Source organism: Staphylococcus epidermidis, assembly GCF_006742205.1.
In the GTDB taxonomy this organism is placed as follows: domain Bacteria; phylum Bacillota; class Bacilli; order Staphylococcales; family Staphylococcaceae; genus Staphylococcus; species Staphylococcus epidermidis.
Genome location: NZ_AP019721.1, coordinates 1,960,832 through 2,018,502 on the forward strand (window position 1 = coordinate 1,960,832; position 57,671 = coordinate 2,018,502).

A 57,671-nucleotide genomic window follows, 5' to 3' on the forward strand; every position below is an offset into this window, starting at 1 on the left:
TAGCATTATGATATAAATATTTTTTTAAAGAGAAATCACACTAATTTCGAAGATATTTTAACTTACATATAGATTTTTCATTATACTTCACTAAAACTAAATGATTATTATAATACCGTATACTCTCTTTATATTCATCACGTTTATTTACAACGTCATTTATTTCAGCACCATCACCAACTGTCTCATTAATTGATAATTTTGAAATTGAATCAAACAAAAGTTTCAATTATTGAACGCTATATAAAATTAATCAATTCTATGAAGCTTAGCTACACAACAGCAAAAATTATTCTTTAAGCTACTGTTTTTTACTCTGGTGCACGTAAGGGCGAAATTAGAGCCCTCACATGGCGCGATATTAACTACGATGATGATTTTCATACATATAAATAAAACGGACTATCACGGTGAAGTGACAGCCCCTAAAACAAAAGCAGCAATACGTGATATATACCTACCTTTTCATATGATGAATGACATAGAAAAATATTTAAAATGGTACAAAGAAAACAATGTATATAAAGATGATTATGTATTATTCGGTACATTCTTCAAGGCATACAGTGAATCAACTATAGATCGTTGGTTTACCACTGCATTAAAAGTGTTAGATGAACAACTGCCAGACGTTCAGACATTCCCTAGAATCGTTATACATGAATTAAGACATAGCCATGCGTCTATGCTAGTCAATCATGGTGCAAGTATCATGGTAATAGCACAGCGTTTAGGTCATGCTGATAGTAATGAAGTATATAACCGATACGGTCATTTGTACCCTAGTACGCAGAAAGAAATAGTTAAATACTTGTAAGGAGTCTTATAAATGAATGAGTTAGGTCAAACAATTATTGAGAATTACAATACCTTTGCGCCAAAAAATATGTTCTCAGAGTGGCTTAAGAATCTGCTACAACCACTTGCCACTTTATCGTTGGGATTTTTTGTATATAAATACACTGATAATCGTCATAAAAAAAGATTATTAAACGAGTTAGATTCGAAGTCAGAATGGAGAAAAACGTTATTTATAATAGGTGGGAACTCTACCGTCACATTAGATGATGTATATCAATTCAGAACTGCACTAAGATTTAATTTTAAAAACAATGGGAACTATATCGATAAAGAGAAAAGCAAAAAAGAAGGCTTTAGTTATTTCTTTGACAATATGAATATAATAATTATTAAATACTGTATTAATCTAATAGAAAAGAAGCAAGCAGTATCTAACTCAATAGATTTAGATATAAAAGATCAAAACAGTATAAGACTATTTTGTAGATATATGTTAGCAGACCACTGGGAGAAAAATCAAAATAAAAATTTAAAATTTGATGATCCTAACAAAGAAGAAGAGTTATGTATTTTCACATTAAAAGAGTTTTTGAAGCTACACAAATATTATCAAAATTCTAAAGATGAAGATTCAAAAAATAAATTTAAGTCTTTATTTGACGAATCGAAAGAGTTAGTAGAAAAAAAAGACACCCCTTCATAAGGTGTCTTTTTCATTGTGCACTATCTGTGCACTTTTTGTGCACCTAAAATCCAAAAGCCCACAACCACTTGGGTTGCAGGCTATATAATGGAGACGGCGGGATTCGAACCCGCGTCCAGAGGTCCTGATACAAATCTTTCTACGTGTGTAGTTTATTGATAATTTTCGCATCATGCTAAGCAATAAACAACCAACATGATACTAGCTTGATTATATTTCATCTAAACAGACTTCAAGCGGCAGTGTTTAGCATATCCTACTAGGGTTGAATCGCGTTAACAGCACGTAGGAGATGCTGTTAGGCGATGCAGTGGCTATTACGCAGCTACTGCGAAATTATTGTTTGATTTGTCAGTTATATTTAACCGAAATGTGTTGATGACGGAGCCAACCCTCCGACACGCTTAATAAGCTCGGGGACCCCTGTCGAATCCAAGAACGTCCCCTCAATTCAAATCAATCTAACAAAATATTTGGTTAAATTATCAATAAAACAATTTGACACTGCATACAATCATATCAAAGATGGCCCGATTAAGCAATGATATTGCTTAATAACGGGCTTTAACTGCACGATCAATATCTCGTTTTACCGCTTTTTCTTTAAGTGCTTGACGTTTGTCGTATTTCTTTTTACCTCTAGCAACGCCTAATAAAACTTTACATTGACCATGTTTTAAATATAACTTCAACGGAATAATAGAATAACCTATTTCTCGTGTACGCTCACCTAATTTTTGAATTTCTTTTTTGTGCAAGAGTAATTTACGTGTACGTAAAGGGTCATGATTAAAACGGTTCCCTTCTTCATATGGTGCAATATGCATATTATTCAGGTACATTTCGCCTCGTCTCACTTGCGCAAAGCTATCTTTTAAATTGGCACTACCACGACGTATGGATTTAATTTCAGTACCTCTTAAAGCAATACCCGCTTCAATTGTATCTTCAATATTGTAGTCATGTCTTGCTTTACGGTTTTCAGCTAACGTACCTGGTGATTTTGATTTTTTCTTAGCCACTATTACTCACCTCATCTTTGCTGACTATTTTTTCTTTCGACGTGATTTTTTCTTCACACTTTTATCTTTATAAAAAGGTTTGTGGTGCGTATTACCTTGTTTATCTTTTTTACGAGCATTTTTACCTTTACGTTGCTTACGTTTTTTCTTTTTACCTTTACCATTACGATCACTTTTAGTATGGTCTAACGACTTGCCACGTGTTTTAGCTTGAATGGTTTTCTCACGAGCAGGTCGTTGTGATGATGTCTTTTTAGGTAATGGCATGCCAACAATTTGGAAATCTATCATGCGTTCTTCCACATCAACATGTGTCACTTTAACTTTGACCGCATCACCAATGCGAAAGACCTTTGCTTGACGTTCACCGATTAGTGCCATTTGTCGTTCATCAAAATGATAATAATCGTCTGTCATATTAGCGATATGAACCATACCCTCAATAGTATTAGGTAATTCTATAAACATACCAAAATTAGCAACCGAGCTAATGATACCTTCAAATTCATCACCAATATGTTGAATCATATACTCAGCTTTTTTCAATTCATCAGTATCACGTTCGGCTTCAATGGCACGGCGTTCACGTTGTGATGTGTGCTCAGCTAATTCTGGCAACGTCTCTTCCCAATGACGTATTTCTTTTTTATCCATAGAATTCTCTATTAAATATTTACGAATTAATCTATGCACTGTTAAATCAGGATAACGGCGTATTGGAGACGTAAAGTGAGTATAGTACTCAGCAGACAAACCAAAATGTCCTAAATTAACATCATCATAATGTGCTTGTTGCATAGAACGTAACATCATCGTTGAAATAACCATTTGTTCTGGTCTACCTTCAACTTCTTCTTGAATGTTTTGTAATGTTGTTGGATGAATATCTTCACCTGTACCTTTAATCATAATACCAAAATTGGTAATAAAGTCGAAGAACTGTCTTAATCGGTCAGATTTTGGTTGTTCATGAACACGATAAATAAATGGTACTTCCAATTTATTGAAGTGTTCAGCTACTGTTTCATTGGCTGCTAACATGAATGATTCAATTAAACGTTCTCCTTCGCCACGTTCTCTCATTAGCACTTCTGTTGGAATACCTTCGTCATTCACAAGTACTTTCGCTTCATTAATATCAAAATCAATTTCTCCACGACGTTTGCGCATACGAATTAATCTATTTGATAAATCTTGCGCTAAATCTAACATAGGTGTTAAATCTTTATATTGTGAACGTATTTCAGAATCTTGATCAGTGATAATTTTGTTAACTGCATCATATGTCATTCTGTAGTTTGAATGTATTACACTATCAAAGATTTCATGTTTTACAACTTCGCCTCGTTCATTTATTTCCATTCGACAACTTAATGTTAAACGATCTTCTTCCGGATTTAATGAGCATATTCCATTACTTAGACGGTGTGGAATCATCGGGATTACTCGATCGACAAGATACACACTTGTCGCACGATCATATGCTTCTTTATCTAAAGCTGATCCTTCTTTTACATAGTAACTTACATCTGCAATACTAACTGTAAGCTCGGTGTTGCCATTTTTTAATTTTTTTACAGCAATGGCATCATCTAAATCTTTAGCATCTGCGCCATCTATAGTGATTGTTAATTCATCTCTTAAATCACGACGCCCTTCGATTTCAGATGGTTCTATTACATCCGGTACTTCTTCAGCTTCTTGTAATACATCATCTGGAAACTCGATTTCTATTCCATGCTGGTAAATGATGGAAAGTATATCTACACCTGGATCATTTTTATGACCTAATATTGCTGAAACGTGGCCTTCTGGATTGTCAGTACTATCGGCATACTTCGTAATTTGTACTAATACTTTATGACCATCTACAGCACCTAAATTTTGTCCTTTAGGTATAAAGATATCTTGCATAATACGTTTGTCATCCGGTAATACGAAACCAAAATGCTTTGCTTCGCTATACGTTCCAACAACTTGTGTAACTGAATGCTTTTCAATAGATTTTACTTCACCTTCAATTTTACCTTTATGTTCTCCACGAGATTTTTGAATTTCCACGATGACAGTATCTCCATCTAATGCTCTATTGATTTTAGTTGGTGGAATAAAAATATCATCCATCTCGTCATCTTCAGGTCTTAAGAAAGCAAAGCCTTTTTTATTTTGACTTAACGTTCCTTTGATTAGTTTTGAATTTGTTTTGTTGGATTGTTTACGTTGATATCTGTCTGTTCTTGTACGTTCAATTAAACCAGACTGTTCTAATTCAACGAGTATTTTAATTAAATCTCTAAATGAGTCGGCACTGTTTAAACCTAACGCATCTTGAAAGTCAGATACTGACATGGGTTCATAGTCAGGTTGTTTTATCATTTCTTCGATGGATTGCTTTAAATTCATTATGCCCCTCCTTTCTCTCCTACATCTTTATTTTTTACTCTGTCCATTCCAATGATTCTAAAAATTGATATACATCTTCAAAGACTTTCTCTTTTTCTTTATCAATGGTAATCACATGACCTGAATGTTGATACCATTTGATTTCTTTTTCATCAGAATCGACATGATTATATATATAATTTGCTGATTGAGGATCAATCATTGTATCTTGTTCTGCTTGTACGACAAGTATTGGATCAATTACTTCATCGACATGTTCTTTAACTCCATTTAGAGTGTCACTCAGTTCTCTCAGGGTTTCAGTTGGATGAAATTGTTCCATTTCTTGATCAATCGTTTGTTGATCTTTGCCTTCATATTTTTTAAAGTTACGTGCATATTCAAGAAAGCCTTCATAAATCGAACCTTCTGTTTTATTCTCCATAGGTGCACACATAGTTATAATCCCCTTCACATCACGATTTAAACTTAGTTTTAATGCGAAGGCGCCACCTAATGATAAACCAGCTACTGCTATTTCTTCGTAACCTTGATCTACTAAATAATCATAACCATCTAAAACATCTTTAAACCAAACAAAAGGGCTAGATTTTAATATTTCTTCTGGGGGCGCTGCATGTCCTTCATATTGTGGAGCATAAGATGTATAGCCCTTTTTTTGAAGATAACGCCCAAGTTGTCTTACATCAGCAGAGTTACCTGTAAAGCCGTGAAGAAGTAACACTGCACGTTTCCCTTCTTCAAAAAAGAATGGTTTTGGTAGTTTAATTTGCATGATTAAAATCCCTCTCCCTTATAGTAAGTACTCAATTTATCCTAAATAAGTTAAGTATTTCAATTTATTTCATATATTTAAAAATCTCTTCATTATTATCAAATTGACTTGATAAATCATTATTCCCTTTAACATATGATTTAAAAACATGATTGTCTCAATTATAAAATAAAAAAGTCCGACAAGTACATCGTCGGACTCAGGCTGATAATACTTAATAGCAAATGTGATTAATTTGCCCTATCATTTATCAGTCTTGGTTAAGATTCATTTACTTCATTAAAACAAATATAATATTCTCTACATACCTAAGTAACTAATACAAAACATAAGTACAAAGAATAAAATAGCTAAAATTATTGTTAATCTATGCAAGAATAAATCGACGCCACGTTGTTTTTGTTTACCAAACAATTGTTCAGCGCCACCACTAATAGCACCTGAAAGTCCATTACTTTTACCTTCTTGGAGTAATACAACAGTCACTAATGCAATACAATCTATAATTAATAAAACGATGATTAATGTATGCATAAAAATTGTCCTCCGTTCATTATATACGAAAGAAATTATAACACATCTTTATTGATGTAATCAAACTTCTATCTATTGAAAGTACTTTTACGTGTAATAGAAGCAACTAGCATATAAATTGCTAGAATTATAGATCCAATCACTACAATTAAAATTGGTAAAACTGCAAGTACATTTTTTACATCTAAAATACCTTGAATAAATAAGTAAAGATTTACGAGTGTAAATAGTGCATTAGAAATATATACGGCAAACATAAACCACCATAAATATGGATGGCGATTCCAGAAAGCAACAGTACCTGCTAAGTAAGCTAAAATATACATAATTCCAGTGTATCGGTCACTATTTAAAATGTTTTTCACTGCTGTATCTGATGTTTTTTGACCAGCTAAAGATAAAATTGATTTAGCTGTTGATTCATCTAATACAATAAAGTGGTGTATGATAAGTAAAATACAAAACACTAATGAACTTATCGCAATTAAACGTCCAGTTCTTATTTCTTTAGCATTTGAGTCTGTCATAATTGTACTCCTTTTACAAAATTACTCACATCATTATATCAGTTTACATTAATAATTTAAAATGTACTTAACTAAAAAAGCCCGTTGCAGCCTCAACTCTGCAACGGACAATTCAATTAAGATATTAAATAATAAGCGTGAACTCTTATAAAAATTAAAGAGATATTATTTATCTAAATTGTAGAAAGATTTAATTCCTTCAAATTTAGCTGTTTCGTATAATTCATCTTCAATACGTAATAATTGATTGTATTTAGCAATACGGTCAGTTCTAGATAATGAACCTGTTTTAATTTGGCCTGCATTTGTAGCAACTGCGATATCAGCAATTGTAGTATCTTCAGTTTCACCAGAACGGTGAGATACAACCGCAGTATATCCAGCTTTTTGAGCCATTTCAATAGCATCGAATGTTTCAGTTAATGTACCGATTTGGTTTACTTTGATTAAGATTGAGTTACCAATACCTTGTTCGATACCTTTAGATAAAATTTCAGTGTTAGTTACGAATAAATCATCACCAACTAATTGAACTTTATCACCGATACGATCAGTTAATTGTTTCCAACCTTCCCAATCGTTTTCATCCATACCATCTTCAATAGTGATGATTGGATATTTACCAATTAATTCTTCTAAGTAGTCAACTTGCTCTGCTGCACTACGTTTAGCACCGTGTTCACCTTCGAATTTAGTGTAATCATAAACACCATTTTCATAGAATTCAGAAGAAGCACAGTCAAATCCTAAGAATACATCTTCACCTGGTTTGTATCCTGCTTTTTCGATAGCTTTAATAATAGTTTCTACAGCGTCTTCAGTGCCTTCAAATCTAGGAGCGAAACCACCTTCATCACCTACTGCAGTTTCTAAACCACGTTCACTTAAGATTGATTTAAGGTTATGGAAGATTTCTGCACCCCAACGTAATGATTCTTTGAATGACTCAGCACCTACAGGTAAAATCATGAACTCTTGGAAAGCAATTGGTGCATCTGAGTGAGAACCACCATTAACAATATTCATCATAGGTACTGGCAATTGTTTACCATTAAATCCACCTAAATATTTATATAATGGTTGACCTAATAAGTCAGCAGCTGCACGAGCTACGGCAATAGAAACACCTAAAATGGCATTTGCACCTAATTTACCTTTGTTGTGTGTACCGTCTAATTGAATCATCATTTTATCAATAGATACTTGATCTAAAACTGAAAATTCACCTTCAACGATTTCTGGTGCGATCATTTCGTTAACATTTTCTACCGCTTTAGTCACACCTTTACCTAAATAACGTGATTTATCTCCATCACGTAATTCAACTGCTTCATGTTCACCAGTAGAAGCACCAGAAGGTACTAATGCACGTCCGAAAGCACCGCTTTCAGTTAATACTTCAACTTCAACTGTTGGGTTACCACGTGAGTCTAAGACTTCGCGAGCGTAAACATCTGTAATAATTGGCATGTTTAATATCTCCTTTAATTATATTATATGACTATTATAGCCTTTTTCTAAACTTTTATAAAATGATAATACATATAAAACCAAGAAAATTTGAACATCTATACGTTGCTGTAAATTCTTAATCTTAATGCATCTATTCTAATGTTTAATCAGTGATTCACCTGTCATTTCAGATGGTTGTTTAACATTTAATAAATCTAATAATGTCGGCGCTAAATCGCCTAAACGTCCAGTTTCTCTTAATGTAACACCTTCTTTAGTTACAATAACTGGAACAGGATTAGTTGTGTGTGTCGTCATAGGTTGGTCGTCATCAGTTAATACTTGATCTGAGTTACCGTGGTCTGCAGTGATGATGGCATGACCACCCATATCAATAATTTTGTCAACGACTTCACCAAGACACTCATCTACTGCTTCGATTGCTTTAATTGTTGGTTCAAGCATACCACTATGTCCAACCATATCTGGGTTAGCAAAGTTCAGTAGAATTAAATCTAAGTCACCTTTGTCTAACTCTTCTAATAATGCATCTTTAACTTCATATGCACTCATCTCAGGTTTTAAATCATAAGTCGCTACTTTTGGAGAATCGATGAGTCTACGACGTTCTCCTTCGAACTCTTCATTTCGTCCACCACTCATAAAGTATGTTACATGTGGATACTTTTCAGTTTCAGCAATACGTAATTGTTTCAAGCCATTATCTTGAGCAACTTCACCGATTGTATTATTTAAGTCAACTTTTTCAAATACAATTTCAGCATCTACATTGTCATTATATTTCGTGAATGTAGCGTAGAATAAGTTGTCCACTTGTTCAACTTTAAATCCATCAAACGCTTTATTAGTAAAGATTTCTGAAAGTTGAGCTGCTCTATCTGGACGGAAATTATAAAAGATTACTGCGTCTCCGTCGTTCACACCATCGTTTTGGCCTTCAACTATAAACGGTTCGACGAATTCATCAGTCACATCATTTTTATAATTAGCTTCAACGCCTGCTTTAGCTGAAGTAAATGTAGGACCTTCAAAGTTACGAATAGCATTATAGGCACGTTCCTCACGATCCCAACGCTTGTCACGGTCCATAGCATAATAACGTCCTGAAACAGAAGCGAATTGGCCTACACCTAATTCTTTAAATTTATCTTCAGTTTCCTCTATATATTTCAAAGCAGATTTTTGATCAACATCACGACCATCTAAAAATGCGTGGACATATACTTTATCTATTCCTTGCTTTTTAGCTAATTCTAAAATAGCAAATAGATGCTTATAATGACTGTGTACACCACCATCAGAAAGCAATCCGAATACATGAAGCGCAGAGCCATTGTCTTTAACATGTTTAACAGCGTTATTTAATACAGTGTTATCAAAGAATTCTCCGTCTTCAATCGATTTATTAATACGAGTTAAACTTTGATATACGATGCGTCCTGCACCAATATTCATATGTCCTACTTCAGAGTTACCCATTTGACCTTCAGGAAGACCTACATCTAAGCCACTAGCTTCTATTTGTGTTGTAGGATATTTTTCATAATATCGATCAAAATTAGGTTTATGTGCTTGCTTAACTGCATTGCCATGTTCACTTTCACGATTTGCGAAACCATCTAAGATGATTAAGGCAGTTGGTTGTTTTGCCATAATTATTTTGCACCTTCTAACAATTGTACGAAATCTTCAACTTTTAATGATGCGCCACCTACAAGAGCGCCATCGATATCTGATTGAGCCATATATTCTTTAATGTTATTAGGTTTAACACTACCACCATATTGAATACGTGTAGCGTCAGCAACCTCTTGACTAGATAAGTCAGCTAATGTTTGACGTACGTGAGCACACATTTCATTTGCATCTTCAGATGTAGATGACTTACCAGTACCGATAGCCCAAATTGGTTCATATGCAATAACAACTTCTTTAAGTTGATCATCTGATAAACCTTCGACAGCTTTTTTCACTTGATTACCTACGATTTTATTTGCTTTACCAGCTTCACGTTCTTCATCAGATTCACCTACACAAATAATAGGTGTCATACCGTGATTGAAGATAGCATGCGCTTTTTTGTTTACTTCTTCGTCAGTTTCGTGGAAATAGTCACGACGCTCTGAGTGACCAATCACTACATATTTAACACCTAATTCAGATAATGCTACTGGTGAAGTTTCTCCAGTATAAGCACCGCTTTCTTCAAAGTAAGCGTTTTGTGCTCCAATTTTTAACCCTTTTGCTTTACCATCTTTAACAGCTGTTACTAAAGCGTCTAATTGGATTGTTGGTGCACAAATAACTGATTCTACTTCTTTAGGATCAGGTAATGTTGGTAATTCGTTTACAAAGTCTTTAGCTTCTTGAACTGTTTTATTCATTTTCCAGTTTCCGGCTATAATTGGTGTTCTCATTCATTACACTCCTTAATTTTTAGTGTTAAATTTGTAAGCTTTTATCCAAATACTTGCTTATTTCGAAATAAACGTTGAAAGCAAAAATGACTTTCTATTGTTTTATTCCCACATCAAAGTATTTAAAAACTTATTTATCATTAATAGCTTTTATACCAGGTAATTCTTTACCTTCTAAGTATTCTAATGATGCTCCTCCACCAGTAGAGATGTGTGTAAAGTCATCTTCGAAACCTAATGAAATTGCTGCTGCGGCAGAGTCACCACCACCAATAATAGTAGTAGCGTCTTCCAATTTAGCAATAGACTCACATACACCGATTGTACCTTTAGCAAAATTACTAAATTCGAATACACCCATAGGTCCATTCCATACTACAGTATGTGCACCTTGTAATTCTTTATTAAATAATTCTACTGTTTTAGGTCCAATATCCATTGCTTCTTGATCTGAAGGGATTTCATTGATAGATACTTCAGTGATTTTTGCATCATTAGAAAATTCTTTAGCGATTTTACAATCTACAGGTAATACTATTTGATCGCCATTATTCTCTAACAAGTCTTTAGCAAAATCAATTTTGTCTTCTTCCAATAATGAAAGACCTATTTCCTTACCTTGCGCTTTAATAAATGTATAAGCCATACCGCCACCGATTAAGATTTTATCTGCGATATTAACTAAATTTTTGATAACATTAATTTTATCTGAAACTTTAGCGCCACCTAAAATAGCAACTACTGGTTTTTGTGGATCATTCACTACGCCACCAATAAATTTAATTTCTTTTTCCATTAAGTAACCAGCTGCTGTTTCTAGATGAGTAGAAATACCTACGTTTGACGCATGTTCACGGTGCGCTGTACCAAATGCATCATTAACAAATACATCACCTAATGACGCCCAATATTTACCTAATTCAGGATTATTTTTAGATTCTTTTTTACCATCTAAATCTTCGAAACGTGTATTTTCAACTAATAAAACATCGCCTTCATTTAAGTTTTCAATTGCTGTTTCGAGTTTTTCGCCACGTGTTTCAGGAACGAATATAACTTCTTTACCTAATTTCTTAGATAAGTTTTCAGCAACAGGCTTAAGTGAAAGTCCTTCTTTATCACTCTCTTCTTTAACTTTACCTAAGTGAGAGAATAAAACTAATTTACCACCTTGTTCAATAATATATTCGATTGTTGGTAATGCTTGAACAATTCTGTTGTCATTAGTGATTTCACCATCTTTAATTGGAACGTTAAAATCAGCGCGCTCAAGAACAACTTTACCTTTTAAATCTAAGTCTGAAACGATTTTTTTAGCCATTATCTATTTCCTCCTTCGTATAGGAAAACTTTATATAAAAATAAGCGGAGAAGCGTATGTGCTCCCCGCTTACTCATAAGCTTATATATCTAATTAAACAGTACAGAGCACTAGTCAAATTATGAACGTGTAGAAGAGCTTTACACTCTCCACGCTATAACTTTAAATAACGTGCTTATCCGTTAAGCTTCAATTATTTAGAAAGTTCAGCTAAGTGAGCTAATGTACGTACTAATTGAGCAGTGTAAGACATTTCATTGTCGTACCAAGCTGCAACTTTAACTAATTGACGATCTCCAACAGTCATAACACGAGTTTGAGTCGCATCAAATAATGAACCGTAAGTCATACCAACAATATCAGAAGATACGATTTCGTCTTCAGTGTAACCGAATGATTCGTCAGAAGCTTGTTTCATAGCACTGTTAACTTGGTCAACAGTTACATCTTGTTTGTCTAATACTACAGTTAATTCAGTTAAAGAACCAGTAGCAACTGGAACACGTTGTGCTCCACCGTCTAATTTACCATCGATTTCTGGAATAACTTTACCGATAGCTTTAGCAGCACCTGTTGAGTTAGGGATAATATTTTCAGCTGCTGCACGTGCACGACGTTTGTCACCTTTTCTGTGAGGTGCGTCTTGTGTATTTTGGTCACCAGTGTAAGCGTGAATTGTAGTCATGAAACCTTCAACTAAACCGAATTCGTCACTTAAAACTTTTGCAACTGGTGCTAATGAGTTAGTAGTACAAGAAGCACCTGAAACAACTGTTTCTGAACCATCTAATGTATCATGGTTAGTGTTGAATACGATTGTTTTTACATCACCTTTAGCTGGAGCTGAGATTAATACTTTTTTAGCACCTGCATCGATGTGAGCTTGTGCTTTTTCTTTATCAGTATAGAAACCAGTACATTCTAATACTACGTCGATATCTAAATCGCCCCATGGTAATTTACCAGCATCTGGTTCATCGAATGATTTAATTTCTTTACCGTTCACACGGAATCCACCTTCGATAACTTCAACTTCTCCAGTGAAACGACCTTGCATAGTATCGTATTTTAATAAATGAGCTAACATATCGTCATCTGTTAAGTCGTTAACTGCAACTACTTCAAGACCTTCTACATCTTGAATTCTTCTGAATGCTAAACGACCAATTCTACCAAAACCATTAATTGCTACTTTAATTGCCATTATAATGGCCTCCTTTAAAATGATATTTAAAAAGTATTAAACTTTTTATTACTATTGTAAAATGACTTTTGCTGCGGCTTCATCTGTAATCAATACAGTGTTTTCCGGTGCAATTGAAAGATAAGCTTTAATAGCTTCTCCTTTTGATTGTCCACCAGCAACCGCAAAGATAAAGTCTTTGTTCTCAAGATCCTCTAGCTGAAGGCCAATCGTTTTGACCTTATGAACTATTTGACCCTGAGCATCAAAATAATATCCAAAAGCTTCTCCAACGGCTTGATGATGTTGAAGGTTATCAATCACATTTTGAGATGATTGACGTCGATGCGCCATCTTCAGCGCATCACCAATGCCGTGTATTGTTATATTAGCTTGCTTGATTTTATCTAGTGTATGCATGACAGAAGGTTCCAACATTAACGTATCGTATGTGGACTCACTCACGTTGTCTGGAACATAGAGTGTTGTATAATAGCCACCAGCTTGTTGGGCCATACTCGAAGCGATTGTATTCGCTTGATAAACAACATTTTCTCCAAGTCCACCTCTAGCTGGAACAAAGAATACGTTAAACGGTAATAAATGTATCGACTCACTCACGCACGCCATTGTTGAACCACCAGTTACAGAGACAATAGCATCTTCATAAAGTATACCTTCTAAAAGTTGCCCAGCTTGTTGACCCATTTCACGTTTTACAGTTCGATTAGAATCGGAATCTCCTGGAATGACATGTACATCTTTAATATGAAATTTATCTTTGATAGCACTGGCCAATTTATGGTCATCGCTATAAACATTAAAGTATTCACCTAGTTGTGCTAATACTTCAGTACCTTCATTAGTAATTTCCATTCCCGTAGGTTTGACACGAATTAATTCTTGCTTCTTTAACATATCTGTTTCCGACCGTAAAACTCTCTCAGTCATATCCATATGTTCACTTAGACTTCTTCTTCCTACAGGTTGATTTTGAGAGATAGTAGATAAAATATAAAAGCGTCTATACATCTTATCTATAAGATCAGGTATAAGCTTTTGTTGAACTTTAATTAAGTCTTTCACTACTACCTTCCTCCTTATATCTTTGTAACAAAGGTACTTGAGAGGCAATCATAACTAAGCTTTGACTTTTTAAGTCCCACCTGGGACAAAATCTAACCTCTTTACACTTGCAATACTACTATTACGTATTATAAATTGCAAGTGAATTCACTTAATTTCTAAGTTAAATTATAAAAGTTTGTAGGAAAACGATTACAAACAAAGTATAGACCCCATTCTTATATAGTAATTTAATCACTGTTCGCTTTCTAAATAACTCTACCCAAATTAAATTTTATTCATGCATTTGTTTTATTTAGTTGTTATGATTAACTCTATAATTTGAATCTGAATAAAATTAGAGTGAGGTAAAACAATGTCGAATCATAATTATTCTGACGAAAAAATCGAAGTTATAGATCCGAGTGATGATAGATATAAAGGAGATGATTATTTTAATAAAAATTCATCTCAAAACAATCAAAATTTAAAAACTTTTAATCAAACTTATTCTTATGGTTGCACACATTCAGGATGCGGCTGTATATTAGGCTGTTTAACTATTTCACTTATTTCATTCTTACTTTCATTACTAATTTTTTGGATTATATAAACATAAAAAGGGTGGGACTGAATTCATTTTGAATTCGAAGTCCCACCCTTTGGGCTAACTCGAGTTAATAAAGATTAAAATTAACGAATCATGGCTTACTTAAGTGACCTTAAAACTATTTTTAGGAATAGTCACAAGATGAACTTTCCAAAAATTTTTAAGTTATTTCTTATTAATCCTTTTTTGAGCTTTGAGAATTTTGATTGTTATTATTTTGTTTTTGTGTGTTCTGCCCCGAACTAGCATTTTGATTGCCACTATTTCCATTGTTTTGTGGTCTGGTTGACTGTGTTTGATTTGATTTATTTTGGGTACTTTGACGATTCTCTGATGACTGGTTAGATTTATTTTGTTGTGGCTTTTGTTGTGTTGACGATTGATCTTTTTCATTTGGGCTTTCTTTAGAATTTGAACTGTCTTGTCTAGTTTTTTTTCTTTCATCAGTTTTTGGTTCTTTTGCTCTCTTTTCTCCTGTTTGTGGATTTTGTCTCACCGGAGTTTGAGTTGTAGGTCTTTGTGGCGTTTGAACAGTTTGTTGCGTTTGTTGCGTTTGTTGAGTTTGAGGAACTTGTTGCGTTTGTTGTGTATTATTCTTTTTTTCTTCCACCGATTTTTTATCTTTTTTTTCCTTTTTGTCTTTATCGTCTTTTTTCTTTTCTTGCTGTGTTGTTTTATCACTGAGTCGTTCGTTACCTTTTTTTGAACTATCGACAAATGAGTAAATACCAAATGCTAAACCTATTAATAATAGCAAAACTACAATCGCACTAATAAATTTGGAGATACCGCTCATATTGTTTACCTCTCTTTCATTCTTAAACACGAATTTATCTTAAAAACAATACTATTGAATCATTGTAAAAAATCAAATCTCAACTATTTTCAATAATTAAAAGTAGTATTTCCCTAAAATTTTTTCATAAGAACTTTTGGGAATAATTAAATAAAAAGTTTAATGAGATTATATAATAGTGATATTTGAGTTTAATCAATCAATACAACTTTATATTTAATTATCTCATACATGATAACATCATACTGATTGATTAACATCATTTTTAAATAACTTAATCAAATCTTAACACGAGTGTTCGTAAATTTACCTATTACATTTGCCTGTGCAAAATGATTCACAACATCATTTAAAAAAGTTTAAAATAAACAGTGTTATAAAGTGAAACCATTTCACAAGTATAAAAAGTAGAATTAGTTTTAACTTCATTTTTACTATTTTATAATTATTTAAAAAACATTTTATAGTTAGAACATAGATACTTTAATTTATTACCACTCTAACCTTTTATTTTACGGAATAAACAATATTAAAATTGTAATCTTTTATACAGTATTCACTATTAAATGGGTATATGTATTCTAGGATAGAAAAAAAGGATCCATACGTTGCTCGCACGGATCCACTACTAAAGGGAGTCAAAATTTACCTTCGTTAGTATATTATGGGGTATACTCATACTAATTAAGAGATGTTTAATTAATTATCGAAGGTACAATTTTATTATAACTAATCTGTTTTTATTTTAAATGCATATTAAAAAAAGTCTTTGACATCTTATTGGCTAAAAAATGTATAAAATATGAATAATAATAATAAGTATCAATAAGATGACAGCTTTTTATTTTCAGATGAGGTGAAACTATGAAACGCTATTTAATTACTGGTGGAACTGGCATGGTCGGTTCCCACTTGGTCAACGAAATTAAACAAACCGATGCACATATTACAATTTTAACCAGACAGGATAAAACTTCTAATCATCCCAAAATCACGTATATCAACTGGTCAAAAGAGGGTTGGCAACATCAAGTACCAGATATAGATATTGTTATTAATCTAGCTGGTGCAACGTTGAATAAACGTTGGACATCTTCCCACAAACAAGCGATGATGCTTAGTCGTATTCAATCAACGCAAACACTATTTGAACTTTTTGAAACACGTGAACACAAACCAGAAGTTTTATTTAACGCAAGTGCAATGGGCTACTACCCTCCAGATTTATTTACAAGTTATACGGAATTATATCGAACACTTCCATTTGATTTCTTATCAGAAATTGTATATCAATGGGAACGGTTTGCGAATAAATTTAAGCAATTCGGTACACGTGTCGTTTTAGGTCGATTCGGTCTTATTCTATCAGACGATGGTGGTGCTCTTGAAATGATGGAACTTCCGTATCGTTTATATGTTGGGGGAAAACTCGGCTCTGGAAGACAATGGTACTCTTGGATTCATATCGATGACTTAATTAGAGGTATTTTATTTACTATCAATCATGATAACGCTGAAGGTCCATTTAATTTAACTGCACCTATTCCTGAAAGACAAAATTTATTTGGTTATACTTTAGCACGTGCGATGCATAAACCACATGAAACGTGGGCACCTAAATTGATACTACGTGCAGTGCTAGGTCAGATGTCTACTGTCATATTAGATACACAAAAAGTACTTCCAAATAAATTACATGCACTAGGTTTTGAGTTTAAGTATAATAATTTAAGAAATGCTTTAGATGATTTAATTAAAGCTTAAGAATTACATCGTAAGAAGAAGGGATATAAAATGAAAGATACTCAGTTAACATATATATTATTAATCATTGCAAGTATTTTATTAATTGCTAATGGTATATTTGCATTTGAACGTACGTTATCAATGATATTAATGTCGATATTATTTATATTAGTTGGAATCATTTTATTATCAACAACATTGAATACCATGTATCAATCATCAAAACACTCAAAACGTTAAATTTCATCAGTTTAAAGTAACAATCATTTTATTAAACATAGATAAATGAAAATCTCTCGGTTTGAATAACACTTTTAATAAATGAAAAACGGTAATAATCCATTTTGTAAGGTATTTATCTTTTTTTAATTACATCGTTTTTTCTAAATCTATATTCATATATTATTTAAAATAAAAACCCTAGTAGACAAATGACAAAATATACATTGTCGTCTACTAGGGTTTTGTGTATTAATCAATAATCATACAACGTTTATTTTATTATTTTTCTGGTTCCATTACTTCATCAATTAATCCATATTCTTTAGCTTCTGCAGCTGTTAAGAAGTTGTCGCGATCAGTATCTTGTTGAATTTTTTCAATTGATTGACCTGTACGTTCTGATAAAATACGATTTAATTTTTCACGTGTTTTTAAAATATGATTTGCTGCAATTTCAATTTCAGTTGCTTGTCCTTGTGCACCACCTAATGGTTGGTGAATCATAACTTCAGCATTAGGTAGCGCAAATCGTTTACCTTTTGCACCTGCTGCTAACAAGAATGAACCCATAGACGCTGCCATACCAATACAGATTGTTTGAACGTCTGGTTTGATATGTTGGATAGTATCATAAATAGCAAATCCAGCAGTTACACTGCCACCTGGTGAATTAATATATAAATAAATATCCTTTTCAGAATCTTGCGCTTGCAAGAATAATAATTGTGACACAATAGAGTTAGCTACGTTATCATCAATTTGAGAACCTAGCATGATAATACGGTCTTTCAACAAACGTGAATATATATCATACGCACGTTCACCGCGGTTAGTTGTTTCAATAACTGTAGGAATTAAATTCATTTATTTTTCCTCCTTATAATAACTGTTAAAATTATTTTACCTTAAAAGTCAAAAATGGTCAAAGATTAAGCTTATTAATCAAAAATTCAATTTGACGCTTAACCTTTTCATTTGTAAACTAGAATTATCGTTTTCATTGTACCGTCATTATTGAACGACGTACAGAAATGTGATTATTTCAATATTTACCCCTCGTAGTGTAATGGATAACACATAAGATTCCGGTTCTTAAAATAGAGGTTCGATTCCTCTCGAGGGGGTTGCTGAATGATGAGGAGATTTTAATGTCTGAGCTTATTTGTAATCTCAGTCTTAAAATCTCATTTTTTATAATTCAATTTGTTCACCATTTCTTATTTTATCCGCTAATTCATTCAACTTTCTTAAACGGTGATTCATACCTGATTTAGATATAGGCCCTGTAGAAACCATCTCACCCAATTCTTTTAACGATATTTCTTGATGTTCTACTCTGAGCTTCGCTACTTCTCTTAAACGATCAGGTAAATTTTCAAGCCCAATTTCTTCATCAATTAATTGTATACTTTCAACCTGTTTCATTGCTGCGCTAACAGTTTTATTAAGATTTGCTGTTTCACAATTAACAAGACGATTAACCGAATTACGCATATCACGGACAATTCTTACATCTTCAAACTTTAACAATGCTTGATAGCCACCTATCAAACTAAGAAAGTCGGAAATTTTTTCAGCTTCTTTAAGATACGCAATACTCCCTTTTTTACGTTCCAAATGTTTCGCATTGAGTTCATAACTATTCATCAATTTAGTAAGACCTTCGGAATGATCTTCATATTGTGAAAAAATTTCAAGATGATATGAAGATGTTTCAGGATTATTTACAGAACCACCTGCTAAGAAAGCCCCTCTTAAATAACTTCTTTTCATTTCATCATCTTTAATCATATCCGGATCAATATCGTGAGTAAAAACTCCCTTTTTTAAAATTCCTAAATCATTTAGTATTTCTTTCGCTAACATCTTTGTTCGACATATATAAATATTGTTTTTTTTCAATTTCATCTTTTTTCTAACTAAAATTTCAACTTCAACATTAAATATACGTTTGATAAGAGAGTAAATTCGACGAGCTGTTGTCGCATTTTCTGTCTGTACATTAATTACAAACTGTTGATTTGATAGACTAAGTGCGCCATTCATGCGAATTAATGCACTGAGCTCTGCTTTAGCATTCGATTCGTCAACTTCTATGCGTGTTAGTTCATTTTTCATATCTGATGCAAAGCTCATTGAACACTCACCCTTCCTAACCCTTTTTTCTATTCTTATTTATAGTATCGCCAATGAGGTGTAAAGTTATTTTCTAATTCTAAACACACACTTAAGCTATCATATCATAACTACGAATTCGCTTATAATTATTTCTTTTTATCACTAGGAGTAAAGCGAATTGTACTTGTTAATTCTAAGGCAAGTTCATAAATCATTTTTGATAATACTTTTGTGTTATGTCTGACATAGTGTTCATTAGATATTTCAACTAAATTAGATGCCGTTAAAACTCTAATTCCACTATCTTTTAATTGTTCTTTATGTACTGCTACTGGTTTCGAATTCTTTTCTTCATATCGTTGTAAAACATCTTTACTATAGGATTCTGAGCTACATATGACAAAATCAATAAATGGTTCACCAACTTGTCGAGTAAGTGCATCAATATGCTCTTTGACATCATAATTATCAGTCTCGCCTGGTTGTGTCATAACATTAGATACATAAAGTTTTGGAGCAGATGTACGTAATAATGCTTCTGAAATACCTTTGACACATAAATTTGATATAACACTTGTATATAATGAACCTGGTCCTAAGACAATTAAATCTGCTTGTTCTAAAGCTTCTATCGCTTCATTCATTGGTTCAACATCACTTGGTTCTAAAAACACACGATCTATTTTTTTATGTGTTTTAGGTATATTAGTTTCTCCATGTACAATTTCACCGTCTTCCATCACCGCGTTGAGTTGCACACTTGCGTTTGTTGAAGGGATGACTTGGCCTTTAATATTTAAAACTTTGCTTAACTCTTTAATAGCGTGTCCAAAATCATTAGTAATGTTAGTCATTCCAGCAATAACTAAATTACCTAATGAATGCCCATCTACTTGATTTTCACCAAAACGGTACTGGAACAATTGAGTTAATATCGATTCTGAGTCACTTAAAGCAGCAATGACATTACGAATATCACCAGGCGCTGGAATATCCATGACATCTCTAATTTTCCCCGTGCTCCCACCATTGTCCGCTACAGTAACAATGGCAGTAATGTCTATTGGAAATTCTCTAAGGCCTCTAGCAAGGACAGAAAGTCCAGTGCCACCACCAATAAGTACTACATTCATTTGTTTCATTATCTCTCTCCACTTTCAATATGCGCATCTCTATGATGCACATAAACATTATATTCAAAAATCTCGTTAAGATATTCAGCTAAACGTTTAGCTAATGCGACTGATCGATGTTGTCCACCCGTACAACCTATAGCAATAACCAATTGCGATTTACCTTCTTTTTTGTAGCCAGGAATCATAAATTTTAATAAATCTGTTAATTTATCAAAAAATATTTGGGTTTCTTTCCACTTCATAACGTAATTGTACACTGGCTCATCTAAACCAGTAAATGGACGCAATTCCTCTACATAGTAGGGATTAGGTAGAAATCTGACATCAAAAACTAAATCAGCATCCATTTGTATACCATGCTTGAAACCGAAACTTGTCACGTTGATTGTAAATGTTTCAAAGTTTTCATCTAAATAAAACTTTGAAATGCGTTGCTTTAATTCTTTAGGTTTTAATTTTGTTGTATCAATCACGTAATTAGCGATACTTCGGATTTCTGATAGATGTTCACGTTCCTCATTTATTGCATCTATTAATGATCTTTGTCCTTGTTCATTTAGTGGGTGCGCTCTTCTTGATTCTTTATAACGTGAAATAATTTTTTCAGTTTTAGCTTCTAAAAACATAACATCTAAAATCACGTCATTACGACTTTTAATAATATCAATTTCTTTAACTAGAGATTTAAATAATTCCTTACCTCTTAAATCTATTGCAATTGCTACTTTTTGCAATGAAGGATTTCCTTGAGCCATCAATTCTACAAATTTAGGTAATAGTACAGGTGGTAAATTATCTACACAGAAAAATCCCATATCTTCGAGACTTTGAATCACCAATGATTTACCCGCTCCAGACATACCTGTAACAACTAACAATTCACTTTTACCCATTTCTTTTTCGTTGCTTGTCATTTTCTTAAGTCACCGCCAATTATAATCTTCAATCAATATCATTATATTAAATTCATCTTATCACACTCAAATATGCAAAGTAACATACTTATATTGTAATTAAAAAAGCTAGAATCATTGATGACGATACTTTGACGCAAACAATGTTCTAGCTATGTGTAAAATGAGTTAAATTTTAATTATCTTTTAATTCTGTAATATAATCAGCTGCACTTTGAGCCGCAATACTACCGTCTCCTGTAGCAGTAACAATTTGACGTAACCCTTTATCACGAACGTCACCTGCAGCAAAAATACCTCGTACTTTAGTACTCATGTCATCTTGTGTGACAATGTATCCCGCGTCATTTGTAATACCAAGATTTTTAAATGGTGCTGTGAGTGGTTTCATTCCAATATAAATGAATACACCGTCGGCATCATAAGTCTGTTCAGCACCATCTTTAGTTGATTCAAGTGTAACTGAACCAACTTTACCATCTTTTTCATTAATTGTTTTAAGTGTATGACTCCAAATAAAGTCAACTTTATCATTTTTGAAGGCACGTTCTTGCAAGATGTTTTGTGCACGTAATTCATCTCTACGGTGAACAATCGTTACTTTATCTGCAAATTTAGTTAAGAAAGTACCTTCTTCTACCGCTGAATCTCCGCCGCCAATTACGAAAAGACGTTTATTTTTAAAGAATGCTCCATCACAAACCGCACAATAACTTACTCCACGTCCTCCTAATTCTTGTTCACCAGGAACGCCAATCTTTTTATACTCTGCTCCAGTTGAGATAATAACTGCATGTGCTGTTATCTCTTTATTCCCTAAATTGATAACTTTATAGTCGCCTTTATCTTCAACAGATTTAATATCGCCATATTGGTATTCCGCACCAAATTTTTTAGCATGTTCAAACATTTTAGTAGATAAGTCAGGACCTGTGATCATCTCAAATCCTGGAAAATTCTCTACTTCTTCAGTGTTTGCCATTTGACCGCCTGGCATACCGCGTTCAATCATGACAGTTTTTAAATTGGCACGAGATGCATATACTGCTGCTGTCATACCGGCAGGACCTGCACCGATTATTGCTACATCAAAATCTACTTCAGTCATTTTAAATGCCTCCTACTTATTAATCATTATGCGCATTATATATCATACTTTTCATTTCATAAATTTATATGCTCAATATAAATTCAATTGCTTTATTCAGTTTGTATCTAGAAACATTAAAATCGTCCATCAATTGCCTCTTGGTAAGTGGTTGGCTAGAACGACGATACGATAGGTAAACAAATGCAGCTACATATCTATCGACATCTACTAAATCTACATTTTCAGCTATAATCATTTCTGCTTGATTAATCCAATCTGTAAATAAAGACGTGTTATATTTGAATTTCTTAAAATTATACAACCTTTGCATACCTCTGTGTATAAAATCTAATTTATTGAGTGTGAGTCCTTGTACCAAATATGTGAGATAAAGTTTCTCATAGTCATTCATTGATTCAAGAATTGACCAAATATCTTCAGTCATTAGTATTTCTTTTCCATTTAATTGATGAAGTAAAAAAATACCGTAAAGTCGATAATGATTATTATCATCTAGTAATAATGGTAACACTCGTGATTCAAATACCGTTTTACTTTCCTCAATTACCCAAGGTGCATAACCAACATCAACTTCAGAAATTTGAGTGAGCTTGTTCCACATCTCAATACTTTCGTCTTTATTTCCTAGGTAATAAAAATTGAAACTCAATGCATTATACATTTGAATAGAGACAAATTTACCTTTTTTATAAAGTGGATAAAGTAAATTTTGAGAAGCACGATACTGTTTTAAATAACTCAATACGATTCCTAATTTAAAGGTTTCGTCGTCATTTAGTGGTACTACTTTATTAAGTATTTTAAGATATTTTTGATATTTTTCTGTTTCTTTTTTATTATAAAGTAATAATGTGTAGTGACAAAGTGCATGCACGTCTGAATTATCTTCCTTTAAAAGTTCTTCAAACATTGCTTTGGCGCTATCATACTCACCTAGATACAAATAACACATTGCAAGTAAATTCCTAATCACCCTATGCTGTTGTATCTCGTAAGATTGATTCAAAATATATGTTCGGGCTTCTTCTAACCTACCTTGCAAAAAGAGAAATTGAAATAAAAGTTGTGTTGAAAACAATTGTGCTTCTAATTCAATTTTTTGTTCATTTGTATACGTGACTTCGAATGTTTTTTCAAGCATTTCTCTAAAATCTTTATCCTCTGACAATATTACATAATTAATACCAAACAAGAATGCCTTGTTTGGCTCGTTTAATTCTATATTTAATTGACTTAGTTCATAGAAACTTTCTGCTACATGAAAGTCTTTAACAATATTCTCATAAAATAGACGTTCTGCTTTTTTGCCGATATTTAATTTAACTAAACATTGAGCATAGTGTTGTTGAATATCAAAATCCTTAGGTGACAACTCAAGCACTTTTTCATAATATTCTGCCGCCTTCTTGTAGTCCTGTTGTCGCCACTTTTGGGTAGCCATTTTACGATAAAAAGCCTCATCAAAAATCATTGGAATGATGTTATTTTCTTTTTGTGCCATTCATTGTCACCTCCTGAATCTAATTGTATTTGCATAGGATTACCAAATGCAAAACTGTAATCGGGAACATCTTTAGACACAACCGTACCCGCACCAATTTTAACATGATTTCCTATGGTTATTCCTGGTAATATTGTCGTATTTGCACCTATTAAAGTGTAATCGCCTATAATGACTTTTCCTACTCTCCACTCATCAACAAGTACTTCGTGAGTTAATATTGTTGTATTATAACCAATGACTGTATTCTTGCCAACCGAAATGTATTCTGGATAAAACAAATCAGGCAACACTTTATATGCAAATGAAGTATGATTCCCGACATCCATTTTTAAAAGCTTTTTATATATTTTATTTTTAAGTTTCATACTAGGAACAAATCTTGCAATTTCTATAATCAACGTTTGCTTTAGCACTTTTACGAATTTAATTTTTCTATATATATGCCATAAAGGATTCACTTGATGATGCTTCTCTTTACTTAATCTTCTCAAAATAATCACTTAGCCTTTTTAATCGGCCATGTTAATGGTCCTGAATTTTCATATTTTATTGGTTGGTATTTAACTCTTCTATAAATTACGAATATCACACTAATCATAATAAGCACGACAGAAACAAGTTGCGCGACACGTATATGACTCGTAAGCATCAAACTATCGGTTCTCATCGCCTCAACGAAAAAGCGCCCTACAGAATACCAAATAAGATAACCAAAGAATGTCTCTCCAAGTTTTAGACGTTTCCTTAAAGTAATTAAAATGACAAAACCTATTACATCCCAAATAGACTCATATAGAAACGTCGGGTGGTAATATTGGCCTTCAATATACATATTTCTAATAATAAAGTCTGGCAAATGTAAATGTTCTAGAAAAGCTCTAGATACTGGACCTCCATGCGCTTCATGATTCATAAAGTTTCCCCAGCGTCCTATCCCTTGAGCTAAAATAATACTTGGTGCCACAATATCTCCTATTTGAAACGGATGTAGATTTTTGATTTTACAAACAATAATCCCAGAGATAAGTCCACCAATTAAGCCACCATGTATGGCAATACCACCATGCCAAATTTTTGGTATCTCACTCAAGTGATTCATGTAATATGGCCATTGAAATGTAACAAAGTATATTCTCGCAACTATGAATCCAACAATCGCGCTATAAAATATAATATCGATTAAGGTGTCTTTATGTAATCCAACCTGTTTCAATGCTGCTTGTGCAATGAAGTATCCAAGTAAGATACCACAAGCAATAATAATTCCATACCATCGAACTTGGATTGGTCCCAAGCTAAAGGCAACAGGATCGATATATCCTAATGTTATATTCATGTGTGTTACTCCTCACTTTTATGACTATTTCGAACGATTTCTTCATTAAGTCTCTCATTAAATTCAACTGCTGTATTAATACCCATGATATTAAGACGATAATTCATAGCAGCTACTTCAATAATTACTGCTACATTACGCCCTGGTCTAACTGGTATCGTTTTTTTAGTGATTTCCGTATCAAGAATTTTCAATGTTTCTTCATTAAGACCTACACGATCGTATAATTTATTCTTATTCCAATTTTCTAAATTAATATTTAATCGAATTTGTTTTTCAGTTAATATTGATCCTGCTCCAAACAAAGTCATAACATTAATGATTCCGAGACCACGAATCTCTAGCAAATGTTCGATAAGTTTAGGCGGTTTCCCTACAAGTTCATCCTTAGTAATTTCTTTGATTTCTACATTATCATCAGCCACTAATCTATGGCCTCGTTTGACTAATTCTAATGCAGTTTCACTTTTCCCAATGCCAGAATCTCCTGTAATTAGTACACCTACACCGTAAACATCAACAAGTACACCGTGCAAAGAAGTAGTTTTCGCGAGTTCATGTTCGAGAAATGTCGTTAACCTACTCATTAAACTCGTTGTGGCATCTTTCGCAACAATAATTGGTGTATGCGTTTCTTGAGATGCTTGTATAAGTTCTTCGGGTGGTTCTAACCCACGTGTAACAATAATCGCTGGAGTTTCAGGTCGGCATAATTTTCTCATTCTTCCTTTCTTCTCTTCATCTGGAAGTAAATTATAAAATGATAACTCCGTTGTCCCTAATAATTGAATACGGTCTGAAGCATAATGTGAAAAATATCCAGCCATTTCTAAACCTGGACGTGAAATATCTGTGTTTTTAATTGGTCTATCTAAACCTTCTTCACCAGTAAGTAATTCTAAATTTAACGTATTAACTAATCTATCTGTTGTTAACATGCATTCACCTCAAATTTCATAAGCCATTCGTATCTTCCTTTTCTATTATCATATCAAAAATCAACACATGTTTTATATTAAAATGATGATTTAAAATTTTAAAAGTTTCTTAAATCATTACTGTTTTAAGACAAACTAGATTTTATCTCCATTTTACAATCGAGTAGTTGACTGATTGAGTTAAAAAATATACCTTAAATAATAATCTAAATCGAATTTCAAATAACTATTTGATGATTTATGCTCAAATTAATGAAATTAATTTAATATAAAAAGCTCTAAGATTCTTTGTGTAAAAGTCATCTTAAAGCTTTTTAAGTTAATCTATCATTTTATTACTAGTCATACACCTTACTATTCAACGCTGTCTCTCTCTAATACTGGTTTTAAGTATTGACCAGTGTAAGACCCTTTATTTTGAGCAATCTCTTCAGGTGTACCAGTTGCGATGATTGTTCCTCCACCTTCACCGCCTTCTGGACCTAAATCAATAATATGATCAGCCGTTTTAATAACATCAAGATTGTGTTCGATAATAACGACCGTATCACCATTTTCCACTATACGATTCAATACCTTTAATAAACGACTTATATCGTCGACATGTAATCCTGTAGTTGGTTCATCAAGAATATAAATAGAACGCCCCGTTGAACGTTTGTGCAATTCTGATGCGAGTTTTACACGTTGCGCTTCGCCACCAGATAATGTAGTAGCTTGTTGACCTAAAGTAATGTACCCCAACCCAACATCTACAAGTGTTTGTAATTTACGTTTAATCTTAGGAATATTTTCAAAGAAATGCGTAGCTTCTTCAACAGTCATTTCTAATACATCCGCAATATTTTTACCTTTGTATGTTACCTCTAAAGTCTCACGATTATAGCGTTTACCATCACATACTTCACAAGGTACATAGACATCTGGTAAAAAATGCATTTCAATTTTTATAATTCCATCACCTTTACAAGCTTCACATCGTCCACCTTTGACATTAAAACTAAATCTACCTTTTTGATAACCTCGTATTTTAGCTTCATTCGTTTGTGCAAAGACATCTCTTATGTCATCAAAGACACCAGTGTATGTGGCTGGGTTAGAACGTGGTGTTCTACCTATTGGCGATTGATCAATATCAATGATTTTATCTAATTGATCAATTCCTTTAATTTCATCAAAATTCCCAGGTTTCACTTTAGATTTATTAATTTTTTGAGCTAATGCTTTATATAAAATTTCATTGACGAGTGAACTTTTACCAGAACCTGACACACCTGTAACAACAGTTAAGACAGATAGTGGGAAGTCTACATTTACATTTTTCAAATTATTACTTTTAGCACCTTTAATTTGAATCTTTCTATCGGTGATTTCTCGTCTGTATTCAGGGACTTCAATTCGTTTTTTTCCACTTAAATATTGACCAGTTAAGGATTTTTTATCTTTCATTACTTTATTAGGGGTACCACTTGAGACAACCTCTCCACCGTGGTTACCAGCTCCCGGACCCACATCAACTAAATAATCAGCTGCTCTCATAGTATCATCGTCATGTTCAACGACAATAAGTGTATTACCTAAATCACGCATTTCTTTTAAAGTATTAATTAATCTATCATTATCTCTTTGATGTAATCCAATAGAAGGTTCATCTAAAACATATAGTACTCCGGTTAATCGTGAACCAATTTGTGTTGCTAAACGAATACGTTGTGCTTCCCCTCCAGATAAAGTCCCTGATGAGCGATCTAAAGTCAAATATTCCAAACCAACATTATTTAAAAATGATAATCTTGAAATAATCTCTTTTAAAATTTGATCTGCAATCGATTTATCTTGGTCGCTTAATTTTAAATTTTCGAAATAATAAAGCGCGTTTTTAATTGAATATTCAACGACTTCACCTATATTATAGTCGCCTACGTATACAGATAACGCTTCTTTGCTTAAGCGTTTGCCATGACAAGTTTCACACGGTAACTCTGTCATATATTTACTCATCATTTCGCGTGTATATTCAGAGGGAGATTCATGGTAACGACGGTCAATGTTAGGTACCACACCTTCAAAAACCATTTTACGTTTACGAGTACCACCATTTCGTTGCGTGAAAGTAAATTCAATTTCTTTTTCTCCAGAACCATTCATAAGTATATTTTTTTGTCTATCAGTCAATTTTTTATATGGCTTATCCATATTAATTTTGTAGACTTCACATACACGTTTTAATAAAGTTGGATAAAAATCCGAACTTGTTGGTTCCCATGGTTCAATTGCACCTTCATTTAAAGTTTTATTTTTATCAGGAATGACTAAATCTAGGTCTACTTTTAGTTTTTGACCTAAACCATCACAAGTTGGACACGCACCAAACGGACTGTTGAAACTAAACATTCTAGGTTCTAATTCACCAATAGAGAAACCACATATAGGACATGCGTGGTTCTCAGAGAATTTAAGTTCTTCTCCATTAATAACGTCAACTGTTAAATTACCTTCAGCAAGTTCAAGTGCTGTCTCAATAGAGTCCGCTAAACGCGTCTCAATGCCATCTTTAACTACAAGTCTATCAACAACAACTTCAATTGTGTGATTTTTATTTTTATCCAATTGAGGCACTTCATTTACATCGACGATTTCATCATCAACACGTAAACGCACATATCCTTTCTTACCTATATCTTCAATTAATTTTTCATGATTTCCTTTTCTATGTGATATAACTGGAGCAAGTAATTGAATTTTTGTACGTTCTTCCAATTCTAAAATACGATCAACCATTTGTTGAACAGTTTGTGATTCAATTTCTATACCGTGATAAGGACAGTACGGTTTACCGACACGCGCATATAATAATCGAATATAATCATAGATTTCAGTCACAGTGGCAACGGTAGAACGTGGGTTTTTACTTGTCGTCTTCTGATCAATAGATATTGCTGGTGACAAACCTTCAATGGTATCTACATCAGGTTTGTCCATTTGTCCTAAAAATTGTCGCGCATATGCACTTAACGATTCCACATAACGTCGTTGACCTTCAGCATAAATAGTATCGAACGCTAACGAAGATTTACCTGAGCCTGAAAGTCCAGTCATGACAATCAACTTGTTTTTAGGTAATTCAATATCTACTCCTTTTAAATTATGTGCTCGTGCACCTTTTACTACAATTGACGGTCCTTTCATTTAATCGTCACCCTTCTGCTTTTAATTCAAATAACATATCTCTTAACTCTGTTGCTTTTTCGAAATCTAAATCTTTGGCTGCTTTTTTCATTTCTTTTTCTATATTTTCTATTGTTTTTTGACGTTCTTTCTTTGTCATTTTCTTAGGTAATTCAGTTTGTTGTTGTTGATTTGTCTCATCGCTCTCCACAGTAGCACTAATGACGTCGTGAATCTTTTTGTTAATTGTTTTCGGCGTGATGCCATGTTCTTTGTTATGAGCAATTTGTATTTCTCTACGTCTTTGTGTTTCATCTATTGCATATTGCATAGAATCTGTAATTTTATCCGCATACATAATGACTTCTCCTTTGTCATTACGTGCTGCTCGCCCAATAGTTTGAATAAGAGATCTATCAGAACGTAAGAAGCCTTCCTTATCTGCATCTAAAATTACAACTAAAGATACTTCAGGTATATCTATACCCTCTCTCAGCAGATTGATCCCAACTATTGCGTCGTAAGTACCCATACGTAAGTCTCGAATAATTTCTATTCGTTCTAATGTTTTAATTTCTGAGTGTAAATAATTAACTTTAATCCCCGCTTCTTTCATATATGTAGTTAAATCTTCACTCATTTTTTTAGTAAGTGTTGTCACAAGTACACGTTCATCTTTGTCAACGCGATCTTGGATTTCACTTAAAAGATCATCGATTTGATTCTCAGTTGGACGCACATCAATTTTAGGATCAAGTAAACCAGTAGGTCGTATAATTTGTTCAACCATTTCATCTGTATGTTCTAACTCATATGGGCCTGGTGTAGCTGAAACATAAACAAGTTGTTTTGTTTTTTCTTCAAATTCTTCAAATTTTAATGGTCGGTTATCCAACGCACTTGGCAAACGAAATCCATGGTCTATTAATACTTGTTTACGAGCTCTATCCCCATTGTACATACCACGAATTTGAGGTAACGTAACGTGAGACTCATCAATCATGACAAGCCAATCATCTCCAAAATAATCAAGCAATGTATATGGTGTTGAACCTAATGGTCTTAAAGTTAAGTGAACAGAATAATTTTCAATACCTGAACAAAAGCCCATTTCTCTCATCATTTCTAAATCGTAGTTAGTACGTTGTTCTAACCTTTGAGCTTCTAATAATTTATTCTCATCACGTAATTCTTTTAGTCTCTCTTCTAATTCTTTTTCTATACGTTCAATAGCTACTTTCATTTTCTCTTCACGAGTAACGAAGTGTGAAGCAGGGAAAATTGTAAAATGTTCACGTTCTCGAATTACTTCACCAGTTAAATAGTTAACTTCTCTGATGCGATCAATTTCATCTCCAAAAAATTCTACGCGAATACACATTTCTTCTCTAGAAGCTGGGAATATTTCAACAACATCTCCACGCACTCTAAATGTACCACGTTGAAAATCTATGTCATTACGTGAGTATTGTACATCAACTAACTTTCTCAACAATTCGCTTCGTTCCATCTCCATACCAACACGTACACTAACAACCAAATTTTTATATTCTTCCGGATTACCTAAACCATAGATACAACTAACACTTGCGATAATAATGACATCATCACGTTCAAATAAAGAACTTGTAGCAGAATGTCGTAGTTGGTCAATTTCATCGTTAATGGAGGCGTCTTTTTCAATAAAAGTATCTGTTGAAGGCACGTATGCTTCAGGTTGATAGTAGTCGTAATAACTAACGAAATATTCAACTCTATTTTCTGGGAAAAATTCTTTAAATTCACTATATAGTTGACCTGCTAATGTCTTGTTATGTGCAATAATAAGTGTAGGTTTACCAACCTCTTTAATTACGTTACTCATAGTAAAAGTTTTACCTGTCCCAGTTGCACCTAATAAGGTTTGATGACGTTTCCTTTCATTTACGCCATCCACAATTTTTTGTATCGCTTGTGGCTGATCACCTTGTGGCTCAAATTCAGACTTTAACTTAAATGGAACATGTTCTACCATTCCAAAATACGCCTCCTAATATTGTTATCATTTATAAAGATTTTACACATCTCAAATCAATTACTTTTTCATGAATATCATTTTCTATTTTAACAAATTCTATAAGAACAATACAAACATTTGTTCGCTTGTGAAATATAACATTTATAATGCTTATTCTAAAACAAGAGCTCTAAGATGATTTCTTATGTAAGAAATTGTCTTAGAGCTTTATTTATCAGTAATGTATGATGTGCGATGTTTTTCTTAAACGTACAATCAAATACATATTATATACACACTGCACTTTAAAATCTTTCGCTTTTATATTCACAATGTATCAATTATTATGTTCTAGCTATTAAAATATTTACTATTTAATATTTAGTTATTAATGTTTACACCATGGATTACTTAATATTCAAAATACTATAAACATCAATTTAAAGTAAAAAATGAGCAATAATGATGATTCAACAATTTTAAAATAAAATCATAATCACTATTATTACAGTTCAATGTAATAATAAATCAAAAAAACAAATACTTCAAAATTTTTGTTTGAACAAACGCATTCTTAAGAATCATTTTGGTTCTTATGAAATTCAAGTTGATCAATTATTAAATAACCAGCTAATAAACTTGTCACATCTATAAAAATAATCCATTCGTTGTGAAAGAATCCTTTATAAACTGATGCCCCTATTATTACCAGTGTGACTAATGTACCAATCCATTTACTTCTAGTCACCACACTAAACAGCACAACTAATATACAAGGAAAGAAGGCCGCACAAACATACCAAATCATTATCGTCACCCATTTCTTCTGTTTAGAATTGACATTGTTGTTTCACGTAATTCAGTTCGAGGAATAAAGTTTTCTGTGAGCATTTCAGGTATAACATTTTCAATAAAATCTTTTACAGATTCTAAGTGATCAAATTGTATAATAGTTTCTAAACTCATTTCATATATTTCAAAAAATAGTGGCTCAGGATTACGTTTTTGTATTTCTCCAAATGTTTCATACAATAAATCAATTTTATCAGCAACAGATAGAATTTGACCTTCTAGAGAATCATCTTTACCTTCTTGTAAACGTTCACGATACACGTGCTGATATTGTGTTGGTATCTCCTCTTTGATAAACGTATCGACCATTTCTTCTTCAACTTGGGAGAATAAATGTTTTAATTCCTTACTTGCGTATTTTACCGGTGTTTTGATATCACCTGTAAACACTTCAGCAAAGTCGTGGTTGAGTGACTTTTCATAGAGACTCTTCCAATCGATTTTATTTCCATGATATTCTTCGACAGTAGCCATATATTGCGCAATTTTAGTTACTTTAAAAGAATGAGCTGCGACATTGTGTTCAAAATATTTAAATTTACCTGGTAATCTTATTAATTTTTCTAAATCTGATAGTCTTTTAAAATATTGATGCATTCCCATAATAAGACACCTCCTTAATATTAAAATTAGTCTATATTCTTATTGTTATTATATCAATCAATATTATTATTGAAAGTAAATTATCATGTAAATCATTTCTATTTTATTACAAAAGAAAAAGTAGAATAATGAATTCATTTTGAACTCACTATTCTACTCTAATACGTAATTTATGGGTAAAACATGTTGATATATATGGAGGTGTTGTTCAACCAACATGATTTTCAATTTAATTGTCTAGAACGTTTATATAACATAAGAGACAATTATACGCGCAGTTCATTCACACTTTGAATATAAATAGCCATTTAGTGAATGTAATTATATGAATTAGGGTTGCTAATAGTTCTGTAAGATTTTACGTTAACGCCACCATTCCAGTTCATTTCCGAAACAGTTACAGAACCATTAGAATTGATTGATTCAACAACGCCAACATGTCCATAAGCACCAGCCCCATTTTGACCCGGACCACTTTGGAATACAGCACCAACCTCAGGTGTGTGATCTACATTAAAGCCAGCCTGATTAGCTGAATATGCCCAGTTACTAGCGTTGCCCCATAGACTTCCAATTGGTTTCCCTAGCTCAGCTCGACGATCGAATGCATAATAAGTACATTGACCAGTAGTGTATAAATTACCTGAGTTAGATACACTTCTTAGACCATCATAGGCGTTTGACACAGAGTATGTATCAGTTGATTCACTATCATAATTATCATAAGTAGTGTTGGAAGTATCAGTTGATACATTATTATATCCTACTGGAATGTAGTTAGTTTCATAATTTACGAATGTGTTTGTGTTATTAAATTGTTCAAATGCAGTTTCAGATACTACAATTTCATCTCCCGGAAAAATAAGAGGTTCTACACCAGGATTTAATGCATAAAGCTCTTCTAAAGAAAGATTATGTTCTAAAGCAATTTTATATAAACTATCTCCAGGTTTTACAATGTAAATACCTAAGTTTGATTGATTTGTAATTACATCACCCGTTGCATATGTGTCTAGTTGCGACGTCTCAGATTCTTGTGCGTTAGCTGCAGTGTTGATTGCAATAAAAGCTGCAATCGAACTTAACGTTACAGTTAGCGTTTTTTTCATCTAGTTGTCATTCCTTTGCTAGTTGATTATTAATTCACAAATTTAATATAGCACAATCAAATGAAGCTAAGGGTATTGTTATATTGATGTAATATAATAGTTAAGAAGTGTATTTTTACATCTAGAGGTGATTATCTACTCCACTAGTTCCTAACCTTATGATGTACAGGTCAAATTAAAGTCATTCTCGTATAAGATTGAATTTACTACGGTAACATTAGAAAATGCAGACTACATATAAAGTAAATATAACTTTAAAAATTAACTCCCTATTCTGTCTGCTTAATGAAAAATACGCATAATCATTGATAAATCAAATAATGATTATGCGTATATCAATTATACGTCTCGACTATCCATTTCTTTTCTTAAATAAGCTTCTATGAATGGGCCTATTTCTCCATCCATAACAGCGTCTACTTTACCAGTTTCTTCATTCGTACGATGATCTTTAATCATTGAATATGGATGAAAGACGTAAGAACGAATCTGACTTCCCCATCCAATGTCTTTTTGTTCGCCTCGAATTTCAGCCATTTCTTGCTCTTGCTCTTCTAACTTTAATTGATAAAGTTTGGACTTCAACATTTTCATTGCAGCTTCTCTATTTTTTATTTGAGATCGTTCATTTTGGTTGTTGACTACAATACCTGTAGGGTGATGTGTAATTCTAATTGCAGACTCAGTTTTGTTAATATGTTGTCCACCAGCGCCTGAAGCTCTAAAAGTATCCACTGTGATATCATCTGGGTTAATCTCAATTTCAATTTCATCATTATTAAAATCAGGAATAACATCACATGATGCAAAAGAAGTATGGCGTCTACCAGATGAATCGAAAGGTGAAATTCTAACTAAACGATGAACACCCTTTTCTGCCTTTAAATAACCATAAGCATTATGTCCTTTAATAAGTAATGTGACACTTTTAACGCCTGCTTCATCTCCTGGAAGATAATCAACCGTTTCAACTTTAAAGCCATTTTGTTCACAGTAACGTTGATACATCCTAAGAAGCATACTTGCCCAATCTTGTGATTCTGTACCGCCAGCACCGGGATGAAGCTCTAATATAGCATTATTTGCATCATGTGGTCCGTCGAGGAGTAATTGTAACTCATATTGATCAATTTGTTCTTCAAATTGCTGAACTTCCTCTTCTAATTCTATCTTCATATCCTCATCATATTCTTCTTGTAATAACTCTCTCGTCGCACTCATATCATCGACAGCATTTGTCAGTTGATAATACCCATTTACTATAGATTTTAGTGCATTGTTCTTATCAATGATATCTTGTGCTTTAGTTTGATCATTCCAAAAATCAGGATCGGTCATCATTTCTTCATACTCTTGTATGTTCGTCTCTTTATTTTCTAAGTCAAAGAGACCCCCTAATTTGATTTAAGTGATTTTGATATTCTTCTAAATTTCTTTTAATTTCAGATAGTTCCATTCATCTTCTCTCCTATTTAATCATACTATGTCATAATATTTATATCATACAGTATATGCCTATTTTTTAAAAATAAACGGCCATTTCATCGCTATATCATATTACTAAGCATTTAACTTACAAGCGATGTAAATAAAGGCTGAGTCATTCATAATTAGATATGCCTCAGCCTTTATATTTAAACTATTTTATTGATTACGCTTTTCCATGACAATTTTTATATTTTTTACCACTACCACATGGGCATGGATCATTTCTACCTACCTGATCACCTTTTACAATCGGTTGGGGCTTTGCTTTTTCTTTGCCATCTTCAGCAGTTACATGTTTTGCTTCACCAAAGCTTTTAGATTTTTCACGTTCTACATCATCTTCAAACTGAACCACTGATTTCAAGATATACTTACATGTATCTTCCTCGATATTTTGCATCATGATATCAAATAATTCATGACCTTCATTTTGATAATCACGAAGTGGATTTTGTTGTGCATATGAACGTAAATGAATACCTTGACGCAATTGATCCATCGTATCAATATGATCAGTCCAATGTGTATCAATTGAACGTAATAAAATCATCCGCTCAAATTCACTCATTTGGTCTCCTAATGTTTCTTGTTGCTGTGCATATGCTTTTTCAATTTTAGACCATACAATTTCAAAAATATCTTCTGAATCTTTACCTTTAATTTCTGTATCTTGAAGATCTCCTTCTTGCAAGAACACATCATTAACGTAATTGATAAATGGCGTGTAGTCAGGATTATCGTCTTCTTCATTAATAAAATGATTAATCGCACGTTGCAATGTAGAACGTAACATCGCGTTAACGACTTGAGAACTTTCTTCACTATCAATGATTTCATTACGCTCATTATAAATAATTTCACGTTGCTTACGTAAAACTTCATCGTATTCTAGAATACGTTTACGCGCGTCAAAGTTATTACCTTCTACTCGTTTTTGAGCTGATTCTACAGCTCGAGATACCATTTTCGACTCGATTGGCGTTGAATCATCCATTCCTAAACGGTTCATCATTTTCTGTAAGCGTTCTGAACCAAAACGTACCATTAATTCATCTTGTAAAGATAGGTAAAAACGACTATCTCCTCTATCACCTTGGCGTCCTGAACGTCCACGTAATTGATCATCAATACGTCTTGATTCATGACGCTCAGTACCAATAACAGCAAGTCCACCTAACTCTTCAACACCATCACCAAGTTTAATATCTGTTCCACGTCCAGCCATATTTGTGGCAATTGTAACTGCACCTTTTTGCCCCGCGTTTGAAACGATTTCAGCTTCGCGTTCATGATTTTTAGCGTTTAATACGTCATGTCTGACACCACGTTTTTTTAGTAAATTTGAAATATATTCAGAAGTCTCAACAGCAACAGTACCTAGTAAGACGGGTTGTCCTTTTTTATGTTTTTCTACAACATCTTCAACTACCGCATCAAACTTTCCTTTTTGACTAATATAAATTAAGTCTGAATTATCTTTACGTTGAACAGGTTTGTTTGTTGGAATTTGGGTAACTGTCATATTATAGATATTACGAAATTCTTCCTCTTCGGTTTTCGCTGTACCAGTCATCCCCGCTAACTTATTATACATTCTGAAATAGTTTTGGAAAGTAATGGATGCCATCGTTTTAGACTCATTTTGAATTGCTACACCTTCTTTAGCTTCAATTGCTTGGTGTAAACCTTCAGAAAAACGACGTCCAGGCATTGTACGTCCAGTAAATTGGTCAACAATTAATACTTCACCGTCAACGACCATGTAATCAACATCGCGTTGCAAAGTAACATGAGCTCTTAAAGCTGTATTAATATGACTAATCACTTCCACATTTTGAACATCATAAAGATTATCTACTTTGAACATACGTTCAGCTTTATCTGCACCTTGTTCTGTAAGATGTACAGCTTTGGTTTTTTCATCATAATTATAATCATCTTCCGCTTTAAGCATTTTTGCAAAAACATTTGCTTGAGTATATAAAGAAGTAGATTTTTCCGCTTCACCAGAAATAATTAAAGGTGTTCTTGCTTCGTCGATCAATATGGAATCGACCTCATCAATAATTGCAAAATGTAGAGGACGCATTACTCTCTCTTCAGCATAGTTCACCATATTATCTCTAAGATAATCAAACCCAAGTTCATTATTCGTACTATAAGTGATATCTTGTGCGTAAGCCTCACGTTTTTCTTCAGTTGACTTACTATTTAAGTTCAAACCTACAGTTAAGCCAAGATAGTTATATAGTTCAGCCATTTCTTCACTTTGTGAACTTGATAGATATTCATTGACTGTAATAACATGTACACCTCTACCAGCTAAAGCATTCAAATACGTCGGCATGGTTGCAGTCAATGTTTTCCCTTCACCTGTTCTCATTTCTGCAATATCACCTTTATGTATAGCAATACCACCCATTACTTGTACTTTATAAGGAATCATATTAAATACTCTCTTTGACCCCTCACGTACAAGTGCATAAGCTTCAGGTAAAATTTTATCTAAATAATCATTTTGTTTTTTTACATCTTCAATTTCTGCTAACTCTTTTTGAAAAGATTTTGTTTTTTCACGTATTTCTTCATCGGTTAATATCGCAGTATCTTCCTCTAAAGCAAGTACTTTATCTGCTAACTTACCTAATCTTTTAATTTCTTTTTTATTGCCGTCAACAATTTTCGATAAAAATCCCATTGCACGCGTCGCTCCTTTAACTAAAAACTGTTTGGCTTACAACAATTTATCTTATCATTTATATCGCTAAATTTATACTTATATACTCATGAAGTAATGCGTGTTAACTCAATTTTTCACAACACTTCACTTTGATTCGACTGGCAACAGCCTTTTTCTATAGACAATCATTTATATTATAAAATGTATATAAACATTTCAATTAACAATAATTTTATTTTAACACGTTGCAATCATTTTTTTCTCGCAATCAAACACGTTTTTAAAAAATAACGCAACGCGATACCTTTAACTAATATAGAAATTTAAAATCAAAGTTTAAATATAAATCGTCAAATCACACTAGCATATTTGTAAGCATACTGTCTATTAAATACTCATTTAATTGGTTAATTTAAAATTTAAGCAAACAAAATAAGCTGAGACACTTATTAAGAATACGAACTCCAAAGCTTGATTAATGTCATATCTACTTTGAAGTGAACATATCAAAACAATGCCCCAGCCTATGTTTATTAAGTTCTATTTTGTAGTCAAGCAAACTAAGAATACCTATGTGTATTAGTAACCCTGATTCTATTAATCATTATTACCTTATTCAATAAACTGATAAGAATTCTTAATTCAACTTCGGCAATATTATAGTCTATAATATACAAGTCAATTTATTCAGTTGTTTCAATCAGACCGTATTTGCCATCTTTTCGTCTATAAACAATGCTTGTACCATCAGTTTCTCTATCGGTAAAAATAAAGAAATCATGTCCCAATAAATTCATTTGCAATACTGCTTCTTCAGAATCCATTGGTTTTAAGCTGAATTGTTTAGAACGAATAATTTCAATATCATTTTCACTTTCTATATCATCTGCATGATTGTTTGTTGTAGACTCTTGTACTTCAGCAACAAAGATATCTTGATCTCCACGATCTCTATGTTTACGATTTACACGAGTTTTGTATTTACGTACTTGTCTTTCCAATTTGTTAGTAATTAAATCAATGCCTGCATATAAATCATCATGTCTTTCTTCAGCTCTAAGAGTGACATCTTTTAAAGGAATTGTAACTTCAATTTTAGTTGTAGAATTAGAATAAGTTTTAACTCTAACATGTGCTACAGCATTTGGCACATTGTTAAAGTATCTTTCTAATTTACCTACTTTCTCCTCAATATAGTTGCGAATTGCATCTGTGATAGTGAGGTTATCTCCATGAATTTCAAATCTAATCATAGTAATCTCTCCTTAAACCTCTATATTGAATACTTCTTACCTATATTTTACCATGTTTATGTTATCGTGCAAACGCAAACACTTTGAATTTTCTGACTTTTTTATCGTACAATTTACACCCTGCGTGATGAATAGTTAACCCTGTTGTATAAATATCATCTATGAGTAGTATTACTTTCCCTTCGATATTTATCTCTTCATCTTTTATATAAAATGGATTAGGGGCTTTTGAACGTTCAATCTTTCCTAACTTTGACTGCTTAGGACGTATATGTGTACCTAATACATCTTGATATGAGATGCCCATTTTATCTAAGACAGTGGTCACAGGATTAAATGTACGTTCAATGTCGCGTTCAATTGGAGAAGGAATGGGAACTATATAATCATATTGCGTTTGAGGTAAAACTAATTTTCTCGCCAATACTTCTGCCAAATAGAAGTCTCGCTTAATCTTATACTGGTGTATGATTTCTTTCATCATACCATCATAACTATAATCACAAAACAATTGTTCCATTAAATAAAATGTTTTACTTAAGAATTGACAGTCATGACATTCGCCATCAGTAGAAATTTTGTTGTTAAGGCACTTAGGACACCTACCATCTTTATGAATTTTGGAGTTAAGCCATAATGTTTCACATCGTTCACAAAATATCTGAGGTGGTTTAAATAAGTTATAAATATGAATGGTCTCATGAATAGGTTGATTGCACTGGATACATTTACGCATCAATCCATCCCCTTTTAATTGCTAAACGATTCATTGAAATAATGTTTCTTTTAGCTAAAATCATCGATAATGTAACACCTTCATGAAGAAATAAAACTAAGCCACTTGGAGACTGCTGTTTACGTCCTACGCGACCAGCAATTTGAATTAAAGCCTCTTGTTGAAAACTTCCAGCATCAACTACAACGACATCTAAGTGTGTCATTGTAAATCCTCTTTCTAAAATAGTTGTAGTGAATACAATTTTGTGTTGTCCTCGTCTTAAAGCTTCAATTTTTTCAAATCGTAAATCATCTTCACTGTGAACGCAAATCAAATCAGGGATGTCCATTTTATACTGTTGATACATTTTATTCATAATTTCTATATTATTAATAAAGACCAAAGTAAAACGTTGTTGGTTAATTTGATATCTAAATATATTAAGTAATAAATTTTGTTTTCGTGTTGATTTTAATTTGAAATATTTGAACTTAGGAATAGGAAGGGGGGATCGGTGAAAACGGGCTGGTAACTTAATTATTTTTTCTGGGGGGAATTGTTTTAAAAAATGACGCGGTGGTGTGGCCGTCATGAAAATATGTGAATGATTCGATTTTGAAGCAAGTTGTATTGCATTTGATAATTGTGGATCCATAGACAACGGAAAAGCATCTACCTCATCGACAAATACAGTATCAAAATGCTGTTTAAACCTCAATAATTGATGGATAGTAGCAATAACAAAATGACCATTATATTGCTGTCTACTAGATTGATGTAGCACATCTATATGTTCATCGATAAAAGCATCTTTAATTCGATGACTTATCTCAATAATAACGTCTACACGAGGTGATACAATAGCAATATTATGTCCCATCTGACGAGCTATCCTAATTCCCTCAAACATCATTTCAGTTTTCCCTGCTCCTGTGACGGCATATAACAAGAGGTCATTATTATTTTTTATAGCTTGAACGATAGTTTCTGAAGCGTATTGCTGTTGCTTTGATAATTCAAAGGGTAACTGATAATTCGCTTTTGTTGCTTTTTGAAAACTTTTTACGAGACATATATCTGTAATACTATCCATTCTGCCTAATTGAATGCATCGTCTACAGTATGTGATTGTTTTATCCAATATCGTTGAATTGTAAGTCACAAAATATTGCAAGGAAGTGTTTCCACATTGAATACAATACCAACGCTCACTGTCTTTTATAACACCTTTTGAAACTTGAGATACTGATTCATCTTCAAGTTGATGCGTTGGAGAAATCAGTCTACCGTAATATTTAATTTTACTTCACTACTTTCAAAAAAGTCTGAAATACTCAAATAAGCGAACACAAGTGATATCTAATGATATTACCACTGTGTTCTTTCCTATCAAGCTTTCAGACTTTTGATTATATATTAATTAATGTCGATTCTTCTTGGGAAGTAACCCAATCCTAAACCGCCTGATCCTAAATGTGATGCTATCACTGGTCCAAATTCACAATACTGAATATGAACATTAGGATGATCTTCCTTTAATTGCTGAAGAAATGACTTTCCATCTTCAGTTTTATCACCGTTTATTACAAATACTGTCACATCTTCCATGCCTTCTATTTCTTTAAAAATGTTTGTTTCTAAAGATTTTAGCGCACGTTTTTTAGTACGTACTTTTTCGTGTGGATGTATTTTACCATCTTCTTCAAAACGCAAGACAGGTTTCATTTTCAATAATGTACCTACCCAAGCTTGAGCTCCAGTGATACGACCACTTTTTTGTAAATTTTTTAAATCATCAACAATTAAGTATGCACCAATATGTTGTCTTATTTCAGTTAGTTCATTAATAATATCATCAGGTTTATATCCCTTTTGTACCAATTGAGCAGCGTAAATTGCAAAGCTACCTTCAATCATCGCAGCAAGACGGCTATCAAACGTATGTACTTGAATATCTTCAACCATTTCACCAGCTTGTGTTGCTGAAGGATAGCTTCCGCTTATACCACTTGATAAGTTAATCACGATGACATCAGTGTATCCTTGTTCTCTTAATCTCTCAAAATTTTCAATCCAATCGCCAATAGCAGGTTGGCTTGTTGTTGGTATAGTTTTAGATGAAGCCATTTTTTTATAAAAATCATCTACAGAAAAATCATCACTCTCAGTGAAATTCACTCCATCATCGAAAGTTACACTTAGTGAAGCGACTGGTATGTTATATTGTTCTATTATATGTTGTGGTAAATAACTTGTAGAATCGGTCATAACTGCAATCTTCATCTTAATACTTATCCTCCTCAATTATACTCATAGTTATGATACAATAATTTTTTAAAAAAGAAAATATCATCGTAATAATTTAGAACCTATCTTGTTACGTGTATAATAATGTTAGAAAACTGAATTGTAGGTGGCAAAAATAAGATGGATAAATCCATAATTACTATTAAACAAGCACATTCAATTGAAAATGTGATAAGTAAATCACGCTTTATAGCATATATTAAGCCTGTTTCGACTGAAAATGAAGCAAAAGCTTTTATAGATGAAATTAAAACAAAACATAAAGATGCAACTCATAATTGTTCAGCCTATACTGTCGGACCAGAGATGAATATTCAAAAGGCAAACGACGATGGCGAACCAAGTGGAACAGCTGGCATCCCAATGCTTGAAATACTGAAAAAACAAGAGATACACAATGTTTGTGTCGTCGTGACACGCTACTTCGGTGGTATCAAGTTAGGTGCAGGCGGTCTTATTAGAGCATATAGCGGCGCCGTGCGTGATGTGATATATGATATAGGTAGAGTCGAACTAAGAGAAGCTATTCCAGTAACCGTTACGTTAGATTATGATCAGACAGGTAAATTTGAATATGAACTTGCCTCTACTACATTCTTATTAAGAGAACAATTTTATACCGATAAAGTAAGTTATCAAATTGACGTAGTAAAAAATGAATATGATGCTTTTATAGACTTTTTAAATCGAATTACTTCTGGAAATTATGATTTGAAACAAGAAGACCTTAAACTATTACCTTTTGATATTGAAACCAATTAAATAAAAAACACTATGCAAGTTAAAGCAACGCGTGCTTATGACCTACATAGTGTTTTTTTATTATGAACGGTGATGCTCATCATAATGATGTTGCTTACCATTTCCTTTTTTTGTAATTAAATTTAATATTGGTCGATAATTATCATCTATTAATCCAGTAAATTCAACGATCAACTCAATCGTAAAGACAATGAGAATGAACATCATAAGTGCACCCAACGGTTGGGATAAATAGAGGATAACACTAGATAAACTAAACATAATCGCTATTGAATAAATAAGTAAAACGGTTTGTCTATGCGTATATCCTAAAGCAAGTAATTTATGATGTAAATGTGACTTGTCCGCTTGCATTATATGTTGCCCTTTTTTCATTCGACGAATCATTGCAAATAATGTATCAATAAATGGCACCGCTAATATAACTATAGGAAAGAATAATGCAATAAATGTGATATTCTTAAAGCCGAGTAAGGATAAGAAACCGATAATAAATCCTATCATTAATGCACCACTATCACCTAGGAAAATTTTCGCTGGGTGAAAGTTATAGAATAAGAAACCAAGTAAAGACCCTAAAAGTACACAGCAAATCATGATAATAAATATGTTCGCTTGTAAAATAGCGATGAATCCAATAGTCATTAATGCCAATGCTGAGACGCCTGAGGCAAGTCCATCAAGTCCGTCGATAAGATTAATAGCATTGGTAATTGCTACAATCCATATTACTGTAATAGGAATGCTGAATATGCCAAAATGAATCGTTGGACCAATTGGCAATGAAATAAAGTCTATTGTAATTCCATAAAACGTAACAATTAAAGCTGCAACAATTTGACCTGCTAACTTTAAATAAGGTCTTAGATCGTAAATATCATCAATCAATCCAACCATATACATTGTAATTGCACCTAATATAAGCGGTTTAACCTCACGTTCAATAGGGTGTCCGAGCCAAATCCCTATTAAGAAAGAAAATAAAATGACCGTTCCTCCCATCACTGAGATAGGTTTCGTATGTACTTTTCTGAAATTAGGACGATCTACTAAATCTAATTTTTTTGATATTACAATAATAATGGGTGTAATTATTAAACTGACTATCATAGTAAAAGCTATAAGTAATAGTGTATACATCAGTTCACCTTCATTGAATAAGTTGTACCTCACGCTATGTAAAATTTGTTATCTATCGTTTTTAATGCAATATTTATCAACCATAAATGTAGTTTTCATTGAACTAAAATTATATGATTAATGTTTAAATTATAAATATCCATGTTACATAGCTATTGTCTAAATTACAAAGATTGACCTTTACATTATCTTTGCATTGTCTATACATTTTTTTAATCATACCATTTAAGTGCTAATTTTAACATTAAATACCATTGTTTGTGTGTAATTTCTGTTGCTAGATGATGACAAATTGTAAGTTTTCACTTACAATAGCTAATGGTTAATAAAGGAGTCGGTATGGAAATGTTTGAAGCTATCATATATAACATATCTGTCATGGTGGCAGGTATATATTTATTTCATAGGTTACAATATTCTGAAAATAAAAGAATGATTTTTTCTAAAGAATATGTAACAGTACTAATGACATTCGTTTCTTTACTTTTAGCGGCATACCCTATCCCATTTCAAAACGAATACCTCGTCCATTTAACATTTGTACCTCTTTTGTTTTTAGGACGTTATACCAACATGATATATACACTCACGGCTGCTTTTATCGTATCTTTAGTCGATGTATTTATCTTTGGAAACTCAATTATTTATGGTATTACATTAATCGTTATTGCAGGTATTGTCAGTGCAGTGGGACCATTCTTAAAGCAAAACGATATCATTTCTTTACTTATTTTAAATTTGATTAGCATTATCATTTTGTTATTTTTAGCATTATTAAGCCCTATTTATGAACTCGTAGAGATTTTAGTGCTTATCCCTATTTCATTTATTATTACAATTGCTTCAGCAATAACATTCGTTGATATATGGCACTTTTTCTCTTTAGTCAATCGTTATGAAAATGAAGATAAATACGATTATCTTACAGGTCTAGGTAATGTGAAAGAATTTGATAGACACTTAAATGAGGTCTCAAGTAAAGCTGAAGAAAAGAAACAAAGTTTAGCCTTACTTCTCATTGATATTGATGGCTTTAAAGATGTAAACGATCATTATTCACACCAATCAGGAGATGCTGTTCTCAAACAAATGTCTCAACTATTAAAAAACTATGTCCCAAACCAGTTCAAAATATTTAGAAACGGTGGCGAAGAATTTTCTGTTGTAATAAGAGATTACACACTAGATCAAAGCGTGAAATTAGCAGAAAATATTCGAAGTGGTGTTGAAAAATCTTCTTTCCACCTACCAAACAAAGAAGTAATCAAGCTATCAGTTTCAATTGGTGTAGGATACTTAACTCAAGAAGATCGTAAATCTCAACGTAAAGTATTTAAAGATGCTGATGACATGGTACATGTGGCTAAAAGTGAAGGAAGAAATAAAGTCATGTTTAATCCTATTGTCAAATTATAATCAAGCTAAATGCTATGTTAACTGCTACGTTAAAAAATTATTAAAGCGTATACAGTTATGCATAGCATTTTTTACTATTTTTAATTAGTATTGAAAATGTTATTAAAATCAAGCTGTCTATTGAAACTTAAGTCTTCAAGTTGTAAACTTCAATTGTTCATAAAAATATTAAATAGCTTCGGAGGTGATGAGATATGTCAGATTCAATCACTATCATTGATGAAAATAAAGTGATTGATGTAGTCTTAATTGCTGGGCGAATCTTACTTGAAGCAGGCGCTGAAACATATCGAATTGAGGATACAATGAATCGTATTGCCCATAGTTATGGTTTACATGATACATACAGTTTTGTGACATCAACTGCAATTATTTTCTCATTAAATGATCGTACTAGTACGAGGTTGATTCGTATTCGCGAACGTACAACCGATCTTGAGAAAATTGCTTTAACCAATAGCCTATCTCGTAAAATTTCGAGTAAGCAACTTACAATTGACGAAGCAAAAAGTGAGTTACTGCAACTTAAACGTGCGTCTCTTCAGTATTCTTTCTTAACAAATCTCATTGCTGCCTTTGTAGCTTGTGGTTTTTTCTTATTCATGTTTGGTGGCGTAGCTTCCGACGCTTGGATTGCATGCCTAGCGGGTGGTATAGCTTTTTTAACGTTTAGTTTCGTGCAAAAATATATACAAATTAAATTCTTTTCAGAGTTTGTAGCATCTGCTGTTGTTATTAGTATTGCAGCAATATTCACTAAACTAGGTATAGCTAAAAATCAAGACATTATTACTATTGCAAGTGTCATGCCTCTCGTTCCCGGTATTTTGATTACTAACGCTATTCGTGACTTACTTGCCGGAGAGTTACTTGCTGGTATGTCACGTGGTGTTGAAGCTGCTTTAACTGCATTTGCTATTGGTGCAGGAGTAGCTATTGTATTACTATTATTATAAGAAAGGCTGTTAGTTATGTTTATTTATCTGTTTCACTTTATCATTAGTTTCATTGCCACAGTCCTTTTTTCAATTATATTTAATGCACCTAAAAAATTGCTATTAGCTTGTGGATTTGTTGGAGCTGTTGCTTGGACAATATATCAGATGACAGTAGGTATGGATTTAGGTAAAGTTGGCGCTTCATTTTTAGGAAGTCTAATATTAGGATTAATGAGTCATACAATGAGTAGACGGTACAAGCAACCTGTTATTATATTTATCGTCCCCGGCATTATACCTCTCGTTCCAGGTGGCGCAGCATATGAAGCTACAAGATTTTTAGTATCAAATGATTATACGAATGCAGTTAATACTTTTTTAGAGGTAACATTAATTTCTGGTGCAATTGCATTCGGTATACTTGTATCTGAAATAGTCTATTACATTTATTCACGCATCAAGCAATCTTATGGTAAAATCAAGGGTAAAACTTATAAAAAATCCTATAATATGAATAATAGAGTATAAATCTAAGGGGATGAACTCGTATGAAGAAACAAATTATCGAAAGATTAACGAGATATGTAAAAATTGATACACAATCTAATCCTGATTCCAAGACGACACCATCTACGAATAAACAGTGGGATTTATTAAATCTATTAGAAGAAGAGCTTCAATCATTAGGTCTTAAAACAGACATGGATGAACATGGTTACTTATTTGCTACACTCGAAAGCAATATTAATTATAATGTACCTACTGTCGGTTTTTTAGCACATGTAGACACTTCACCAGATTTCAATGCTTCTCATGTAAATCCGCAAATCATTGAAGCCTATAATGGGCAACCTATCAAACTTGGTGAATCTCAGCGTATCTTAGATCCTGATGTTTTTCCTGAATTAAATAAAGTTGTGGGTCATACACTAATGGTGACAGATGGTACATCTCTACTAGGCGCCGATGATAAAGCAGGTGTTGTAGAAATAATGGAAGGGATAAAGTATTTAATTGATCATCCTGACATTAAACACGGTACAATTCGAGTTGGCTTTACACCCGATGAAGAAATTGGACGAGGCCCGCATCAATTTGATGTTAGTCGATTTAATGCAGATTTTGCATATACAATGGATGGCAGTCAATTAGGAGAACTACAATTCGAAAGTTTCAATGCGGCAGAGGTAACTGTCACTTGCCATGGTGTTAACGTTCATCCAGGTTCAGCTAAAAATGCCATGGTTAATGCAATTAGTTTAGGTCAACAGTTTAATAGTTTACTTCCCTCACATGAAGTTCCTGAAAGAACTGAAGGATACGAAGGGTTCTATCATTTAATGAATTTTACAGGTAATGTTGAAAAAGCAACTCTACAATATATTATTCGCGACCATGACAAAGAACAGTTTGAGCTACGTAAAAAACGCATGATGGAAATTCGTGATGATATTAATGTTCATTATAATCATTTTCCAATTAAAGTAGATGTGCATGACCAATATTTTAACATGGCAGAAAAAATTGAACCTTTGAAACACATCATTGATATACCTAAACGTGTCTTTGAGGCTTTAGACATCGTACCTAACACTGAACCTATTCGAGGTGGTACAGATGGATCACAATTATCTTTTATGGGGTTACCTACACCTAATATTTTTACTGGTTGTGGCAATTTCCACGGTCCTTTTGAATACGCTTCTATCGATGTAATGGAAAAGGCTGTTCATGTTGTCGTTGGTATTGCTCAAGAAGTAGCAAACAGCCATCAATCTTATAAATAACATAAAAAGCCATTGTCAGTATGTAGCTCTAAAGCTACTCTTACTGTCAATGGCTTTTAAATTAAATGTGTATAAAAACTTTTTCTAATATTAGGATGAAAGCGGTAAGTTTATTTGCGTTTTCAATAATTTTAGTGCTTGTACTGTGTAATGTCTGATTTGAATAACCATCTTAAAATCTGTATATGAATCAGGCATATCAATAAATGTATTAAACATTGCTGTAACATTCAATGATTCAAACAAATCAAATTTATCATTTGTAGCACAAATTGCAATAGCTGGCTTGCTGTATTGTTGGGTAAGTTCTGCTATACGTATTGTTGTAGTCTCTAGAATTTGATCTTCTTCTTTCAAACCTTCTCCGAAAATAATAAGATCTGCCTGTTGAATTAAGTTTTCTAAATGTGTGATTTGATTCACTAATTCATGGCTTGTTAAAATCTCAGCTTGATAGAGACTATTTAATACAGCTGCTATACCACCTCCAGCACCACCGCGCTCGATTGGTCCCATTGCTATTTTCAATTCATTCTTAAATAATTCACTAAAATACCAAATTAAATTATCTATCTCGGCTGCTTCATTTTGAGACAAATCTAATGATTCGTATGTTTGCATGATTTCACTTTTTTTCCCATACAATCGACTTGAGAAATCTGACATTAATTGAATGTTTACCTTTGTTAATTGTGGATGAACACCTGATAAATCAATACGTCTAATATATTTTATTAAATATGCACCTTTCCTCATATCGACAATTTGTGCTTCATCATCATAAAATGTTGCACCCAATGCTTGCAACATGCCTGCACCGCCATCAAAACTTCCTATTCCACCTAAAGAAATAACAAGATGTTCTGTATGATTGTCCAATGCTGCTTTTATAACCTCTCCCAAACCGTAACTTGATCGATGTTGAATAGGTTTTTTGCCATTTAAAAATAAGTGACCTTCGATAATAGTCATACCACTATCCGTTTGTCCATATATTGCTTCGGTTTCTTTCATGTCAGCATCATGCGCACTCACACGATATTTATTTCCTGATTGCCAAAGAAAGACTGAATCTAATAATTCGTGACGACCGTTAAATAGTGGAACTTGAACGATATCTGCATCTTCAATTTGACTTGCTACCGCTTCTTCAACATATCTATTAGCTTGGTAACTAGAAATAATTCCATTAAATTCATCCATGGCTACTAAAACTTTCATTGTCTTAACCACCTTATTTTTCTCTTTTCCAAAAATTATTTTAAACATACTAAAGGATGTATGAGAATAATCTATAAATCTAAGTAACAATGATTTGACACTAAAGAAATAACATATCTTCTGCGTGTTCTTCATTATGTCCCTTAATTATACTTATTATCACATTATACATAACTATTTTAAAATTTTCATAACATAAGAATAGCTTGCCTGTATCTGTCTAACATTGACATTTGAGGCAAGCTGCTTCATCATTTCATTCTTTTCTAATTATTCCTCAGCTTGAGCAAGTTGAGAAACGTTAATATCATCGTGGTCTGCATTCCACTTCATTTCACCATCTACAAAATAAAAAGCTTGTGGTGATTCGTGTTTTACGTTTGTTTTCTCTGCGATATAATCAGATAGTTTACGCTCTTGTTGAACGATTAGATAATAACCATCTATGTCTCTTTCATATAAAAACTTATTAAATTGATCATACGCATTTGCAGAAATTGGACAAGTTTCACTGTGTTTTAATACAAAAACATATTTATTTTCTTCTAATACTTGTTCAAACTGGTCAATTGAACTCAGCTTAATAGCCATTCTATTCACCTCTAAAAATATTTATCACTTCATACTAAGCATATGCGTGAAATTTTTATCCCTAAAATCTTATCAATGGGTACAATTATACACACTCTGCTATGTAATGTTAACCATAAATTTTCATTTTTTTAAATTCAGATAGTATTTAATTTACACTTTCTTTTATTTTTTTAAATTCTCTTTTGAACGATTTATCCATTTCTGATATATCTTTTCCCTCTTTTGGCAATCGATCAACATCAATTTGAGCTAATTTTTCGCTAGTTTTAATCGTATCTACTCTCGTATCATAATAATTTTGCAAACTATAATACATCTCAATTGCATTTTTTCTAGCATTATCAACATGATTATCAGAAATATTTGTTTTATTAATATCCGTAATTTGTTTGTCAATAAGTGGTGAAATATGATTTTTGATTGCTTCTTTCGCTGAATCAGAATCATTATTTGAAGAATTTAAATATTTTTTAGCAGTATCTTTTAATTGTTGATTATTTTCTTCTAATTTTGATTTAAGTTGACTTGCATCTTCTTTATTTTGTGCTTTATTAATGTCAGACTCCACTTCAGTTCTATTTTTCTCGAATAATTTAGTATAATCCAAAATATCTTCATTATCTTTAATTGAGCGATTACATAAATCTACAAATTCTTTTAAATCATATATAGATTTCTCTTTATTTTCAACAGTTTTTAGATAATCCTCTTTCAAGTGCTTAACCTCATTAGTATCTGCTGTTAAATGTTGAGTGGAATTTTTATATTTTTTAAACTCAGGTATCAAATAGTTATTAATATCCTGCTGAAGTGCACGAAATTCTTTTTTATTTTTATCAGTGGTATCAGTTTTACTTAAATTATCTAACTCTTTTAATGGTATTTTATCCATAACTTTTTCTACACTGTGTTGTTTTTGATGAATTTCTTTATATTGACGTTCAAATTGTTTAATATCTCTTTTTGATTCATTTCCACAAGCGGATACAACTATGGTTAAAATGATAACTGTTATGATAAATAGTAGTTTTTTCATATTTGCACTCCTTATCACTAAACATTATACATAAACGTATTTATTATGAAAATGAATTGTGTTATAGTATGTCAGACTTTATTGTATATATTATTTTTATAAATGAGGAGTATTTCATGTACGCTAATGTCCAACCTTTTATTAAAAATGAATCTGTGAAACAATTTACATATGAATATAACAAAGTGAAAGACGTATTGTTTACTATTTTAGATTCTCCTATTAAATACACTCAGCATATCGGTGGTACCTGTCATTTTAATTATCAAACTGAGCCCATTTTAGATATACTTGTTGGTGTAAATAACTTGCACGATATTACTTCACTAGATGAAAAGCGCCTAAATTATGCTGGTTTTTATCGTTTGCACCATTCTTACAAGAAAAAAGTTGTCATGGCACGTTTTAATAATTTAAGTGAATTAAAACAAGAAGTAAGATTACATATTATTCAAATGGAAACTTCTCTTTTCAAACAATATCAAACAGTCAATCATTTACTACACAACGATAAAGCAATAGCAGAATGGTTTGCAAGTAAGAAAAATGAAATTGTGCAACATGCTAAAAAGATACGTGAATATGAGTCTCAAAAACAAAATTTGTTTGAGAAATTATATAAGGAATCTAATTTGTTATCGTAAAAACTCATAAAGTACGACATAACCATTTTATATTTATAATCAATTCATATATCCAAATTTCGCAAATAACTTTTATAATTGATATAATAATGTTGATATTAAGAAGATGAGAAAGGATGTTCAAAACATTGAATAAAAATGACATCTTACGCGGATTAGAGTCAATTCTTCCTAAAGATATTATTAAAGTGGATGAACCTCTCAAGCGTTATACATATACAGAAACAGGAGGAGAGGCAGATTTTTATTTATCCCCTACCAAAAATGAAGAAGTCCAAGCCATCGTAAAGTTTGCCCATGAGAACAGTATACCGGTAACTTATTTAGGAAATGGGTCTAACATTATCATTCGAGAAGGTGGAATTCGAGGAATTGTCCTCAGCTTATTATCTCTCAATCATATTGAAACCTCTGATGATGCAATTATAGCAGGTAGTGGTGCAGCAATTATTGACGTTTCAAATGTTGCACGTGACCATGTATTAACCGGTTTAGAATTTGCATGCGGTATCCCTGGGTCAATTGGTGGCGCCGTATTCATGAATGCTGGTGCTTATGGCGGAGAAGTTAAAGACTGTATTGACTATGCATTATGTGTCAATGAAAAAGGTGATTTATTAAAGCTCACTACAGCTGAACTGGAATTAGACTATAGAAATAGTGTGGTACAACAAAAACATTTAGTTGTATTAGAGGCTGCTTTCACCTTAGAACCAGGTAAATTAGATGAAATTCAGGCCAAAATGGATGATCTTACTGAAAGACGTGAATCTAAACAACCGCTTGAATTCCCTTCTTGCGGAAGTGTTTTCCAAAGACCACCGGGTCATTTTGCAGGTAAACTCATTCAAGATTCTAATTTACAGGGCTATCGAATCGGTGGCGTTGAAGTTTCAACTAAGCATGCGGGATTCATGGTTAATGTAGACAACGGTACAGCAACTGATTATGAAGCACTTATACATCACGTACAAAAAATAGTTAAAGAAAAATTCGATGTTGAATTGAATACTGAGGTACGTATTATAGGTGATCATCCCACAGATTAATTCTTCAAGGAGGACACATCATTGGCAAAGGTTTATGGATCACTCATAGATAATGAAACACGATGTACACATTATTATTCATCTTTAGATGTTATTGCCATTAAATTTAAATGTTGCAACAAATATTATCCGTGTTATAAATGTCATAATGAACACGTATCTCATACAATTGAAAGATGGGCTGAAAATGAGTTTGATGAAAAAGCTATTATGTGTGGTGTTTGTAAACATGAGATGCGTATTCGTGACTATATGATGGTAGAAATGTGTCCTCGTTGTAAAGCGCATTTTAACAGTCGTTGTAAATTTCATTATCATTTATATTTTGAAGTATAAATAACTTGTTACAAAGTTTTTGAAATATTTGAGCTCCTAAAGTGAATTTTATTTAAAAATTCGCTTTAGGAGCTCTTCTTATATCAACATTCTATTCATGCATTTAAAGTTTTCTTCTTATACCTCGGTTGATTTTCTCTTATTATAAGATTATTTTTCAACTTTCTCTACTACTTCATTTAATTCATCAATTTGTTTGATAGTTGTCGTTGAAGATCCTGAAGAGAAATACCATAGTTTTGGATCTAATTCGTAAATATGATTACTTTTTACTGCTTTTACATTTTTTATAACTTTGTTTTTTAAAACTTGATTTGTTGTTGCTTTACCACCTACAACTGAACCACGATCCATAGCTAAAATAACATCTGGATTCTGCTTGTTAATATATTCATTATTTATATTTTGACCATGCGGGCTTTTGCTAACCTTTTTGTCTGCAGGTTTAAATCCTAATGTATCAAACACTAAACCACCAAATCTTCCTCCTGGTCCAAACGTTGATAGTTCACCTTCGTTAACCAATAAATACATTACTTTCTTATTAAAGTCTTTAGTTTTATCTTTCATATCAGATATTTTTCTATCTAAATCTTTATTAATTTTTTTAGCTTTATCTTCTTTATCGTAGATTTTCCCTAAATTTTCTGTATTTTTTTTCATATCTTTAATTAAGTTGTCATCACTTGTACCTACATATACAACTTTAGCTTTTGGTGCAGCTTTTTTAAATTCATCTAAATTTTTCTGATTAGCTGTTCTTCCTGAAATAAAAATCACATCTGGTTTAGCTGATGCAACTTTATCAAAGTTCACTTCTTTTAAATTTCCAGTATTAATATACTTATCATCTTTAAATTCATCTAAAAATTTAGGTAAAGATTGGTTATTTTCACCTTTAGGTAAACCTTTTACTTTATCAGCCACACCTAATTCTTTCAACACATCAAGCGCTCCATAATCTAATACAACGGCATTTTTAGGATTCTTTGGTACTTCGACAGTATTAGAGATTTTTTTCTTATCACTGCCATTATTTTCTTTACCACTTGCTTCAAAACTATTTTTGATGGTTACAGTTTCTTTAGAATCACTATTTTTCTTTTTCGAAGTTGAATTATTATTCGAACTATTACTACAAGCCGTTAAAACTAAAACTAGAGACAATAATAAAAATAAGACTGTTTTTTTCATATGTGCAACTCCCTAATCAAATTTATAATTTCTTTTCGTATGGATAACCTCTTTTACTATGCGTCTCAATTTTAATCATTAAACTGAGTCAAAAGTAGTTTCATCATAATATAGACAAATACGTTGTCCCCTTATCTCCTCTATACGTACTTCCATTTCATATAAACTTTTTAAAATGTCAGACTGAATAACATTATCTTTATCATCAGCTTTAACTAGCTCACCTTGTTTAAGCGCAATGATGTCGTCTGAATAACAAGAAGCAAAGTTGATATCATGTAATACGATAATGATTGTTTTATTTAACTGACGACATAAATCTCGTAACGTTTGCATAATCTGTACTGAATGTTTCATATCTAAATTATTTAAAGGCTCGTCTAATAATATATAATCAGTATCTTGTGCTATAGTCATAGCAATATATGCACGTTGTCGCTGACCTCCAGATAGTGTTTTAATATTACGATGTTTAATTTCATTAAGCTGTAATAAGTCAAGAGCATATTCCACTTTGTCATAGTCTTCTTGCTTCATTCGACCTTTTGAATATGGAAAACGACCAAATTTAACTAGTTGCTCGATAGTTATGTTCATATCAGTGTGATTAGATTGTTTTAAAATACTTAATTTTTTAGCTAAATCGTCAGTTTTATATTCTGAAATTTCTTTGTCTTCAATCAAAATTGAACCGTTCTCATAACTAAATAAGCGACTGATAGCAGATAATAATGTACTCTTACCAGCACCGTTAGGACCTATGAGTGAAGTCAATTTTCCCTTTTTAATATCTACGCTAATATCTTTTAAAATAGGTTTATTGTCTATCGTTTTATCTAAATTTCGAATTTGAATCAATTTGCATTTCTCCTTTTGACAAGCAAATATATGAAGTAACTTCCACCAACTAAATCTACTATCAAACTGAATTCAGTTGTTGCTTCGAATAGATTTTCAACTACCCATTGCGCTATAAATAAACTAATCCAGCTGAATAATATTGTTGCCGGTAAAATAAATTTGTGTTCATAGGTCTTCATAAATTCGTGTGCTAAGTTGACAGTTAATAAGCCAAGAAATGTTACAGGACCTATTAATGCAGTAGATATAGAGACGAGTAAAGCAACCAAAATAAGAAACATACGCGTCATATTCTCATAAGAAACACCTAGATTAATTGCTTGTGCTCTACCTAACAAAAGAACATCTAAATATGGTCGAAGTATTATTGTAACAATTATTAATATAACTAATAATATGCCTGAAACAGTTACTAATTTAGAATTTGATGCTTCAAAGCTAGCAAACATAACATTTTGAACTGCTAAAAAAGATTCAGGATTCATTATAAGTTGGAGAAAACTTGTAATACTACGGAAGAAAGTTCCTAATATTACACCAACTAGTAATATGAAATAGACTGAAAAGTGACCTAGTTTAAATATAACTTGAAATAATAGCAATGAAAAAAACACCATTGCGATCAAAGTGATTAAAAAATTAAGGTAGATATTTGTAACAACAGTTGCTTGTTCACCTAAAATAAAAATAGGTAAGACTTTGACAAATAAATACACAGAATCAAGTCCCATAATAGAAGGAGTTAATAATCTATTTGTAGTAATAGATTGGAAAATAACTACGGACGTTCCTATCGATGCTCCTACTAATAATATAAGAATAAATTTTTTGAAACGGCTTTGGAATTGATATTCAAATATATCAAAATCTAAACCTACCAATAAATAAAAAATTGCCATACAAATTGCCATAACGACCAGTATACTTATTTTTTTATTAGCGCTCATTTGCATAATTTTTCCTACCTTTCATTAGCAAGATTAGGAAAATAATTGTGCCAAATACACCTATCGTCAATCCAATATTAATTTCGTAAGGGTAAACAATTATTCTACCAATAATATCAGCAATTAAAACAAAAATTGCACCGAGCATAAGCGTGTGTGGTAAAGCATTTTTCAAATGATCGCCTCTATAGATAGATATGATATTCGGTACGATTAAACCTAAAAATGGTAATGTTCCAACAGTAACAACAACTAATGCTGTTAGCGTTGCTGTTATGAATAATGCTATTTTAATGATTTTTTCATAACTTACACCTAAATTATGACTAAAGTCTTTTCCCATACCTGCAATAGTAAAATGATTTGCAAATACAAATGCCAAAATAAGTAATGGTATTGTGAGATACAACACCTCAAAACGACCACTCGTTATAACTGCAAAGTTACCAGTTAACCAGTTTCCAATGCTTTGTAAAGCATTGGTTCTCAACGCTACAAATGTAGTAAAACTGGATAAAATACCACCAATCATAATGCCTAAAAGTGGAACAAAGATTACATCTTTTACACGGATAAGATTAATTAATTGGACAAATAAAAACGTTCCAACAATACTTAGAACAACAGCAAATAATAATTTGATTAAAATGGGACCATTAGGAAAGAACAACAATGACATTAAAATACCTAATTTTGCCCACTCCATAGTACCAGCAGTCGTTGGGCTTACAAATTTATTTTGCATCATCTGTTGCATAATTAATCCTGATAAAGCTAGTGAACTACCCGAAAGTAGAATACTAACTGTTCTGGGAATTCGACTCGAAAACAAAATGTTTATTTGTTCATCACTTAAATGGAAAATATCTATTAGAGAGAGCTGACTCACCCCTATAAATAAAGAGACAATAGTTAAA

Annotated in this window: 53 protein-coding genes, 1 tRNA gene, 1 other RNA gene and 1 pseudogene (1 of these 56 cut by a window edge); 14 read left to right on the plus strand and 42 right to left on the minus strand. The window is 32.5% G+C overall.

What is annotated here, in order from left to right; translation table 11 throughout:
* Positions 1-40: 40 nt before the first annotated feature.
* Complete coding sequence (locus tag FNL83_RS09605; protein WP_001829655.1) at positions 41-220, minus strand: hypothetical protein; 180 nt, start codon at positions 218-220, stop codon at positions 41-43.
* Between FNL83_RS09605 and FNL83_RS09610 the strand changes: the two are divergent.
* Both FNL83_RS09610 and FNL83_RS09615 read left to right on the plus strand, forming a co-directional pair.
* Positions 186-817: pseudogene (locus FNL83_RS09610) on the plus strand (site-specific integrase); the annotation flags it as partial. The gene FNL83_RS09605 and the pseudogene FNL83_RS09610 overlap by 35 nt on opposite strands.
* Before the next feature lie 12 nt (positions 818-829).
* The gene (locus tag FNL83_RS09615; RefSeq protein ID WP_001829583.1) at positions 830-1,504 is read left to right on the plus strand and encodes a hypothetical protein; all 675 of its coding nucleotides are present in this window, start codon (positions 830-832) and stop codon (positions 1,502-1,504) included.
* 85 nt (positions 1,505-1,589) lie between these two features.
* Here the strand turns inward: FNL83_RS09615 and ssrA are convergent.
* From ssrA to FNL83_RS09675, 12 genes are all read right to left on the minus strand, one after another.
* Positions 1,590-1,950, minus strand: a transfer-messenger RNA (tmRNA) gene (gene ssrA, locus FNL83_RS09620).
* Positions 1,951-2,055: 105 nt separating this feature from the next.
* On the minus strand, positions 2,056-2,526 hold the full coding sequence (gene smpB / locus FNL83_RS09625; protein ID WP_001829588.1) for an SsrA-binding protein SmpB: 471 nt from the start codon (positions 2,524-2,526) through the stop codon (positions 2,056-2,058).
* A gap of 24 nt (positions 2,527-2,550) precedes the next feature.
* Positions 2,551-4,929, minus strand: coding sequence for a ribonuclease R (rnr, locus tag FNL83_RS09630; protein WP_001829677.1), 2,379 nt, complete (start codon positions 4,927-4,929; stop codon positions 2,551-2,553).
* 34 nt (positions 4,930-4,963) lie between these two features.
* The gene (locus tag FNL83_RS09635) at positions 4,964-5,704 is read right to left on the minus strand and encodes an alpha/beta hydrolase (RefSeq protein ID WP_001829672.1); all 741 of its coding nucleotides are present in this window, start codon (positions 5,702-5,704) and stop codon (positions 4,964-4,966) included.
* A 300-nt stretch (positions 5,705-6,004) separates the two neighbouring features.
* Positions 6,005-6,238: a preprotein translocase subunit SecG gene (gene secG, locus FNL83_RS09640; RefSeq protein ID WP_001829669.1), complete on the minus strand. Its 234-nt coding sequence runs from the start codon at positions 6,236-6,238 to the stop codon at positions 6,005-6,007.
* 68 nt (positions 6,239-6,306) lie between these two features.
* Complete coding sequence (locus FNL83_RS09645) at positions 6,307-6,765, minus strand: hypothetical protein (RefSeq protein ID WP_049387500.1); 459 nt, start codon at positions 6,763-6,765, stop codon at positions 6,307-6,309.
* Between the two features lie 165 nt (positions 6,766-6,930).
* Positions 6,931-8,235 carry a surface-displayed alpha-enolase gene (eno, locus tag FNL83_RS09650; RefSeq protein ID WP_001829595.1) on the minus strand — a complete coding sequence of 435 codons (1,305 nt, stop codon included), beginning with the start codon at positions 8,233-8,235 and terminating at the stop codon, positions 6,931-6,933.
* A 138-nt stretch (positions 8,236-8,373) separates the two neighbouring features.
* Positions 8,374-9,891: a 2,3-bisphosphoglycerate-independent phosphoglycerate mutase gene (gene gpmI / locus FNL83_RS09655; RefSeq protein ID WP_001829591.1), complete on the minus strand. Its 1,518-nt coding sequence runs from the start codon at positions 9,889-9,891 to the stop codon at positions 8,374-8,376.
* Between the two features lie 2 nt (positions 9,892-9,893).
* Positions 9,894-10,655 (minus strand): triose-phosphate isomerase, encoded by a 762-nt coding sequence (tpiA, locus tag FNL83_RS09660; protein WP_001829574.1) that lies wholly within the window; start codon positions 10,653-10,655, stop codon positions 9,894-9,896.
* Between the two features lie 130 nt (positions 10,656-10,785).
* A complete protein-coding gene (locus FNL83_RS09665) occupies positions 10,786-11,976 on the minus strand; it encodes a phosphoglycerate kinase (RefSeq protein ID WP_002468861.1) in 1,191 nt (396 codons plus the stop codon).
* Positions 11,977-12,169: 193 nt separating this feature from the next.
* On the minus strand, positions 12,170-13,180 hold the full coding sequence (gene gap / locus FNL83_RS09670) for a type I glyceraldehyde-3-phosphate dehydrogenase (RefSeq protein ID WP_001829667.1): 1,011 nt from the start codon (positions 13,178-13,180) through the stop codon (positions 12,170-12,172).
* Between the two features lie 51 nt (positions 13,181-13,231).
* Positions 13,232-14,245, minus strand: coding sequence for a sugar-binding transcriptional regulator (locus FNL83_RS09675; protein WP_002438918.1), 1,014 nt, complete (start codon positions 14,243-14,245; stop codon positions 13,232-13,234).
* Between the two features lie 355 nt (positions 14,246-14,600).
* Here FNL83_RS09675 and FNL83_RS09680 point away from each other — a divergent pair, with 355 nt between their 5' ends.
* On the plus strand, positions 14,601-14,837 hold the full coding sequence (locus FNL83_RS09680; RefSeq protein WP_001829687.1) for a hypothetical protein: 237 nt from the start codon (positions 14,601-14,603) through the stop codon (positions 14,835-14,837).
* 172 nt (positions 14,838-15,009) lie between these two features.
* Here the strand turns inward: FNL83_RS09680 and FNL83_RS09685 are convergent, their stop codons facing one another.
* Positions 15,010-15,630, minus strand: a complete 621-nt coding sequence (locus FNL83_RS09685) for a DUF4887 domain-containing protein (protein WP_002470802.1) — start codon at positions 15,628-15,630, stop codon at positions 15,010-15,012.
* Between the two features lie 864 nt (positions 15,631-16,494).
* Between FNL83_RS09685 and FNL83_RS09690 the strand changes: the two genes are divergently transcribed.
* Both FNL83_RS09690 and FNL83_RS09695 read left to right on the plus strand, forming a co-directional pair.
* Complete coding sequence (locus tag FNL83_RS09690) at positions 16,495-17,394, plus strand: TIGR01777 family oxidoreductase (protein WP_001829630.1); 900 nt, start codon at positions 16,495-16,497, stop codon at positions 17,392-17,394.
* A gap of 30 nt (positions 17,395-17,424) precedes the next feature.
* Complete coding sequence (locus FNL83_RS09695) at positions 17,425-17,616, plus strand: hypothetical protein (protein WP_001829614.1); 192 nt, start codon at positions 17,425-17,427, stop codon at positions 17,614-17,616.
* 261 nt (positions 17,617-17,877) lie between these two features.
* On the opposite strand, the gene clpP is transcribed toward FNL83_RS09695, so the two are convergent.
* Positions 17,878-18,462 (minus strand): ATP-dependent Clp endopeptidase proteolytic subunit ClpP, encoded by a 585-nt coding sequence (gene clpP / locus FNL83_RS09700; RefSeq protein WP_001829659.1) that lies wholly within the window; start codon positions 18,460-18,462, stop codon positions 17,878-17,880.
* Between the two features lie 188 nt (positions 18,463-18,650).
* Here clpP and FNL83_RS09705 point away from each other — a divergent pair.
* Positions 18,651-18,722 (plus strand) — tRNA-Arg (locus FNL83_RS09705).
* A gap of 67 nt (positions 18,723-18,789) precedes the next feature.
* Here the strand turns inward: FNL83_RS09705 and whiA are convergent.
* The 19 genes from whiA to fakB1 all read right to left on the minus strand — a co-directional run bounded on the left by whiA (position 18,790) and on the right by fakB1 (position 42,805).
* A complete protein-coding gene (gene whiA / locus FNL83_RS09710) occupies positions 18,790-19,734 on the minus strand; it encodes a DNA-binding protein WhiA (RefSeq protein WP_002438915.1) in 945 nt (314 codons plus the stop codon).
* 128 nt (positions 19,735-19,862) lie between these two features.
* On the minus strand, positions 19,863-20,858 hold the full coding sequence (locus tag FNL83_RS09715) for a gluconeogenesis factor YvcK family protein (protein WP_001829626.1): 996 nt from the start codon (positions 20,856-20,858) through the stop codon (positions 19,863-19,865).
* A complete protein-coding gene (gene rapZ / locus FNL83_RS09720; protein WP_001829594.1) occupies positions 20,858-21,766 on the minus strand; it encodes an RNase adapter RapZ in 909 nt (302 codons plus the stop codon). Before rapZ ends, FNL83_RS09715 begins: the two co-directional genes overlap by 1 nt.
* A 175-nt stretch (positions 21,767-21,941) precedes the next feature.
* Entirely contained in the window at positions 21,942-22,874 is a 933-nt protein-coding gene (gene trxB, locus FNL83_RS09725; RefSeq protein ID WP_002438914.1) for a thioredoxin-disulfide reductase, read from the minus strand.
* 64 nt (positions 22,875-22,938) lie between these two features.
* Positions 22,939-24,378, minus strand: coding sequence for a tetratricopeptide repeat protein (locus FNL83_RS09730; protein WP_049387488.1), 1,440 nt, complete (start codon positions 24,376-24,378; stop codon positions 22,939-22,941).
* Positions 24,345-24,872 carry an acyltransferase gene (locus FNL83_RS09735; protein WP_001829620.1) on the minus strand — a complete coding sequence of 176 codons (528 nt, stop codon included), beginning with the start codon at positions 24,870-24,872 and terminating at the stop codon, positions 24,345-24,347. Before FNL83_RS09735 ends, FNL83_RS09730 begins: the two co-directional genes overlap by 34 nt.
* Before the next feature lie 5 nt (positions 24,873-24,877).
* Complete coding sequence (gene lgt, locus FNL83_RS09740; protein WP_001829638.1) at positions 24,878-25,717, minus strand: prolipoprotein diacylglyceryl transferase; 840 nt, start codon at positions 25,715-25,717, stop codon at positions 24,878-24,880.
* Positions 25,718-25,722: 5 nt separating this feature from the next.
* The gene (hprK, locus tag FNL83_RS09745) at positions 25,723-26,655 is read right to left on the minus strand and encodes an HPr(Ser) kinase/phosphatase (RefSeq protein WP_001829649.1); all 933 of its coding nucleotides are present in this window, start codon (positions 26,653-26,655) and stop codon (positions 25,723-25,725) included.
* A gap of 354 nt (positions 26,656-27,009) precedes the next feature.
* Complete coding sequence (gene uvrA, locus FNL83_RS09750; protein WP_002500278.1) at positions 27,010-29,844, minus strand: excinuclease ABC subunit UvrA; 2,835 nt, start codon at positions 29,842-29,844, stop codon at positions 27,010-27,012.
* Between the two features lie 7 nt (positions 29,845-29,851).
* Positions 29,852-31,837, minus strand: coding sequence for an excinuclease ABC subunit UvrB (gene uvrB, locus FNL83_RS09755; RefSeq protein ID WP_001829601.1), 1,986 nt, complete (start codon positions 31,835-31,837; stop codon positions 29,852-29,854).
* A 556-nt stretch (positions 31,838-32,393) separates the two neighbouring features.
* Positions 32,394-32,627 (minus strand): CsbA family protein, encoded by a 234-nt coding sequence (locus FNL83_RS09765; RefSeq protein WP_001832593.1) that lies wholly within the window; start codon positions 32,625-32,627, stop codon positions 32,394-32,396.
* A gap of 5 nt (positions 32,628-32,632) precedes the next feature.
* Positions 32,633-33,274: a YfbR-like 5'-deoxynucleotidase gene (locus tag FNL83_RS09770; RefSeq protein WP_001829660.1), complete on the minus strand. Its 642-nt coding sequence runs from the start codon at positions 33,272-33,274 to the stop codon at positions 32,633-32,635.
* 308 nt (positions 33,275-33,582) lie between these two features.
* On the minus strand, positions 33,583-34,383 hold the full coding sequence (locus FNL83_RS09775) for a COG3942 and LysM peptidoglycan-binding domain-containing protein (protein WP_001829621.1): 801 nt from the start codon (positions 34,381-34,383) through the stop codon (positions 33,583-33,585).
* A 339-nt stretch (positions 34,384-34,722) separates the two neighbouring features.
* A protein-coding gene (gene prfB, locus FNL83_RS09780) for a peptide chain release factor 2 (protein ID WP_100214577.1) occupies positions 34,723-35,839 on the minus strand; the annotation gives its coding sequence in 2 pieces (ribosomal slippage) (positions 34,723-35,766 and positions 35,768-35,839; 1,116 coding nt in all).
* A gap of 195 nt (positions 35,840-36,034) precedes the next feature.
* Positions 36,035-38,569, minus strand: coding sequence for a preprotein translocase subunit SecA (gene secA / locus FNL83_RS09785; protein ID WP_001829572.1), 2,535 nt, complete (start codon positions 38,567-38,569; stop codon positions 36,035-36,037).
* A 665-nt stretch (positions 38,570-39,234) separates the two neighbouring features.
* Positions 39,235-39,804: a ribosome hibernation-promoting factor, HPF/YfiA family gene (gene hpf, locus FNL83_RS09790; RefSeq protein ID WP_001829676.1), complete on the minus strand. Its 570-nt coding sequence runs from the start codon at positions 39,802-39,804 to the stop codon at positions 39,235-39,237.
* A gap of 61 nt (positions 39,805-39,865) precedes the next feature.
* Positions 39,866-40,540: a ComF family protein gene (locus tag FNL83_RS09795; protein WP_001829592.1), complete on the minus strand. Its 675-nt coding sequence runs from the start codon at positions 40,538-40,540 to the stop codon at positions 39,866-39,868.
* Positions 40,533-41,804: a DEAD/DEAH box helicase family protein gene (locus FNL83_RS09800; protein WP_153647370.1), complete on the minus strand. Its 1,272-nt coding sequence runs from the start codon at positions 41,802-41,804 to the stop codon at positions 40,533-40,535. The genes FNL83_RS09795 and FNL83_RS09800 overlap by 8 nt, the downstream gene beginning before the upstream one ends.
* Positions 41,805-41,938: 134 nt before the next feature.
* Positions 41,939-42,805, minus strand: coding sequence for a fatty acid kinase binding subunit FakB1 (gene fakB1 / locus FNL83_RS09805; protein WP_001829661.1), 867 nt, complete (start codon positions 42,803-42,805; stop codon positions 41,939-41,941).
* A 144-nt stretch (positions 42,806-42,949) separates the two neighbouring features.
* On the opposite strand from fakB1, the gene FNL83_RS09810 reads away from it, so the two are divergent.
* Entirely contained in the window at positions 42,950-43,591 is a 642-nt protein-coding gene (locus FNL83_RS09810; RefSeq protein ID WP_001829639.1) for a YigZ family protein, read from the plus strand.
* Positions 43,592-43,651: 60 nt separating this feature from the next.
* Here FNL83_RS09810 and FNL83_RS09815 read toward each other — a convergent pair whose 3' ends face one another.
* The gene (locus FNL83_RS09815; RefSeq protein WP_001829686.1) at positions 43,652-44,731 is read right to left on the minus strand and encodes a glycosyltransferase family 4 protein; all 1,080 of its coding nucleotides are present in this window, start codon (positions 44,729-44,731) and stop codon (positions 43,652-43,654) included.
* Positions 44,732-45,076: 345 nt separating this feature from the next.
* Here FNL83_RS09815 and gdpS point away from each other — a divergent pair, with 345 nt between their 5' ends.
* The 4 genes from gdpS (at position 45,077) to pepT (ending at position 48,872) form a co-directional block, all read left to right on the plus strand.
* Positions 45,077-46,147, plus strand: coding sequence for a GGDEF domain-containing protein GdpS (gene gdpS, locus FNL83_RS09820; protein WP_002494710.1), 1,071 nt, complete (start codon positions 45,077-45,079; stop codon positions 46,145-46,147).
* A 194-nt stretch (positions 46,148-46,341) separates the two neighbouring features.
* On the plus strand, positions 46,342-47,103 hold the full coding sequence (locus tag FNL83_RS09825) for a threonine/serine exporter family protein (RefSeq protein WP_001829644.1): 762 nt from the start codon (positions 46,342-46,344) through the stop codon (positions 47,101-47,103).
* Between the two features lie 15 nt (positions 47,104-47,118).
* On the plus strand, positions 47,119-47,613 hold the full coding sequence (locus tag FNL83_RS09830) for a threonine/serine exporter family protein (RefSeq protein ID WP_001829634.1): 495 nt from the start codon (positions 47,119-47,121) through the stop codon (positions 47,611-47,613).
* 20 nt (positions 47,614-47,633) lie between these two features.
* Positions 47,634-48,872 carry a peptidase T gene (gene pepT, locus FNL83_RS09835; RefSeq protein WP_002438906.1) on the plus strand — a complete coding sequence of 413 codons (1,239 nt, stop codon included), beginning with the start codon at positions 47,634-47,636 and terminating at the stop codon, positions 48,870-48,872.
* 90 nt (positions 48,873-48,962) lie between these two features.
* Here pepT and FNL83_RS09840 read toward each other — a convergent pair whose 3' ends face one another.
* The 3 genes from FNL83_RS09840 to FNL83_RS09850 form a co-directional block, all read right to left on the minus strand.
* A complete protein-coding gene (locus tag FNL83_RS09840; protein ID WP_001829679.1) occupies positions 48,963-50,093 on the minus strand; it encodes a glycerate kinase in 1,131 nt (376 codons plus the stop codon).
* 270 nt (positions 50,094-50,363) lie between these two features.
* Positions 50,364-50,684: a bacillithiol system redox-active protein YtxJ gene (gene ytxJ, locus FNL83_RS09845; RefSeq protein ID WP_001829675.1), complete on the minus strand. Its 321-nt coding sequence runs from the start codon at positions 50,682-50,684 to the stop codon at positions 50,364-50,366.
* A 148-nt stretch (positions 50,685-50,832) separates the two neighbouring features.
* Entirely contained in the window at positions 50,833-51,723 is an 891-nt protein-coding gene (locus FNL83_RS09850) for an EMYY motif lipoprotein (RefSeq protein ID WP_001829568.1), read from the minus strand.
* A 116-nt stretch (positions 51,724-51,839) separates the two neighbouring features.
* Here FNL83_RS09850 and FNL83_RS09855 point away from each other — a divergent pair, with 116 nt between their 5' ends.
* From FNL83_RS09855 to FNL83_RS09865, 3 genes are all read left to right on the plus strand, one after another.
* On the plus strand, positions 51,840-52,367 hold the full coding sequence (locus FNL83_RS09855; protein ID WP_001829625.1) for a GrpB family protein: 528 nt from the start codon (positions 51,840-51,842) through the stop codon (positions 52,365-52,367).
* A gap of 116 nt (positions 52,368-52,483) precedes the next feature.
* A complete protein-coding gene (gene murB / locus FNL83_RS09860) occupies positions 52,484-53,416 on the plus strand; it encodes a UDP-N-acetylmuramate dehydrogenase (RefSeq protein WP_001829600.1) in 933 nt (310 codons plus the stop codon).
* Positions 53,417-53,437: 21 nt separating this feature from the next.
* Positions 53,438-53,752: a CHY zinc finger protein gene (locus FNL83_RS09865; protein ID WP_001829567.1), complete on the plus strand. Its 315-nt coding sequence runs from the start codon at positions 53,438-53,440 to the stop codon at positions 53,750-53,752.
* A 150-nt stretch (positions 53,753-53,902) separates the two neighbouring features.
* On the opposite strand, the gene FNL83_RS09870 is transcribed toward FNL83_RS09865, so the two are convergent.
* From FNL83_RS09870 to FNL83_RS09885, 4 genes are all read right to left on the minus strand, one after another.
* On the minus strand, positions 53,903-54,946 hold the full coding sequence (locus FNL83_RS09870) for a ferrated catecholamine ABC transporter substrate-binding lipoprotein SstD (protein WP_001829571.1): 1,044 nt from the start codon (positions 54,944-54,946) through the stop codon (positions 53,903-53,905).
* A 78-nt stretch (positions 54,947-55,024) separates the two neighbouring features.
* The gene (locus tag FNL83_RS09875; RefSeq protein ID WP_001829596.1) at positions 55,025-55,804 is read right to left on the minus strand and encodes an iron ABC transporter ATP-binding protein; all 780 of its coding nucleotides are present in this window, start codon (positions 55,802-55,804) and stop codon (positions 55,025-55,027) included.
* The gene (locus FNL83_RS09880) at positions 55,801-56,760 is read right to left on the minus strand and encodes an iron chelate uptake ABC transporter family permease subunit (RefSeq protein WP_002438903.1); all 960 of its coding nucleotides are present in this window, start codon (positions 56,758-56,760) and stop codon (positions 55,801-55,803) included. Before FNL83_RS09880 ends, FNL83_RS09875 begins: the two co-directional genes overlap by 4 nt.
* Positions 56,744-57,671 carry the 3' portion of an ABC transporter permease gene (locus tag FNL83_RS09885; protein ID WP_001829651.1) on the minus strand. The gene runs 47 nt beyond the window's last position, so only the last 928 of its 975 coding nucleotides appear in the window; its start codon lies beyond the right edge, outside the window; its stop codon occupies positions 56,744-56,746. Before FNL83_RS09885 ends, FNL83_RS09880 begins: the two co-directional genes overlap by 17 nt.

Excerpts from the sequence above, each read along its gene's own strand:
- FNL83_RS09615 (WP_001829583.1), top strand. The coding sequence starts at position 830 with ATGAATGAGTTAGGTCAAACAATTATTGAGAATTACAATACCTTTGCG.
- rnr (WP_001829677.1), bottom strand. The coding sequence starts at position 4,929 with ATGAATTTAAAGCAATCCATCGAAGAAATGATAAAACAACCTGACTAT.
- FNL83_RS09635 (WP_001829672.1), bottom strand. The coding sequence starts at position 5,704 with ATGCAAATTAAACTACCAAAACCATTCTTTTTTGAAGAAGGGAAACGT.
- secG (WP_001829669.1), bottom strand. The coding sequence starts at position 6,238 with ATGCATACATTAATCATCGTTTTATTAATTATAGATTGTATTGCATTA.
- FNL83_RS09645 (WP_049387500.1), bottom strand. The coding sequence starts at position 6,765 with ATGACAGACTCAAATGCTAAAGAAATAAGAACTGGACGTTTAATTGCG.
- eno (WP_001829595.1), bottom strand. The coding sequence starts at position 8,235 with ATGCCAATTATTACAGATGTTTACGCTCGCGAAGTCTTAGACTCACGT.
- gpmI (WP_001829591.1), bottom strand. The coding sequence starts at position 9,891 with ATGGCAAAACAACCAACTGCCTTAATCATCTTAGATGGTTTCGCAAAT.
- tpiA (WP_001829574.1), bottom strand. The coding sequence starts at position 10,655 with ATGAGAACACCAATTATAGCCGGAAACTGGAAAATGAATAAAACAGTT.
- FNL83_RS09665 (WP_002468861.1), bottom strand. The coding sequence starts at position 11,976 with ATGGCTAAAAAAATCGTTTCAGACTTAGATTTAAAAGGTAAAGTTGTT.
- gap (WP_001829667.1), bottom strand. The coding sequence starts at position 13,180 with ATGGCAATTAAAGTAGCAATTAATGGTTTTGGTAGAATTGGTCGTTTA.
- FNL83_RS09680 (WP_001829687.1), top strand. The coding sequence starts at position 14,601 with ATGTCGAATCATAATTATTCTGACGAAAAAATCGAAGTTATAGATCCG.
- FNL83_RS09685 (WP_002470802.1), bottom strand. The coding sequence starts at position 15,630 with ATGAGCGGTATCTCCAAATTTATTAGTGCGATTGTAGTTTTGCTATTA.
- FNL83_RS09690 (WP_001829630.1), top strand. The coding sequence starts at position 16,495 with ATGAAACGCTATTTAATTACTGGTGGAACTGGCATGGTCGGTTCCCAC.
- FNL83_RS09695 (WP_001829614.1), top strand. The coding sequence starts at position 17,425 with ATGAAAGATACTCAGTTAACATATATATTATTAATCATTGCAAGTATT.
- clpP (WP_001829659.1), bottom strand. The coding sequence starts at position 18,462 with ATGAATTTAATTCCTACAGTTATTGAAACAACTAACCGCGGTGAACGT.
- whiA (WP_002438915.1), bottom strand. The coding sequence starts at position 19,734 with ATGAGCTTTGCATCAGATATGAAAAATGAACTAACACGCATAGAAGTT.
- FNL83_RS09715 (WP_001829626.1), bottom strand. The coding sequence starts at position 20,858 with ATGAAACAAATGAATGTAGTACTTATTGGTGGTGGCACTGGACTTTCT.
- rapZ (WP_001829594.1), bottom strand. The coding sequence starts at position 21,766 with ATGACAAGCAACGAAAAAGAAATGGGTAAAAGTGAATTGTTAGTTGTT.
- trxB (WP_002438914.1), bottom strand. The coding sequence starts at position 22,874 with ATGACTGAAGTAGATTTTGATGTAGCAATAATCGGTGCAGGTCCTGCC.
- FNL83_RS09730 (WP_049387488.1), bottom strand. The coding sequence starts at position 24,378 with ATGGCACAAAAAGAAAATAACATCATTCCAATGATTTTTGATGAGGCT.
- lgt (WP_001829638.1), bottom strand. The coding sequence starts at position 25,717 with ATGAATATAACATTAGGATATATCGATCCTGTTGCCTTTAGCTTGGGA.
- hprK (WP_001829649.1), bottom strand. The coding sequence starts at position 26,655 with ATGTTAACAACAGATAGATTAGTTAATACGTTAAATTTAGAATTACTT.
- uvrA (WP_002500278.1), bottom strand. The coding sequence starts at position 29,844 with ATGAAAGGACCGTCAATTGTAGTAAAAGGTGCACGAGCACATAATTTA.
- uvrB (WP_001829601.1), bottom strand. The coding sequence starts at position 31,837 with ATGGTAGAACATGTTCCATTTAAGTTAAAGTCTGAATTTGAGCCACAA.
- FNL83_RS09765 (WP_001832593.1), bottom strand. The coding sequence starts at position 32,627 with ATGATTTGGTATGTTTGTGCGGCCTTCTTTCCTTGTATATTAGTTGTG.
- FNL83_RS09770 (WP_001829660.1), bottom strand. The coding sequence starts at position 33,274 with ATGGGAATGCATCAATATTTTAAAAGACTATCAGATTTAGAAAAATTA.
- FNL83_RS09775 (WP_001829621.1), bottom strand. The coding sequence starts at position 34,383 with ATGAAAAAAACGCTAACTGTAACGTTAAGTTCGATTGCAGCTTTTATT.
- secA (WP_001829572.1), bottom strand. The coding sequence starts at position 38,569 with ATGGGATTTTTATCGAAAATTGTTGACGGCAATAAAAAAGAAATTAAA.
- hpf (WP_001829676.1), bottom strand. The coding sequence starts at position 39,804 with ATGATTAGATTTGAAATTCATGGAGATAACCTCACTATCACAGATGCA.
- FNL83_RS09795 (WP_001829592.1), bottom strand. The coding sequence starts at position 40,540 with ATGCGTAAATGTATCCAGTGCAATCAACCTATTCATGAGACCATTCAT.
- fakB1 (WP_001829661.1), bottom strand. The coding sequence starts at position 42,805 with ATGAAGATTGCAGTTATGACCGATTCTACAAGTTATTTACCACAACAT.
- FNL83_RS09810 (WP_001829639.1), top strand. The coding sequence starts at position 42,950 with ATGGATAAATCCATAATTACTATTAAACAAGCACATTCAATTGAAAAT.
- FNL83_RS09815 (WP_001829686.1), bottom strand. The coding sequence starts at position 44,731 with ATGTATACACTATTACTTATAGCTTTTACTATGATAGTCAGTTTAATA.
- gdpS (WP_002494710.1), top strand. The coding sequence starts at position 45,077 with ATGTTTGAAGCTATCATATATAACATATCTGTCATGGTGGCAGGTATA.
- FNL83_RS09825 (WP_001829644.1), top strand. The coding sequence starts at position 46,342 with ATGTCAGATTCAATCACTATCATTGATGAAAATAAAGTGATTGATGTA.
- FNL83_RS09830 (WP_001829634.1), top strand. The coding sequence starts at position 47,119 with ATGTTTATTTATCTGTTTCACTTTATCATTAGTTTCATTGCCACAGTC.
- pepT (WP_002438906.1), top strand. The coding sequence starts at position 47,634 with ATGAAGAAACAAATTATCGAAAGATTAACGAGATATGTAAAAATTGAT.
- FNL83_RS09840 (WP_001829679.1), bottom strand. The coding sequence starts at position 50,093 with ATGAAAGTTTTAGTAGCCATGGATGAATTTAATGGAATTATTTCTAGT.
- ytxJ (WP_001829675.1), bottom strand. The coding sequence starts at position 50,684 with ATGGCTATTAAGCTGAGTTCAATTGACCAGTTTGAACAAGTATTAGAA.
- FNL83_RS09850 (WP_001829568.1), bottom strand. The coding sequence starts at position 51,723 with ATGAAAAAACTACTATTTATCATAACAGTTATCATTTTAACCATAGTT.
- FNL83_RS09855 (WP_001829625.1), top strand. The coding sequence starts at position 51,840 with ATGTACGCTAATGTCCAACCTTTTATTAAAAATGAATCTGTGAAACAA.
- murB (WP_001829600.1), top strand. The coding sequence starts at position 52,484 with ATGTTCAAAACATTGAATAAAAATGACATCTTACGCGGATTAGAGTCA.
- FNL83_RS09870 (WP_001829571.1), bottom strand. The coding sequence starts at position 54,946 with ATGAAAAAAACAGTCTTATTTTTATTATTGTCTCTAGTTTTAGTTTTA.
- FNL83_RS09880 (WP_002438903.1), bottom strand. The coding sequence starts at position 56,760 with ATGCAAATGAGCGCTAATAAAAAAATAAGTATACTGGTCGTTATGGCA.